Origin of the sequence: Synechococcus sp. 63AY4M2, from assembly GCF_002760475.1 — a bacterium.
Taxonomy (GTDB): domain Bacteria; phylum Cyanobacteriota; class Cyanobacteriia; order Thermostichales; family Thermostichaceae; genus Thermostichus.
The window spans coordinates 511026-553552 of record NZ_AXUX01000001.1 but is presented as its reverse complement, the minus strand read 5'-3'; the positions used below and the strand labels follow the sequence as shown (position 1 = coordinate 553552).

Here is a 42527-nt window from a genome sequence, read left to right as displayed (position 1 = left end):
ACCCCTCTTTTATGGCTTTTATGGATTTATGGAAACAGAGACCCTGGGAAAAGATTTGTCGGAGCATGCCTCTAACCCCCAAAACCCTGAACTTTGCTGAATTTACTGAGCTTTAGGCGGTTTGGCAAAAGTCATTGAGAGGGATATAGTAGACCAAGTTTCCCCCTGATCCTTGAGTCCACCGCAACGGTTGCCGGGAAGTGAAGGGGGAAAGCGCTCGGGGGGTATTCCTCAGGGCTTTGCGGGATACCGCCTTCCTGCTCAGAGATAGGCAGGATGCGATCGCTTCTTTCCTGAACCATGTTCAGGAGAGTTCAGCGTGAATGTATCAGTACCCCTGACTTCCAACCTCTACAGCTCCCAGAGCCATTGAGGCCTAAGCCTCAGCAAATGCCCTTCTCCAGCCCCCCGACAGCACCTGCAAATCCTCCTCATCCAAGTCCGCAGGAGTGCCGGAGCGGATGAGCTCGGCAAAATCTTCGTTGGGCACCATGAAGCAGAGGGCGTAGAGGCGGCCTGGGCCGGTATTGTGGATTTCATGTACACCGGTCGGCGGTACCAGAATGCTATCCCCGGTTTTGATGGGGGCCGCTTTTCCATCGCAAATGGCCAGGCCTTCCCCCTTGAGAACAAAAAACATTTCCACAGCCATTTGATGGCGATTTGGAGGGGTTTTGCCTCCCTCATCGAAGATCTCCACACAAAAGGTTAGAGAAATCTGAGCATGAGAAGGATCGAACACGATGGCCAGGCGATTGGTATCGTGGGGGCTGATGCGAAAAGCCTGATAATCGGCAGGGGTTTTAACAATTGGGATCACACAGCGGGAAAGCGTTTGCATCCGGATCCTCCGCTCAAGAGATGAGGGGTGAATAGTGGGCAAGTGCTAACAGGGGAGAGCCGCGAGCAAATCTGAGGAGGAGGCGACAAAGCCAAAGCACTGCTTGACGTTGTAGAGGGTAGCTAGCAAACAGTATTCAGGAGAGGTGGTGGCGGCGCAGTCTTCCAGCAAAATGCAGTCGTAGCCGAGGAAATTGGCATCTTGCAGCGTGGTCATGACGCACTGGTCGATGTTCACACCGGCAAAAAAGAGGGTGGTGCGCCCCAGGTTTCTGAGAATGCTATCGAGAGGGGTATCCCAAAAGCCGCTCATGCGGAACTTATCCACCCAGATATCCTCGGGCTTGACCTCCAGTTCCTCCACCACAGCAGCGCCCCAACTGCCCCGCGTGAGGACCAAAGACCCGTTCTTAGGCAAGGGATCCCCCAGCCCTACTCCCTCTCCGGTGGGGTTGTACACATGTCGCAAGCCGGCGCTGATGTTGAGCAAGTCAGGGCGATTGCCCCAGTTCACCCACACAATCGGCACTTGAGCTTGTCGCAGGCGGGGCAGCAGGGCTTTTAGAGGGCCGATGGGAGCCCGTGCAGGTGTAACATCGACGCCAATGCTGGCCAGCCAACCGTCGGGATGACAAAAGTCGTTTTGCATGTCGATCACCAACAACGCCGCCTTGGCCAGATCCAAGCGCAGGGTTTTGCTGGAGGTGGGTAGCAGGATGGGCCGGGGATCCAAGGGCGGACGGGTGAGGTCGGCCATTTCGGCATTCACGGCCCAGGCATTGGGAGGGATCCCAAGGGTCTTCAAGGGGCGATTGGGAGTGCTCATGGATTCTCCGCTCGCGTCGCGCAGCAGTGGGATCAGGTGGGGCGGATGACCCACAACTACGCTCGACCTTAATGCACAGCCAACCTCACTTTGGAATCGTAGGCTACACTTTCTCACCTTATTGACGCATGGGATCCCCCAGGGTCAGTTGATAGGGATTAAGATGGAGACCAGGAGAAGAAAAACCGAGGAGATTTCCGAAAAGCTGCCTAGGGATTCCCCTCTGCACGCTATGCTGTAGAGACCAAGGTTATGTAGAAATATGAGCATCCTGCGGCAATATATCTTTCCTGCCCTCATCCTGCTGGTGTTTCTGTTTACCCTGGTGGTGGTGAGCATTCGCTCGTTTCTGCCGGAGGATATGGCCCAGCCTGCCCCTCTAGAAGAAGCGACGCCTGTGGCCCTTTCTGCAAATGCCTGAGGATGGCTGAACAAGGGATCCCTCTGCCTGTGGGTTATCGTTGGCGCATCGGTTCAGCCTGGGATCGGCCCTGGGTGCGACGAGGATTGCAGGCCACGTTGCAGGAATCTTTTCCAGAACAAAGCAACTGGGATCACCTAGAAGAGACGCTGGATCGCCTCTTCGACCCCCCCCGCACCCCCTGCTGGTGGATCTTGAAAGAAGAAACTGCAGAGCCGGTGGGCTGTGTTTGGGCCGGCATCTCCACAGATCAAGCCACCCATCGGCGAGTGGCCTATATCTTTTTGCTCTGGGTGGATCCCGCCCATCGTCGGCAGGGCCTGGGCAGAGCTTTGATGCAACAGGTGGAACGCTGGGGATCCCAGCAGCAGCTGGCGGCCATCACCCTGCAGGTTTATCGCCATAACCAGTCTGCCCTCAATTTCTACAAGCGGGCCCATTTCTCCGTGCAAGGCTACTGGCTGTACAAACCCCTCGGCGCCGCTGGCGTGGCAGAACCAAAAGGTTATGAAGTTTTGTAAATAAGCTGGGATCCGCTCTCAGTTGCTCCTTTGATGAAAGCGTGATGAAAACGATGGCATCGACCGGAGGGAAAGCCCATGTCCAGACCTGTCAAACTCAGTGAAGCTGAGGTCCAAGCCAAGCTGGAAAATCTGCCGGGCTGGTCTTTGCAGGATGGGAAGCTGCATCGTCAATTTCAGTTTCGCTCCTTTGTCGAAGCCTTTGGCTGGATGAGCAGTGTGGCTTTGGTAGCCGAGAGCATGGGGCACCATCCAGAATGGACCAATGTCTACAACCGCGTGCGGGTGCATCTTACCACCCACGATGCCGGGGGCATTACAGAACTGGACTTTACCCTGGCGCAACGCATGAACGAGCTGGCCGGCTGAACGCTTTCTCAGTACCTAACTCTAGGGATCCCTTCAGAGCCGGCTTGGCAGAGGATCCCCATTGGTTTGTTGCTGCCTCTAAGGTTGTGTCGGGAGTTGCGCTGGTCTGATAGACTAAGCCTAAGGTTAAGAAATGATAATTTTATGAACGTGCTGGTTGTGGGGGCAACGGGAACGCTGGGCCGTCAAGTGGTACGCCGAGCCATCGAAGAGGGACACCAAGTTACCTGTCTGGTGCGAAATCCGGCAAAGGCTGCTTTCTTAAGTGAATGGGGCGCTCAACTGAAGGTGGGAAATCTGCTTCAGCCCAGCACCCTCAACTCCGCCATGGAAGGCATCGAGGCGGTGATCGACTGTGCCACGGTGCGGGTGACCGACACCCTCAGCGCCCGCCAGGTGGATTGGGATGGCAAAGTTGCTCTGATCAATGCGGCACGGGCTGCCCAAGTGGGGCATTTTATCTTTTTCTCCATCATGGGTGCTCAGCACGAGTACCCTAATGTGCCCCTGATGAATTTCAAGCACCACATCGAGAAATACTTGATCGGATCCCAGATGCCCTACACCATCTTTCGTCCGGCGGGCTTTATGCAGGGATTGATCGGCCAGTACGCCATCCCGATTTTGGAAGAGCAAATTGTTTGGGTAGCCAGCGAGAGCATCCCCACGGCCTACCTCGACACCCTAGATGCAGCTCGATTTGCCGTGCGAGCCCTCAGCGTCGAAGCCGCCAAGCAGCAGGTCTTTCCCTTGGTGGGACCCAAGGCCTGGACTTCCCAAGAGGTCATCGCTCTCTGTGAGCAGCTTTCCGGCAAAAAGGCCAAGGTTCGAACCATACCACTGGGGGTCTTGCGGGGAGCGCGCAGGGTGGCCCAGTTTTTTCAGTGGAGCTGGAACATTGCCGACCGGCTGGCGTTTGTGGAGGTAATTGCCGCCAAAGAGCCGATGTATGCCGACATGACGCCTGTGTGCGAAGCCTTGGGCATTGAACTGGCTTCCCTGACCTCCCTTGAAGACTACCTGGCTGAGTATTTCCAAAAGATGTTGAAACGGATTCGCGAGCTGAAGGTTAAACAACCCAAGGTCAAGAGGCCCTTCTAGGAAACTGCAACCAAACCAGTAGCTGGGACAGGGTAAACTGGATAGCGGCCCAGCATCCCCCAGGGTTCGCCCTGGTTCTTTTCTCAGCCCCGGCTTTCTCTCTATGAGCGAGACGGTTGCCCCCTCCCCTGAAGCGACTGACCTCCATCCCGAACCGGCCATTGCCATCTCCGGCCTGACCAAAACCTATCGCACCGGCTTTTGGCTAAACAAGGTGGTCAGCCCCCTGAAGGATTTTTCTCTAACGGTAGCCCGCGGCGAAACTTTTGGGCTGTTGGGGCCGAATGGGGCCGGCAAAACCACCACGATCAAATGCCTGCTAGGGATTGTGGAGCCCACCAGCGGCAGGGGCACGCTCCTGGGCAAGCCTCTGGGGGATCGCTCCATTAAGCAGCGGGTGGGATATCTGCCGGAGAACCCCTATTTTTACGATTACCTGACGGCATGGGAGTTTCTCTATTTTGCCGGCAAGGTCTTTCGCCTGTCCGATAGCCTCCTCAAGGAGCGGATCCCGCAACTGCTGGAGCTGGTGGGGCTTTCTATCGATACGGCCCGCAAAAAGCAACTGCGCACCTACTCCAAGGGCATGCTGCAGCGCACCGGCATGGCCCAAGCCCTGATCAACGACCCGGAGCTGGTGTTCCTAGACGAGCCGATGTCGGGGCTGGATCCCATGGGCCGCTACCAGATGCGCGAGATCATCTTGTCCCTCAAGCAACAGGGCAAAACGGTGTTCTTCAACAGCCACATCTTGGGAGATGTGGAGGTGATCTGCAACCGCGTCGGCCTCATGGTCGGCGGCAAATTGGTGCAGCAGGGGACGTTGGACGAGCTGCTGGGCCAAAGCAAAAGCTACCACGTGCAAGGGCACGGCGGCGCCATCGACCAGTTCCGCGACCGCCTCGAGCACTTCTCCATCCAGGGATCCCACTGGTCGGGGGAATGGGGCGGATCCCTGCCGGAGCTGCTAACGCTTCTAAGCCAGGCGGGGGCGGTGGTGACCGATTTGCATCTGCAGCGGCAATCTTTGGAAGAATTCTTCGTCGACCAGGTGCGGGCTATTGAAGGGGATCGGCCCGTCTCTGCCTAAGTGGACTCCACCCTAGGTGTCCTGGAACGTCATTTCCGCAGCCTGGATCCCGACTCGGCGATGACGGCGCGGTAGTACTCCTCCAACTGCTGCGTGGCTGCCGACCAACTCCAGCGCTCAGCCTCTTGGCGGGCCTGCTGCCGGAAGAGCTGCCGCTGCCCGGCGCTGTCCAACAGCTGCCGCGTGGCCCGAACAAAGTCGCTGTCGGAGTCCGGCTCGAAGAGAAAGCCGTTGCGGCCGCTGTCCACCACATCGGTAATGCCGCCGCAGCGGGGGGCGATCACCGGACAGCCGGCAGCCATGGCCTCCAACAAGACCAGCCCCAGCGTCTCGGTACGGGAGGGGAACACGAACAGATCCGCGGAAGCAAAGGCCGCTGCCAGGTCTTGCCCCTGCAAGTAGCCCGTAAACACCACATCGTAGCCGGCAAAATGTTGCTCCAGGGATCCCCGCTCCGGCCCGTCGCCCACAATGGCCAGCCGCGCTTGCGGGATCTGCTCCAGCAACACCCGGATCCGCCCCACCTCTTTTTCTGCTGAGAGCCGCCCCACGTAGAGCAACAGGGGTCGCTCCGGCTGCCCTGCCGTGAGGCGGGCCCGCATCTCTGGGCTAGCAGCCTGCGGGTGAAACAGCTCCGTATCCACCCCCCGCTGCCACAGGTGTACCCGCTCGATGCCGTGGGCGCTCAACTCCTGCATCATGGCCGTCGAGGTGCAGAGGTTGAGCCGCGCCAAATTGTGTCCCAGCTTGAGGAGGCTCCACAACACCCCCTCTAGGAAACCCAGCCCGTAGTGCTTGAGGTACTTTGGCAAATGGGTGTGGTAGGAGGCCACCAGCGGGATCCCCATCGTCTGGCTGTAGTAGAGGCCCCCCAACCCCAAAACTGCCGGGTTGACCACGTGGATCACATCCGGTCGAAAACGGTTGAGCAGCTTGCCGATGGCCGGGCCAGGGGCAGCCAGCTTCAACTCCGGGTACAAAGGCAAGGGGAAGCCCGGGATCCCGTAGACCCGTGCCCGCGCAAACCGCCTGGGGGCTCCCTGAGGCGCGACGATAAGCACCGAGTTGCCGCGAGCCGTTAGATGGCGCACTGTGTGGCAAAGCCGCGTGACGATGCCATCCACCTTGGGCAGAAACGTCTCCGTAAACAGGGCTATGCGCATTGGGATCCCAAGCCTAATGAAAAGACTCTAAAGATTCTCTGAGGATGAGTGTTGCACAAAACGGCAACGAGATAACGGCTTGGGACAGCAGCGGCACAACTTTATTCCAGCAGCTTGTCTTGCAGCGGAACAGAATGAGTTGGCTCTTGGTTCTGGCCGAGGGTATCAGCCGCCGTTTTGCTAATCAACAACAGCGTGGCCGCCAGGGCCAGTCCGATAACATCTCGCCACATAATCCGCTCCCACACTCCTCACTCCTCATGCCCCCTACTGTAGCGGCGGTTTTTGCGGCTGGGCAGTGATGGGCGACGGATTTTTAGGTGACAGGAATCACTTCCAAAATTGCGGTTTTGCCCCCTAGTCGCGAAAGGCCAGTTGCAAGCTGGTGATCAGCAAGACCAAAGAGAACACCGCCATCACCCCTCCCCAAAACCAGTAGGGCAAAAACAGGTTTTGGGCAATCTGGCTGGAATCCGAGAGGACCAGCCGCCCGTTAATCACCGCAGACTCCACAAACAGGTAGTCGAGTTGGTGGTAGGTGCTCACACAGGCTTGCACCCCCAAAAACTGCAAGGCAAAGCCCCGCAGCCAAGGAGAAGCCCAGCGAGCTACTGCCAGGATGCCCAAACCCATGGCCGGGAGGAACAACAGGCCAAAGGGAGAGCGCACCCAGAGCAGCGTCGAGAGCAACAACAGGGATCCCAAAAACACCAGCCCCAGCCGAGCTGTGCCGCGGCGGCGGGAGGTGAGGATGAACAGGGCCCCGGCTAGCGGCGGCCCCATCGGCCCGGCAGCGGCTACCAAGGCCCGCCCCACCCGCCCCAAAAATAGCTGGCCACTGTGGATGGCCAGCCCCGAGCCGTCGGGATAGATCTCGAGACGATGAAACTCTCCCCCCAACAGCAGCGCCATCAGGCCATGGCCCATCTCGTGAAACCAGGTGGCTAACAGGGTAAAGGGGTAGAGGAGGTAATTGCCCCAGGGAAACTGCCAGAGCAAGACCGTCAGCCCGGCAGCAGCCACCAGCCAAACCACGCTGTGCCGGCCAGGCCTTGCGGAAGGGGAAGGAGGCAGCTCAAACTGAGTCATACCAGCAGGTGGGTGGGGAAAAGGCCCAAGATGACCTGCTGGTCTAGACGATTGCCAGCAGAAGAAAGTTCCACCTCAGGCAAAAATAGCCAGGCCAACTCCCCTCTCCCTCCGAGAGAGAGGTTGGGGTGAGGGGCAGCAAGGAGACAGGGGAGCCGTCTCACAGGTAGGTTGAAGAAGCCCCCCAGGGATCCCTGCTTATGGCCACCTTCCTGCGCGACTGGAGCTACCGCTTTCCCTGGCTTTACCGCAGCATCAGCCGCGCGGCGGCCCTGGCGGTGGGGGGCCGCGAGCGATTGCGGCGATTGCCCCTACAAGGGATCCAGATTCATCCCCAGGAGCGGGTGTTGGATCTCTGCTGTGGCCCCGCTGAGGTAACCCCGATCTTGGCCGAGCTGAGCCAAAACGTCGTTGGGCTGGATGCTTCCCCCAAGGCCCTGGCGGCAGCCCGCCAGCGCCTCCCCCACGTCGAATTTGTGGAAGCCTTTGCCCAGGATCTGCCCTTCCCCACCGACAGCTTTGATTGGGTACACACCAGCCTGGCCCTGCACGAGCTGCCCCTCCCCGATCTGGAACAGGTGCTGCGCGAAGGGTGGCGGGTGCTCAAACCGGGGGGAGGGCTTTTAATTCTCGATTTGCACGCGCCCCGGCAGCCCCTACTTTGGCCTGGACTGGTTTTGTTTCTAGCCCTGTTTGAGACCGAGACTGCTTGGCACTTCCTCAAGCTGGACTTGCCCCAGTACCTGCAGCAGCAGGGCTGGCAAGCCGTCCGGCAGACCCTGCACGCTGGAGGAGCCCTGCAGGTCGTCCAGGCGCAAAAGCCTGTTGCTTGAGTTATAGGGCAGTTAACCCTGGTGCCAGAAGGGGGTGCCGAGAACTGGCGTGCTGGGCTGAGCTGCTTCTTGAGGCGTCATCGCGCCGGCCAAGTAGGCCCGGCGGCCTGAGCGCACCGCTTCCGCAAAGGCCTCGGCCATCGCCACCGGATCCCGGGCCAGGGCCACCGCTGTATTCAACAGCACCCCATCGAAGCCCCACTCCATCACCTGGCAGGCGTGGGAGGGCAAGCCCAGTCCAGCATCCACAATTAGCGGCGCCTCGATCCGCTCCCGCAGCAGGCGCAAGTTGTAGGGGTTGAGGGGGCCTTTGCCAGTGCCGATGGGGGCGGCCCAGGGCATGACCACCTCACAGCCGGCATCCAAGAGCCGCTGGCACAGCACCAGGTCGTCGGTGCTGTAGGGCAAGACCTTAAACCCCCGCCGAACCAGCTCGGCGGCGGCAGCGGGCAGTTGCACCGGATCCGGTTGCAAGGTGTAGTCATCGCCAATCAGCTCTAGCTTGATCCAGTCGGTGCCGAACACCTCCCGCGCCATCTCCGCCGTCGTGACTACCTCCTGCACGCTGTGGCAGCCGGCGGTGTTGGGCAGAACCGGGATCCCTAGCTTCTGCAGCAAGGCCCAGAACCCCTGGGAAGCTTCCGGCCCCAGCGCCCCCTGGCGCCGCAGGGAAACGGTCAACAAACAGGGCTGGGCCCGCGCCACCGCCTGCTCCAAAATAGCCGGCGAAGGATAGCGGGCTGTCCCCAGCAGCAGGCGGCTGGGCAGCGCTTGGCCGTAGAGCACCAAGGGATCCTCATCGGCCCGAGTTGAAGGGGAGACAGGAAGAAGAGTGGACATCGCTGAGGGGCAACAATGCGGGATTTGAGGGGAGGCAATCGGGCACTAGCCGCCGGCAACCGGCACGACGATCTCCACCCGGTCGCCTTCTTGCAAACGGGTTTGCTCGTAGCGGTCGCGTGGCACAAACTCCAAGTTAACCGCCACCGCAAAAGGGCCGCTGGCCCCCACCTGGGCTATCGCCTCGGCCAACGTGGTGCCCTCCGGCAGATCGTAAGGCTTTTGGTTGATCAAGACACGCATGGCGATAGGGATTCACCGGCAAGAGGGGCAGCCTGCACCTGAAAGGGGATCCCAAGCTGCTGCGCCAAGCGGCAACTGCCGTGGTGGAGGTACTCCAAAACGGCATCGTGAATGGCGGGGGAGATGAGGAAACCATGGCGGTAGAGGCCGTTGATCTGCAACAGCCGCGGGGAGCGCTCCACCACTGCGGGGAGATGATCTGCCAAGGTGGGGCGACATTGGCTGCCTAACTCCAGGATACGCGCTTCGGCAAAGGCAGGATGCACGGCGTAGGCGGCGCTGAGCAGCTCCAGAGCCGAGCGGACACTCACCGGCGAGCGATCTTCAGATTCGATTTCGGTAGCTCCCACCACAAACAGGTGCCCCGGCTTGGGAGCGATGTAGATCGGGTAGCGGGGGTGCAACAGCCGGGTCGGGCGCCGCAAAGATACTTCCGGGGCATACAGACGTACCACTTCGCCCCTAACTCCCCGCAGCGGTGCCTGTCCGCCCCATTCTTTTCGGGATCCCAGGCCGCGGCAGTCCAAAACCCACCCGCCGGTTTGCTCCTGCCAAGCTCGCGCCTGCTCCAGATCCCAGGGGCGGCCCCACTCCACCTCCACCCCGTGCTGGCGCAATTTGGCCAGCAAAGCAGCCAGCAGTTGGCGGTTGTCCAGTTGGCCCTCCTGGGGAAGATACAGGCCCTGCCCAAATCGCCCGGCCAGCGAGGGCTCCAGCTCGGCCAGCGCCTGGGCATCTAGTTGCTGAGGCTTGGGGAGATGGGGAAGGCGTTCCCCTACAGCAGCCAGTAGGGCCGAGAAACGCTTGGCTTCCCCGGCATCTTGGCGGTGCCAAAGGATCACAGTGCCCTCCTGCTGAAAGAAAACCGGCTCTGGCAGGCTGGCCAGAAGGGCGGGCCAGCGGGAGAGGGCATAGTACCCCTGCGCTACTACGCTGGCCTCGGCGACGGCAGACTCCGCCAGAGGAGCCAGCATAGCAGCAGCCAGATGGGCCGCGCTGCTCTCAGGGGCAGTGGGAGAAGCTGCCTCCACAATGCGCACAGAATGCCCGACCTCGACCAGGGTGGCAGCCAACAGGCGCCCCATTAGACCGGCTCCAAGGATGAGGACGGGATCCGGCTGCACTCTCCAAGAAGCGAGCGGGGGGGCGGCCAGAGAAGATGGGTTTGACAGGCTCATGGGGCGTTGGCGTGTCTAGCGCTACCCGCAGCACTATGGTGGCATATTCTATTGGGTCGAGAATGCTGAATGGCTCCTCATTAAAACCATCCCCTCTCCCCAGAGAGGAGAGGGGCGGTTGGCTTCATCCACCGGTTGAGAGTAGCCCAGCCTACAAGCCCTGCAGCACCGTATCTTGGCGCACCGACAGGTTCTGGATGCGGGTATCTTGGGCAGCCGGAGTGTCGGCTTGGGTAAACACGCCGATCTGCCGCAAGTAGCGGGCCAGGGCATCCTGCTCGCTGCCGGGGGTATCGAAGCTGTTGCCGGAGCTGGGAGCCAAGTTCACCCGGTTGGGGTTAGACAGGCGCGGAAAGGGATAGTCATCCCCGCCGTCGGCCAAAAAGCCCAACGTCACCAGGCGGAAGGTACGGCGGGGATCCCCTTGCAACTGGCCGTTGCGCACCACCACATCCCGGCCGGTGGGCGTGTCCACCCGCAAGGAGACCACGCGGGATCCCGGTGGCCGCGAGGGATCGAAGCTGAAGGCAAAGCCGCCGATCTGCGGGAAACGGCCCGGCGTGGCCCCCGGCTGGCTTTGCGCCACCCCATGTTCCATCAGTTGCTTCAGCTCCTCAGCGGTAACCGTCACCAGCGACAGGCCGTTGTTAAAGGCAAGGGAAGTTTCGATATCCAGTTGCGAAACTTGGCCCGCCTGCTTGCCGGCATCGGGGTTGGCCAGCGGAGGGATCCGCCGCACCGGCTCGCCGCCGCCACCGCCGGTGGTAGCCCCAATGGGAGCGCGAATGCCGCCGCCGTTTTTGAGGGAGATGACCGTGGTGGGGTCAACCGTTCTGGCATAGGCCAAATTGGCATCCGCCGTAAGGTTGCCCAGGTTGGTTTCCTCGGTGCGCACCTCGGCCCGCAGGCCGTTGAGGAATTGGGTGGTAGAGCCAAAGGTGCGGCCATCCTTGGTGCGGATGATGTTGCCGATCTCGTTGGCGATCCGCACCACGTCGGGGTTGGGGGTGCCGCGCACGGCTGCTACCCCTTGGTCGTCGGTGGCATAGGCGCCGCTCACCGGATCGATGCGGGCAATCACCCCGTTGGCGTCGAAACCGACCACCAAGCGGCCCACGTAGCGGTAGTTGGCGCCGGTGTTCACCACTGCCACGGGTTGGCCGCTGGCCGAGGAGCGCAGGATGGGGTAGTCACCTGTGCGCACATCTTCAGGGCGCAGGCGGTCGGTGGGCTTGGCGATCACCCGGTGGGAGCCGCCGGCGATGATGATGTCCACATCCCGCAGTTGGCTGGCTAGGGTTACCTCGTTTTGGAGCTGCTGCAGGTGGGCCAGGAGGATGATCTTGTTAATGCCCTGGCCGGTGAGCTGGTTGACGAAGTTCTGGATGAGGGCGGCATTCACCTGGTCGGTGTCGTCCACTTTGCCTTCCACCCTCACCTCAGGGCCAGGGCTAGAGATGGCGGCCAGGCGCGTAGTGGTGGCACCCACCAGGCCGATCCGCTGCCCTCCCACCGTAATCACCGCCGTCTTGACGATCTTGCCGCGGATGGAGCTGGCCTCTTGGCCATCGGCAGCAAAGTCAGAGCTGGTCAATTCGCCAGTGCCGCTGAAGCTGAGGTTGGCGCTCAAGTAGGGAAAGCGGGCGCCCGCGTAGCCGCGGCTGGTGTCGGGTCGGATCAAGTCGCGAATTTGGCGTGTGCCTTGGTCAAATTCATGGTTGCCAAAGGCAGCCGCCTCGAAGCCGATGGCGTTGATGATTTCAATGTCGGCTTTGCCAGGAGTGCGGTCATACCGGCCCCGCAGCGAGGGATCCGTGCTGGCGTTGTAGAAGGGGCTGGGGATGTAGTTGTCGCCGCTGGAGAGCACCACCGTGTTGGGAAATGCGGGCCGCAGCGCGTTGACCACGGCGGAGAAGCGGGGGGCATCCTGAACGGCGGCAATGGAAGCTTCCAAGTCGCTGGCGTGCAAAATCTGCAGCGTAAAAGCGGGCGGCTGAGTGGAGAGGGTGACGTTGGGATCCGAGGCGATAAACCCTGCCCCGCCGCCGGACGGGGGAACTGAGCTGCTGCTGGTACCGCAGGCGCTGGCCAGGCTCAGCACCAGGCAGCACAGCCCAACCCACAGGGACTTGGCCAGAGGGTTCAGCCAAGCCGGAAGCCATCTCTTGGCAGGGGCAGACCCTCGAGCGCGACAAGCTGGTTTCATGACAATTCCTTCACTCCATCCACAAGACAAGACGCATCCGCGTTTACGTTACCAGGGCTGGGAGGGGGATTTCGCTATGGCCTGTTTAAGATTGGGTCAAGCCCAGGTTAAGTTTGCCGCGGATCCCAGCCAAATTGCTGCAAGTCCACCCGGCCCTCGGCGTCGAAGGGGATCCCTTCGGCTTGGAGTAGAACTTTTTGCAGCTCGTCGTAGCCGAGGCGAAAAGGGGAGTAGGAGATGCGCCCTTGGGCGTTGATCACCCGGTGCCAAGGGATGTCGGTGTTTTGGCCTTGCAGGCGAAACAAAGCATAGCCCACCTGGCGAGCATAGCCGGGGTAACCGGCAACCCGCGCCACCTGCCCATAGGTAGCTACACGCCCCGGCGGGATCCGCCGCACCACTTCGTAAAAGCGCTGGTAGAGGCTAGTAGATGGAGCGCTAGTGGAGCCAGACTGGGTCACAGGGATCCTCGCTCAAACTTGGCAGACAATAAGATGTGGAACGGATTGGATCCCCGGGTCCATGAGCTATTTAATCGCGGTACTGCCGGATCGCATAGCCGCTGAGGCGGCCTACAGCGCCCTGGAACAAGCCGGCTTTTCCCTGGAGCGATTGCATCTGCTGGGGCGGGGCTACAAAACCGCCGACGAGTTTGGGCTGATCGATCCGGCCCGAGCCGCCCGCCGTCAGATGCGGCGCCTGGCCATTTGGTTGGTGCCCTTTGGCTTTTTGGCCGGGGTGGGGTTCAGCGTCCTCAGCGGCCTGGATACCTTTGCCTGGGCGGGACCTATAGGCAACCACCTGATCGGCGGCCTGTTGGGTGCGCTGGGCGGGGCCATGGGCAGCTTTTTTGTCGGGGGCGGGGTGGGCCTGACCAGTGGCTCCGGCGATGCCTTGGCCTACCGCAACCGCCTCGATGCGGGTAAGTACGTACTCATTGTGGAGGAAGAGAATGAAACCCGCCTCCGCGAGGCCACGCGGATTTTGCGCCAGTTTGAGCCGGAGAACCTGCAGGGGTACAGAGAGCGCCCCTAGACTGGGAGATCTGGGCAGCTATTGAGAGAACTCAGGGAGGTCCAAAAGCATGTCTTGGCTGTGGCAGCAAGTCCCATCGCCGCTTAGGCGGTGGCGGAAGGAAGGGATCCCCAGCTTTGCCGCTGCTGGGGGTGCACTGGCAGTTACGGGGTTTTTTTCGCCAGCTTTTGCCCACCACGCCCTGGGGGGGAGACTGCCGGCAACAGCCTGGGAGGGATTTCTCTCCGGGCTGGCTCACCCTGTCATTGGCTTGGATCACCTGGCCTTCGTCGTGGCCATCGGTCTTGTGGCGGCGGGGCAGCCCTGGCGCTACGGGATCCCGCTGGGCTTTGTGCTAGCGGGTTTGGTGGGCACTGGGATCCACCTGGCCGGCTGGGATCCCCTGGGACTGACGGAGCTGGCCATTGCCTCTTCCGTGGTTCTCTTCGGCTTGCTGCTGGTGCAACCGCGGCAGATCCCAAGTTGGCTCTTGCTAATAGGGGGATCCCTGGCGGGGCTATTCCATGGCTATGCCTACGCCGAAACCATTATCGGCGCCCAACCCATGCCTTGGGTGGGATATCTACTGGGGTTGAGCACCGTCCAGTATGGGGTAGCTCTCCTGGCCCTTTGGGCAGCAGAACGCTGGGGGTTGCGGATCCCTGGCTTAACTCGCTGGGCCGGCTGGGCGATTACAGTGGTGGGGGCTGCCTTCCTGACCTTGGCAGTGGTGGGCGCGTAAAAAGCGCTAATTTTGCTCCCTTGCGCTCGGGATCCCCGATCCGGTACAAGGATAACGGTGAAGATCTGTAAAACGAGGGGAGATCCCATGGAGCGCACCTTTATCGCCATCAAGCCGGACGGCGTGCAGCGGGGTCTAGTGGGCACCATTATCCAGCGCCTGGAAAGCCGAGGCTACCAGTTGGTGGGCCTGAAACTGGTGCAGGTGAGCCAAGAGCTGGCGGAAGCCCACTATGCCGAGCACAGGGAGCGCCCCTTCTTCCCCGGATTGGTGAAGTTCATCACCTCGGGGCCGGTGGTGGCCATGGTCTGGCAGGGCAAAGGGGTGATTGCCGCCGCCCGCAAGCTCATCGGCAAGACCAACCCTTTGGACGCCGAGCCGGGCACCATCCGCGGCGATTTCGGCATCGACATAGGCCGCAACCTCGTCCACGGCTCCGATGGCCCTGAGACCGCCCAACGGGAGATCGCCCTTTGGTTTCAGGAATCTGAGCTGGTAAATTGGACGCCCGCCACCCAAAGCTGGATTTATGAGTAGGGCGGCAGCAAAATGGTTCGTCGCGTCGATCCCTAGCTCTCTTCTCCCTTCGAACAGAAGCTAGAGATGAAAACTGTGCAGCGCTCCGGGGCTCCCCTCTCCCACAGGGGGAGGAGCTGGGGGTGAAGGTAGCGGCGCGGGGTGCTTGGGTGGTGTCTTATGTATTTTGTTTGAAACGGCTATAAATCTTTGGGCTTTCTGAGACAGGCATCGTACCTCTGCCCTACAACACAGCTCTGGAAAAGGCAGAGCCAAGCCGGCCCTAGCCAGAACGGGAATCGAGGCCGACGGGCTCAGAAGCGGCGGAGCTTTCGCTGGGATCCGGGAGATACAGCCGCTCTTCCGAAGCATCGTACTCAAAGAGCTCCGCGTAGCGGCCCCAGTCAACGGCTGTAGCAAACTGCCGTTCAGCTTCCTCGTGGGGAAAATGTTCGTCCCAGAGATCCAAGAAGAAGTCCGCCCGCATGGAGCGGCTGTTTTTTTCTTCCAGAGTCTGCAGGATGCTCTTGAAGACCGGCACCCGTGCCAAAAGCTGCTGTCGGAAGAGATCCTTGCTGCGCAAGATGGTGGTGTTGGCAAAGTCCTGGCCGATCTCGGTCAGTTGTACCACCCTGCCGGTTACCTCGGCAAAGCCCAACAGCACCGCCGCATCCAAAATCGGCAGCAGATCGTCCACTGCCAGTTGCAGCCGCTCGGCCAGCTCGGCAATCTCCACCCGTCCCTGGGGCCATTCCACAATCAGCTCCAGCAAACCGCTGATGCCGCCCACCCGCGCATGAGGCAGGGGCAGCGCGTAGGGAGAGGGTGCCCTGCTGCCCACCCGGCTGGGGACAGCCACCTCGCCGGTGACCGGGATCTCCGGATTGGTCATGATCTCGTAGATGTAGTCCACCAAGGACTTGAAGCGGGGATCCGTACGTTCGTGGGGCCGCGGCAGGTCGATTTTCACCTCTCCCCGGATCCGCCCCGGGTTGGATCCCAGGATCACCACCCGATCCGCCAAAAACACGGCCTCTTCGATGTTGTGGGTAACGATGAGAATGCTCTGGGAAGGGAAAGCCTGGGTGTTCCACAGCTCGTCGATCTCCCCCCGCAGGTTCTCCGCCGTCAGCACGTCCAGGGCGCTGAAGGGCTCATCCATAAACAGCACCTTGGGTTCCAAGACAAAGGCGCGGGCAAAGCCCACCCGCTGCTTCATGCCCCCCGAGAGTTCCTTGGGGTAGGCGTTCTCAAACCCATCCAGGCCCACCAGGTCGATGGCCTTGAGGGCCCTTTGCCGCCGGATCTGGCGCGGGATCCCTTGAGCCTGCAGCCCCAGCTCCACATTTTCTTGCACCGTCAGCCAGGGCAAGAGAGCAAAACTCTGAAACACCATGGCCACATCCGGGTTGGGGCCCCGCAGGGGTCGGCCATTGCTCAACACCCGCCCTTCGCTAGGCGGGATCAGGCCCGCCATGATGCGCAGCAGGGTGCTTTTGCCGCTGCCGCTGCGGCCCAACAAAGCCAAAACTTCCCCCGCCCGCACTTGCAAATCGATCTGGCTTAAAACTGTAAACTCGCCCTTGCCCTCCGGCAAAGGAAAGCGCTTGTAGACCTTCTCAACCTCGATCAGAACCGGAGAAGCCGCAGAGCTCATATCAGATGGCCTCAAAGATTAAAGGTGATATTTTTCTTCCGCCAATTGATACAACCGCCGCCAGAAAAGGCGATTGATGCCCACCACAAACAAGCTCATCATGCCAATGCCCAAAGTGATGCGGGGCCAATCTCCCACCGCCGTTGCTTCCGCAATATAGGTGCCCAATCCTGTAGCCTTAAGAGTGGTGGATCCCCAGGCCACGATCTCCGAGACAATGCTAGCGTTCCAAGCCCCGCCGCTGGCCGTGATCCCCCCGGTAACCCAGGCGGAAAAGATCCCCGGAATAATCAGCTTTTGCCAGCGCTGCCATCCCCGCAAGCCCACATCCACGGCCATTTCGCGCAAATCGGTGGGGATGCTCTGGGCGCCGGCAATGGAATTGAAAAGAATGTACCACTGCGCACCGAGCGACATGAGCAAAATGCTGCCCCACTCAATGCTGATCTGGGTGCGGATAAAAAACAAGGTGGCAAACGGAAAGAGGAAATTGGCCGGAAAAGCTGCCAGAAATTGCACCACCGGCTGCAGCAGCTTCGCCAGGCCTGGATTAAAGCCGATGGCCACCCCAATCGGCGTCCAGATCACGGTGGCGAAAACCAACAGCACGCTGACCCGCAGCAGGGTGAGGATCCCCAGCCCAAAGGTCAGCAGCACCTCCCCAAAGCCCACGGTGGTGGTTACAAAATAAACAATCCAAATCCCGATCCCGGCAATGGCAGCCCAAGAGAGCTGAGTCAACAGCCGCTCGCGGCGTCGCTCCGCCTCTGGATTGGGTGGATCCCCCCAGCGCAGGCGAGTTAAATGGGACAACAGCCGATCCGCCAATTCTCTGGAGGGAGCTAGCCAATTGCCAATCAGCCGTGGGATCCGCGCCGTGGTTAGCAGATCGTACAGCCACGACTCCGGGGCAGCCGCGCCGGCGCTCTGCTCCAGGCGAAACTTATCCGACCAGGCCACCAGAGGCCGCCAAAAGAGCTGATCCACCAGCAGAATCACCACCGCCATGGTCAAAAGCGCCCAACCCAACTTGGGCAGATCTTCCGCCTGGACGGCAGCTTCCACATAGGATCCCAACCCCGGCAGCGTATATTCCTGGTTGAGCACGCTGATGGCCTCGCTGGCGGCCACAAAGAACCACCCCCCGCCAAAACTCATCATGGCGTTCCAGATGAGGCCCACCATCGCCGCAGGCACTTCCAACTGGACGAAGCGCTGCCAGCCGGATAGGCGGTAGAGGGTGACCGCTTCCACCAGCTCCTGCGGCAGGGTGCGCAAGGATTGGTAAAAAGAAAAAGTCATGTTCCAGACCTGGCTGGTGAAGATGGCGAAGATAGAAGCTGCCTCCAGCCCCAGCAGGCTGCCGGGAAAAAGCGCGATAAAGCCGGTAACGGTGATGGAGAGAAACCCCAACACCGGCACCGATTGCAGGATGTCCAGCAAAGGGATCAAAATTCGCTCCGCCCAGCGGCTTTTGGCGGCGATATACCCGTAGATCAGGGTAAAAAGGGTGGAAAAGGCGAGGGCGATGAACATGCGCAAGGTGGAGCGGGCGGCGTAGTAGGGCAGGTTGCGCGGATCCAAGTCGATATGAGGTACCACCGCCGGCGGCTGAAACCGCTCAAAAGTCCCTGCCCCCACCTGCGCCACCAAGCCCAGGAGAACCAACGTACCCAAAATGATGGCCCCATCGGCAGCCCCAGCCGGCAGCCGACGGAGCACCTCCGGAGAAGGAAAAGTCCGCATGTCCCCTGAATGGGCCTGGCATCCGCCCCCAGTGTACACTGTTTGCGGTTAAGCTAGGAGCGCTTCGAACTGGAGGATCCGGCCCGCTACTCTTCCTCCGGTAACTCGGGAGGAGGTTCATTCCACCTGGGATCGTCAAGGATGGCTTTTTTGGTCTGTTTGAGCTGTTTCCACAGCTCTTTAATTTGGCGATAGGCCTCTTCCGGCGTGATCTTGCCCCCCGTTTCTAAGCTACAAATCAGCGACACCTTATTGCTAAATTCTTGGAGATTGGCATCGAAAATTAAGTTCTGCGGCTTTATCTCACCCCAGTAGGGATAGCGAGGGGAAATAAATTCATCTTTGTTGGGAGGGGGGTTTGACTCTGCCATGTCGCAACCACGGTGAAAGGTTTATTACAACGAGGTTAATATCAGAAGTGCAGTAGAGACAACTTCGTATCCAGGAATGGAGGCTACAGACGTTTTTTCTTGATCGGCTTAGCTGGCTTGGGTGCTTTGGCAGGATCCGAGGGCGAATAAGGTTGAGCTGAGCTTAGCTGTTGCCCGCGAGTGGAGGGGGGAGAGTGTTTCTTGAGTTTGGGGCGGGGAGTGGAACGCTTCGGGCGTGGCGGCGCCTTGAGCACAGGACCGATGGGAGTTCCTGCCTCCACGTAGAGCAGGGATCCGCGGCGGCGCACCTGCAGATCCCAGAAGATGCCCACTCCTTTGCCCGGCAAGGATCCGATCAGGCGCAGTTTAAAAGCCTGAGGCTTGGGAGCTGTTGCCGCAGGCGATGCGGCGCCCTTGGCCGTCTGGGCCCGCTGAGGGGAAGAGCCGGCGGAGTTCTTTTTGCCGGATTGACGGATTTTGACGATAATGAACCCTTTTTCCTGCGATTGGAAAACGACCTCGCCGCGAATGGAAAACCAGTCCGGCACCACCGTCGGACGGGATCCCTCTGGCAGAGTTTGCCCCATTTCTTCTGGGGCCCACACCCCCATCAACTGCACGTGCAGATCCTGGCTCTTGTCGCGGGTGCGGGGATAGACCACCCACAAATAGTTGCGTTCCGGCTTCAGGTACTTGCGCACCAGGCTCATCACCCGGCCTAGCAGTACCGCATTGAGATCTAAACCATCCGAGGTGCGCAAAATCCCGCGAGTGAAGTGGTTGGGCGAGGGAATGTAACGCCCCTCGATGAGGCCAATCGCCCGGTACTGCATCTTCTCCCCGGGCGGCGGGATGGGCTCCAGGCAAGGTCGCTCTCTCCCCATCGCTTTCTTCTGCTCTAGCGTAGCGGCGGCGGCGACAACAGGCTGGCCCCCACCAGCAGCTGACCCGACATCTTGAGCTGATCCCCTGGGCTCGCTGGTTGAGGTGGGCCTGGGGGGCCGTACAATTCGAAGGGGACGTCTCAGATCTGAGGACATCGTAACGGTTCCGCTGCAGTCAATCCAGGATGTTTACCAGAATGCCCAGCGGTGGGCGACGACGCTGGGAGGCAGTGCAAGACATCTGCCGTTGCCAAAACAGGGCTTACCTCTGCCCTTGACCCAAGACCCGCTCAACACACCACCGAGCTTTACCAGCCTTCCTCTTTTCCTCCCGTCAGCTCAGCAGACCCGCCCAAGGCCTGCGCCCAACAAGTCGCGGTTCAGCGGTTGTCAACACTGTAGCTGAAGTCTAGCCGATAGTAGCAACTGCTCCGGCCCAGGTTGCAGAATGTTGAGCTACAGAGCCGCACCTTTTCCTCAGCTCGCGCCCGGCGGCCCGGGACTAACCCAGCCATGCCAAGATCCCTTCCCTATCTGGCCTCTACCCATGTCTGAGGGGTGAAACTGCCGTGGAGGCCGTAGGGAATGTGATGCCGCAAGGGGATCCGCGCCACCGGGCCGGCAGCCAGGTCTGAGGCATCCAGGATCACCACCTGCGAGCGCTGACTGGCGGCATCAAAGACCACTGTTACAATCCAGCCGGCTTCCTCTGCAGCGTCCTCAGGATCGGGGATGAATACCGGCTCTCCCACAAAGCCGCGGGGGGCAAAGCTGTACTGCTCGCTGCGGCCTGTTGTCGTGTCCAACTTGAGAATGGCCTGCAGGGGGGCGTTGGGGCCGGGAGCATGGGTAGCCCCAATGTAGATGTAGCGATGGGATCCCCCCATACGGGCCGGATGGATAGCCGGAAACTCCACCGAGCGATCCAGCAGTAGCTCCCGCTTAACCTTGCCCGCCTTGGGATCCAGCTCAAAGCGCCACAGCTTGCCGGCTGGCACCTGGGCAAAGTCAATTTGCAAGTAGTCAGCCCCTGGCTCCAGGGCAGGGTAGGCTTCGTAGAGAACGGCATCCACCACCACCTGATCCCCAACCTCGTAGCCGTTGACAAAGTGGAAAACAAACCCCGGCTCCGTTTGCAGTTGCAGCGGCTCGCCCTGTTGGGGAAATAGCCAAATGCGGGTGGGCTCTCCTTTTTTTAGGGTCAAGCAGGTGCCCGCCGGCTGCAGGCCCAGCATATAGGGCAAGGGGTTGAAGGCCACCGGATTCTGGAAAAAGATCCAGTAGCGGGGCGTCCAGACAAAGTCGTGCAGAAAGGCAAAACCCGGCAGGCGGTAGTCCCGCTTTTCCACCAGCCTTCCTTGGGCGTCGACGCGGTAAAACAGCAGCGTGGAGGAAGGTCCTGTCTGCACCCCAAAGGCCATGAGATCCCCCGTGGCTGGATCCCGGCGGGGATGCGCCGTAAACGGCTGGTTGGGGGCAAGGGCACCGGCAAAGGTCTCGCTCCCTTCGGTGGCCAAGGTGGCGGGGTTGAGCCGATAGGGAGCGCTGGCCTCCCAAAGCGCCAGGAGCTTGCCGCCTTGGTAGATAACGTTGGTGTTGGCGGGGTTTTTGAAGCGCAGATCGAGGAAATTGGCCCACCAGCCTCCCGGCTTCTGGGTGCCGAATACGCCGCGGTAGAGCACCCGTCCCGCCTTCTCCTCGGCCTCAAACTCGGGAGTGCGCACAAACCGGTTGCGGAAATGCACCCGCCCGTCAATAAAGGTGATGGCACACACCATGCCGTCGCCGTCGAAGGGATGGCCGTAGCGCTGGGATCCCGCCTCCAGCTTGCCAGGCCCGTTGCGGAAGAGGGTTCCCTGCAGCCTTTCGGGGATCCGCCCCTCGATTTCCGTCGCCCAATAGTCATACTCCTGGCGTAAAGAGCGATAGCCCAACTGCCAGTCGGTGGTGCTGTAGGAGCGGGAAGCGACGCTGACCATGGCCAGTCTGCAAGCGACGCCTTCTATTGTTGCTTAAACTTTCGTAAAGTAGCCAGCCTTTCTCGGCCCAGGTAGCGGCTGGGGCCGGGATCCCCAAGATGGAGCTGCCCCAATTGAACTATGGTAGGAAATGCCCTAGCAGCCCTTGACAGGATGAACAGCGCTCATGTTTGATGCCCTCTCCGAGAAGTTGGAACTGGCCTGGAGAAAACTGCGCGGCCAGGACAAGATCACCGAAACCAACATCCAAGAAGCCCTGCGGGAGGTGCGGCGCGCCCTGTTGGACGCCGACGTCAACCTCCAGGTGGTGAAGCAGTTTATCGAGGACGTGCGGCAGGCCGCTCTGGGAGCTGAGGTCATCCTGGGGGTGACGCCAGACCAGCAGTTTATCAAGATCGTCCACGACGAGCTGGTGAAGGTAATGGGGGAGGCGAATGTGCCCATTGCCCAGGCGGAACAGCCCCCCACCATTGTGGTCATGGTCGGCCTGCAGGGATCCGGCAAAACCACCACCTGTGCCAAGCTGGCTTTGTATTTGCGCAAGCAGGGCAAAAGGCCGCTCCTGGTGGCCGGCGACATCTATCGTCCGGCGGCCATCGACCAGCTCAAGACCCTGGGCCAGCAGATTCAGATCCCTGTCTTCGACCTGGGCAAGACGGATCCCGTCGAGATCGCCCGCCAGGGAGTGGCAGCCGCGCGGGAACAGGGCTACGACTACGTTATCTTGGATACCGCCGGTCGCTTGCAGATCGACCTGGAGATGATGGCGGAGCTGGAGCGGATCAAGGCGGCGGTGCAGCCCCACGAGATCCTGCTGGTGGTGGACGCCATGATCGGGCAGGAGGCCGCCAACCTCACCCAGGCCTTCCACGAGCGGCTGGGTCTTACCGGCACCATCCTCACCAAGCTGGATGGGGACACCCGCGGTGGAGCCGCCCTCTCCATTCGCCAGGTGTCCGGCCAGCCCATCAAGTTCGTCGGCGTCGGCGAAAAGGTGGAGGCCTTGGATCCCTTTTACCCGGATCGCATGGCCTCGCGCATTTTGGGCATGGGAGACATCCTCAGCCTGGTGGAAAAAGCCCAGGAGGAAATCGACCTGGGAGATGCCGCCCGGATGGCGGAAAAGATGATGACCGCCCAGTTCGATTTCACCGATTTCCTCAAACAAATGCGCCTGATCAAGCGCATGGGATCCCTGGCGGGGCTGCTGCGGCTGATGCCGGGGATGGGCAAAATCAGCGAGGAACAATTGCAAAAAGGACAAGACCAACTGGCCCGCGCCGAGGCCATGATCAACTCCATGACCCCCGAAGAGCGCCGCAACCCGGATCTCTTGGCCCGCAGCGTCAGCCGCAAGCGGCGGGTGGCCCTGGGCTCTGGCCACAAGCTGGAGGATGTCAGCCGGCTGGTGAGCGATTTTCAGCGCATGCGCGACATGATGCGCAGCATGAGCCTGGGCGGCCTTGCAGGGATGCCGGGTGGACGAGGCCCACTGCCGGTGGGCGGCCCCCAGTGGCGAGGACGTTCTGCAGCGCCGCCGCGACAGCAGCCCAGCCGCAAGCCGGGCAAAGGTGGGGGCAAAAAGGGAGGCGGTAGCCGCGGGTTTGGCAGCCATTGAGAGCGGCTCATGCCCTTCCATGTTGTTTTGGTAGCTCCGGAGATCCCGGCCAACACGGGGAACATCGCCCGCACCTGTGCAGCTACCCGCACGCCCCTCCACCTGGTGGATCCCTTGGGGTTTCGCCTCTCGGATCGCTACCTCAGGCGGGCGGGGCTGGACTACTGGGAGCACGTCCAACTGCATCGCTATCCCTCTTGGTCTGCTCTGGTGCAAGCCCACCCCGAGGCGCGGTTCTGGTGCTTTAGCGTGCGCGGCAAGGCCCTCTACACCGAGGTGGCCTATCAGCCAGGAGACTGGCTGGTGTTCGGCAGCGAAAGCCGTGGCCTGGATCCTATGTTCTTGGAAACCTATCCCAGTGTGCGCATCCCCCTGAGCGGGCCGGTGCGCAGCCTCAATCTCAGCAATGCGGTGGCGATCGCCCTCTTTGAAGCGTTGCGTCAACAGGGATTTTCCACCCAATGAGGCGAAAGCTGGCCGGACAAGGCGATGGGCGGCAAACTAACGGTGGTATCTAGACAGGAGTGGCAGTGGAAGACAGGTCTGGAGCCGGTTTGGGCCAGCAACCTTTGCAGACCAGACAGAGAAGCCGGCAACTTGCCCAACGGCAGCGGGGCAGACCTGCTTGGCCCCCTTGGCCGCCCAGCCACCGGCCCCAGGGATCCCGGCTGGCGTGGCTTTTGGGGGAGCGGATCCCGACAGTCCGACAACTAAACTTTCGCATCGCGGCGGTGGGCCTGGTTCTGGCTGTCGCCCTGGTGGGGGTGGGGGCACGTTTGGTCTATTTACAACATCACCAGGGCCCGCTCTTACAAAAGCGGGCCGAGGCCCAGCAGCGGGCCCAGCTCCGGCCCTTCATCCCCCGCCGCTCGATTGTGGACCGCCACTCCTTAGCTCGGCAGCAGGCGGAGCTGTTGGCTGTAGATCGCCCTGCCTATACCCTTTGGGCCCATCCCCGCCTCTTCGGCAAGCGTACCCCCCAGGAGATTGCCACTGCTCTGGCCCCTCTGCTGCGGCGGCCAGTTGAGCAACTGACCCAGCAGTTGTCGGCCACTCACGCGGTACGGCTGGAGCGCTGGCTGTCGCCGGAAGTGGCGACTCAAATTCAGGCCTTGTATCTGGACGGCCTGGAGCTGGTGAGCGAGCGGCAGCGGGTCTATCCCCAGAAGGAAATGGCCGCCGAAGTGGTGGGCTATGTGGATCTGGATCACCGCGGCCAAGCGGGGCTGGAGTACTCTCAACAGGTCTTGCTGGAGCGGACGGTTCAGCACCTTACCCTTCCCCGCGACGGCTACGGCCAGTTGTTGGCGGCCGAAGTGCCGGAAGGACTGTTGCAATCCCACGAGACGGTGCTGCAACTCACCCTGGATATGCGGCTGCAAAGGGCTGCTCGCGCCGCCCTGAAAACGCAACTGGAACGGTTTCAAGCCCTACGGGGCACGGTGATCGTCCTGCAACCTCACACGGGAGAGATCCTGGCCCTGGTGAGCGAGCCCACCTACGATCCCAACCGCTACTTCGAGTATGACCCTGCCCTTTTTCGCAACTGGGCTGTTACGGATTTGTACGAGCCGGGATCCACCTTCAAGCCCATCAACATCGCCATTGGGCTCGATGCCGGCGCCTTCACGGCCAACGAACGGGTCTACGACGCGGGGCAGATCTGGATTGGTCGCTGGCCCATCCAAAACCACGACTACCGCCAGCGGGGTGCCCATGGCTGGCTGAGCGTTACCGAGGTTCTGCGCCTGTCTAGCAACGTAGGCATGGTGCACCTGATGCAAAAGCTGGATCCCCGCCAGTACTACCATGCCCTCCTGCGGCTGGGATTGAACGAGCGCAGCGGTGTCGATCTGCCCTTTGAGCCGCCCAGCCGCCTGAAGCCCCTGCGGCAATTTGTAACTGTACCGGTGGAGCGGGCCACCGTCGCCTTTGGCCAGGGATTGGCCCTCACGCCTTTGCAGTTAGCCACCTTGCACTGCATCATCGCCAACGGCGGGCTGAAAGTGCGGCCCCACGTGGTGCGCGGTCTGGTCGAAAAGGATACAGACACCTTGGTTTGGGGATCCCCGCAACCCCAGCCGGTGCGGGTGCTGTCGGAGCAGGCTACCCTGGCGGTGCGCATCCAAATGCGAGATGCGGTGGATTTTGGCACCGGGCAATCGGCCAAGATCGAGGGATATGAAATCGGCGGCAAGACGGGCACGGCCCAAAAGGCAGGGCCGCGGGGAGGCTATCTGCCTGGCAAGCGCATCACCAGTTTTGTGGCCTATTTCCCCGCCCTTCGCCCCCAGTACGTGATCTTGGCCGTGATCGACGAGCCGCGGGGAGAAGATGCCTTCGGATCGACAACGGCGGCTCCTGTGGTTCGCTCGGTTATCCAGGAGATCATCACCCTAGAGGGGATCCGTCCCAATTCCCCTTGACATGGCCTGATCTCTATCCAATGGCAATGGAACCGATCGAGAAGCCGATCCTTAACTCCTTGGGAGAGGAGTTGAGGATGAGGGCACTGGAGCAGAGCGCTTCAGGAGTGTCTTAATTGGGTCTGAAATAACCAGACGCTCAAGACTTGTCGCCCCCGGGATCCAGCTTAGCCTCTGCACTTTTCCAGCTCAGCTTGGAGTTGAGGTAGAAGTTCCAGAATACAACAATACCGATCGCAATTAAGTTGGCCAACAGATAGTGAATGCCCAAGCGCTCGCTCAGCAAAATCACCAGCGAAGAGTTAAGAAACAGGCCGATCAAACAGATCATATTAAACTTGGCCAGCCGCTTCAGGCGGTTCGAGAGGCCCGGCTGCAATCGGGTAACATGGCGAAACGTCCACAGATCGTTCCACAGGAAGTTATTGAGAATGGCCATTTCCGAAGCGATCAGCTTACTCGTGATGAGATCCCATCCTAAGTTGGCCGGGTCGTGTAACAAATAGAGCAAAACCATGTCCACCACCGTGCCTGACAGGCCGACTGTGCTGAAGCGCAAAAAGGCTCCCACCTGCCCTAGCGAGAAGCGCAGGTGAATGAGATGGTGGAGATACTGAAGACAGGTTTGCAGTTGAATTTTGCTCTCGCCGTTTTGGCGCTCCTGAAAGATGTAGCCGACTTCAGCAATGGTTGTCACCCGGCCCCGTGCCAGCACCTCGATCAGCAGCTTGTAACCCTTGGGGCTGAGCGGGATCCCGGCAATGGCCTGGCGTCTGACCAGAAATAACCCGCTGAGCGGATCCGACACCCGCCTAAAAACCCCTGGCAGCAAAACCAGCCCGATGGCTTGAGCTCCCCGAGAGACGAGGCGCCGGCCCAGGTTCCAGTGGCTCACCCCCCCCGACCCCACGTAGCGGCTGCCCACCACTAGGTCTGCTCCCTCTTGGATGGCAGGCCATAGCTTGAGAATGATCTCCGGCGGATGCTGCAGATCCCCGTCCATCACCCCCAGCACCTCGCCGCGGGCCGCTTGCCATCCGCGCAACACAGCCGTGGCCAGGCCCCGTTCCCGCTGGCGGCAGATAACTTTGAGTTGGGGAAGCTCCTCTTGCAGTTCCTGGGCCAACTTGGCGGTGTAATCCGGGCTGTTGTCGTCCACCACAATCAGCTCGTAGGCTCCCGGTAGAATCGTGTCGAGGTGGGCGCACAACTGCCGGATCAGGCTGCAAATGCTGGAGGCCTCGTTATAGGTGGGAACGACCAGCGAAAGTTGGACAGAGCTGGGTTGAGAGAGCGGCGGGATCTGAATAGGGACTGCCGAAGCTTGCAGATGGGTGGACGAAGCAGGAGCTACATGAGGCATTCAGCAGGCCATCCAAAAACGAGGGTAACGGATCCTAAGCGGAGAGCTTGAGTGCAGGTCAAACTTGGAGCTGTGTCGCTTCGCAACAGCGCCACGCGCCACCGGCGCAAATGATCCCTTATCGTACCGATGGATGAGCTCTGGGACTAGACTTTTCTCGACCTACTCAGCTCGCCGAGGCTAGGGAGATCCCGTTGAAGGAGTCATCAGCACGGGCATCTGGGCCTGGGCAGCGTCGGACTCAGGCGAGGGCAGGGCAGGGGCAGGACTGGGGTAGGGAATGCGCTCGTGGTTGGATTCCCGCCACACCTCCACAAAAGCGTCTGCCACCACCTCCAGATCCCGCAGCGTCAGACCGCTATCGACCAGTTGGCCATCTTGCCAACGGGCCTGGGCGATTTTGCGGACAACGGCCTTAGCCCGCTCAACCACCTCAGGGCCGAAGCCGTCGCTCAGGGTCATGCTGCGCAGGGCCGCCTCACAGGCATCGGCCAGCATCACCACCCCTGTCTCCTTGCTCTGGGGGATGGGGCCATCGTAGCGGAACGGCTCCTCGGGCACCGGTTGATCTCCGGCTTTCATCTGGGCTTGATGGTAAAAGTAAGCAATCAGGATCGTCCCCTGGTGCTCAGGGATAAAAGCTTGGACGGCGGTGGGCAGATTGTATTGCTTGGCCAGGCGCAGCCCATCGCTGACGTGCGCTTTGATGATCTGGGCGCTGCGGTAGGGATCGTCCAGTTGCGTATGGGGGTTGAGGCCGCCCATTTGGTTCTCGATGAAGTAGCGGGCCTGCAACATCTTGCCGATGTCGTGGTAGAGGGTGCCGGTGCGCACCAGCTCCACGTTGAGGTTTAACTTCTGGGCGGCCCGTTCCGCCAAAGTGGCCACAAACAGGGTGTGCTGAAAGGTGCCAGGGGCCTCTGCCGCCAGCCGCCGCAGCAAGGTGCGGTTGGGGTTGCTCAACTCGATGAGGCGAATGGGGGTGGCCAGGTCGAACAGGCGCTCCAGGTAGGGGCTGGCCCCCAGGGCCACAATGCTCCACCCCAGCGTGATCCCTCCCCCCAAGGCCATCGCCAATAGGTCGATGCCGCCCGTTGTGGTCAAGCTAGCAGCCGCATAGGTGAGCATCTGCACTGCCGCCGCCCCTCCTCCCAGCAGGGCCAGCTCTTCGCGGGAACGCGAGCGCCCGGCCAGGGCGCAGGCCACCACACTGCCGGAAAGTAAGGGCACAAAGGTGAGTAGGTTGGCAGCAGAGACCAAGGGCAAAAACAACGCCTGGCCCACCACTACCACCAGGCCCAGCCCAGCCCCGTAAAAACTGCCCAGCAACAGCCCCACCGCCGGCAAAGAGCTGAACTCCAGCTTGAACAAGGCCGCCAACAGGGGAGCAGTCAGGGAAACCATCAGGATCAACACCCGATCCCGGCGGCGCAATCCCGGCTGCAAGCGTTGCTGCAAAGGCACGAAGACAGCCAGGCCCAAGCCCATGACGCCAGCTACCCCCACCAGGCCCCAGATGTTGATCCGGCGCTGGGTAAAACCAAAGTGATCCAAAATCAAAAAGATCTCGGGGGTGATGACCTGATCCACTCGCACAATTACCTGGTTCTCGGCAACCGAGATCAGGACGGGCTCAACTTTTTCCAGCTCGGCGCGAATGCGCTGCTCGGTGCGCTGCGGATCCACCTCCAGATTGGGGATCAGCACCTGCTGCAGCCACTGATAAACCAGCCCCTGCAGCTCCCGCCGCTGGGCGGCACTGCCCGGAAAGGCCAGATCGTCCAGTTGGGCTTGGATCCCTTCGGCGCGCACCTCGCGGGGCAGGCCATCCACAATGCCTATCTTCTGCAGGCGCTCCAAGACCCGCCGGCTCAAGTTTTGCAAATGTTGCCAGTCGGCCTCCGTCAAGTTGAGAACCGTGGCCGGGACAGGGGGGGTGAGCTGTTCCAGAGACGGCAAAGCCCCTTGGTAGCGCTGCTGTGCCGCCTCCACCTGGGCAATTAGCTGGGTATAGGGATCCGTCGCCGCCGTCTGAGTGGCCGCTCCATCCAACCAGGCCCGCTGCCAAACCTGGACCAGCTCTTGCCTGGCCCGCTGGTCGGGGGGAAGCTGCTCCGGACGCCTTTGTGCCGGAAAAGGCGGAGCGGTCGAGGGGGTGCCGATGGCCGTTTCCCGCACTGCCGCCTGTAAGGCCTCCCATTCTTCGGGTGGCAGTTGGCGCAGATAGATCTGAGTAGGCAGGGAGAGCAACTGAACGGAAACGTAGGGCAGAGGGCCGGCCTCTTGCCGAATCGCCTCCACTGCGGCCAGGAGGGCCTCCAGATTTTGCCGCATGCTCTCGTTGGCGGCGCTGTTGATTTTGAGGGCCTGTACCACCCGCCGTCGCGCCTCGGCTTGCCGGGCCTGGGTGGCCTCCACGTCCTCGATCTCTGCCGCTGCAGGGGCGAGAAACGTTTGCGGGGAGCGGCTGCCAACGGTCAGTTGCGGCTCGTTGTAGTAGCGGATCCCGTGGACGGCAGTGAGGGAGAGAAGCGCTAGGGCGTAGCCGACAACCCGCTCGGAAAGGGGGGGCTGGGCTTTTCGAGAAGAGGCTGCCTGAGGTCGCCGGCTCCAGCGCTGCACTGGGGACGTGAGGGGGTTTCTCATAGAAGGATTTGCCTGGCAGCGTTCTTCTCTTTTCTATCCCCTTTTGCTCCCCTAGCCCAGGAGATAGCCTAGTCGCCAATCGTGATCTGCCCGATCATACCCGCTTCGGCATGGCCGGGAATGGTGCAAACCAGAGAGTAAACCCCAGATTTCAAAGGAATAAATTGCCACTCCACCGCCGCGCCTGGCTTCAGCTCCAGTTCTCGGATCTGGCCCTTGATTTCCACACCGGCCACTTCCAACTTGCGAGTCCAAACGGCATCGGCAAAATCTTTGGCACTGAAATAGTGCTTCAACTGGCTGGGGTTGCTCAAGTGCAAACGATAGAGGTTGCCGTTGCGAAAAAAGAGCTCTTTGGGCACAAAGACCAACTGGTTGTCGGCAGTACCTAACTCGACAGCTTTGTCCTGGGGCGTTTGCCGCGACAGATCTCGCGCCCATGCCGGATGCGGGATCCCGACGAACCCAATCCACAGACAGAGGCCCAAAATGAGGAAGTGACGCAGCCCACTCCACATGGCGACACCCTGAAAACTTAGCTTGGAAACCCAAGATAGCAGCTCAAGTGGGGGTCAGGGGAGCGGCACTTTCATAGAGCCGCACAGTCGGAGCTGCCTCGCCGGCTTCCCGCTGTTCCATCGCCACAGCGGCAACATAGCCCTCGGCAACCGGCAGAGGCAGGGTCAGCCAACAGGGATCCCCGGCCCCGATCCTGGCTCCAGCCAGCCCCACGCCCATGGCTTTCAGGAGAGCTTCTTTCTGCGTCCACAGCTCCAAGAAAACCCTCTCCCGCTCTGCTGGTGGACAGATCCATAGGCGGGCCTGGTCGGCGGCGGAAAAATAGCGCTGGGCAATGCGCTGCCAGCGGGGCACGGGCCGGATCCGCTCTAGGTCCACGCCAATTCGACGCTGCAACGTCAAGCCAACCAGGATCCACTCGTGGGAGTGGCTGAGGTTGAACTGCAGCGGTAGGGGTGGATCCGGCCAATAGGGCTTGCCGGCAGTGGTGTAGCCGAGGGGGATCGCGTGGGGAGGGAGGCCGCTGTAGCGGCCAAGCAGGGTTCGCAATAGCAAACGACCACCCAGAAAGCGACGCCGAGCCTCCAGCCGCTGTAAACGCTCCGCGCGCTGCCGTTCCTTCTGAGAAAGAAGATCAAGCTGAGAGAGCAACTCCGCCAGCGGCGGCAAGACTTGGAGCCACAAGTGCACCTCCGACTTCGCCAGCAACAGTTGCAGGGATCCCGCCGGGGAAGCTGCCATCTCGCCGAAGTTGGGTATGGACAGTCCTAGAGAATAAGGATGCGGTAACATGACCTTGAATTGGTGGGGTTGGCAACACCACCTAGACAGTACACCCCTTCCTGCAGGCGCTCGCGAGGCCCGGTTTGACCTGATGTCCTCTTTCCACTATCCACCCCGCCCAGACCGTGTCCGCGCCGCTCGTCAGCAGGCCATTCGCCAGGGGATCCTTTGGCTGTTGTTGGGATTCACGGCTGTGTTGGCGGGCTCCGCCGGCGCCTTCTTGGCTGTGATGTTGCCCCGTCCGGTGATCCCCACTTCCCTCACTCCCGGCGAACAAGAAGCCTTCCGTCCGGATGCTTTGCGGGCGGCAGCTCTGGATCGCTCGTTGCATATCCTCATTCTCGGCACCGACAACCCGGATCCCGCCCTGCCCTTGTCCAGAGAACGGGAGCGTCTCAACACCCGCACCGACACCATTCTCTTGGCCCGCTTCGATCCCCAAGCGCGGCGGATTACCATCCTATCCATCCCCCGCGATACCCGCGTGCGCTTGCCCAGCTTTGGTGTCACCAAGATCAATGCAGCCAACCTGGTGGGTGGACCAGCTCTAACGGCCCAGGTGGTCAGCACCTTGCTGGGCGGGATCCCGATTGACCGCTACGTTCGCCTCAATACCGATGCCCTGGAAGAGCTGATCGATGCGGTGGGCGGTGTGGAAGTCTACGTGCCGGAGCCGATGCACTACGTAGATCACACGCAGCGGCTATTCATCAACCTGGAGCCCGGCTGGCAACGCCTCAACGGCGAACAAGCCCACCACTTTGCCCGCTTTCGCCGCGATCACCTGGGGTTGGGGGATATTGGTCGGGTGCAACGGCAACAGGAACTGCTGCGGGCCCTGAGTCGAGAACTGCTCTCCCCCGCCGTTTGGCCTCGGATCCCGAAGGTTTTGCAGGTCGTCCGCACCCACCTGGATACCAACCTCACCTGGGAAGAGGTTCTGAGCTTGGCCAAGTTTGTCCTCACCTCTGGGGGCGATCGCATCGACCTGGTGCTGTTGCCGGGCCGCTTCAGTCAGCCAGGAGAATTTTCCACCAGCTATTGGCTGCCGGATCCAGCCGCGATCCGACGGGTGGCTGTCTCCCACTTTGGCCTAGAGGCAGAGGTAGCCCGCATTCCGCCGCAACGCCTGCGCATAGCCGTGCAAAATGCTACCGGCAAGCCGGGAATGGCCCGCCGCATGGTGCAAGAACTGGTTAGACAGGGTTATACCCAGGTTTTTGCCGTCGAAGACAGCCCCCAGGTGTTGCCGCAAACAGAGATCCTCGCCCAAAGCGGGGATCGCGAGGGAGCCAAGCAGGTGCGGGCCGCCCTTGGGCTAGGAGAGCTGCGGGTGGAATCCACCGGCGTGCTCAACTCCGACATCACCATTCGCATCGGCCAAGATTGGGCCCAGCAGCTTACCCTCGATATTGACCAGGCGCAGAGTCCGGCCAGAGGGGCTCAGCTCTAGGGCCGGTTCGGTGGCGAGTGCGGATTTCTGGAAACAGTTCGGCTTGTCGGGGCCTCTGTTGCCTCTGTAGATTGGCACTAGCTTGTTTGCGTGCTGAGCCATCTATGACTGTGCTGGAACAGGGATCCATCACCATCCACACCGAGAACATCTTCCCCATCATCAAGCAGTCTCTCTATTCGGATCGGGAGATCTTTTTGCGAGAGCTGATCTCCAACGCCGCCGATGCCATTGCCAAGCTGAAGATGGCCAAACTGGCTGGCGAAGTGGCGGATCCCCCGGAGCCAGAAATCACGATTGCGCTCAACAAAGAGGCCAAGACCCTCTCGGTCAGCGACACTGGCATCGGCATGACTGCCGAAGAGGTGAAAAAATACATCAACCAAGTGGCCTTTTCCAGCGCTGAGGAGTTCCTTCAAAAGTACAAAGGCAAAGACGCAGAACAGGCGATCATCGGCCACTTTGGCCTGGGGTTCTATTCCTCTTTTATAGTGGCGCAGCGGGTGGAGATCGACACCCTTTCCTATCAGCCGGGCAGCACCCCTGTGAAATGGTCTTGCGACGGCAGCCCAACTTTTACCCTTTCCGATTCCCAGCGCTCCGCCATCGGCACCACGGTTACCCTTTACCTCAGCCCGGATAGCGAGGAGTACCTGGAGCCGGGCCGCATCCGCGAATTGGTGCGCAAATACTGCGACTTCATTCCCGTCCCCATTAAACTCAACGGAGAAGTCATTAACCGGCAAAAGCCCCTCTGGAAGATTCCTCCCTCTGAGCTCAAGGATGAGGATTACCTAGAGTTTTACCGCTACCTCTATCCCTTCCAAGAGGATCCCCACTTCTGGGTACACATCAACACAGATTACCCCTTCATCGTGCAAGGGATCCTCTACTTCCCCAAGCTGCGGCCTGATATCGATCCCACTAAGGGTCAGGTCAAGCTGTATTGCAACCAAGTTTTTGTCCAGGATAACTGCGAAGAAGTCATTCCCAAATTCCTCCTGCCTCTGCGCGGCGCCATCGACAGCCCAGACATTCCCCTCAACGTCTCCCGCAGTTTTTTACAAAATGACCGTACCGTCAGGCGCATTGGGGATCACGTGGCCAAAAAGGTGGCGGATCGCCTCAACGAGCTCTACAAAGAAGACTACGAAAAATATGTCAAGGTCTGGCCGGATATCAGCCTCTTCATGAAATTTGGGGCGATGAACAACGACAAGTTCTTCGCCCAGATTAAAGACATTCTCATCTTCCGATTGGCCGGATCCCCTGCCGATAAACCTGAGTACGTGACCCTCAAAGAGTACCTGGAGCGCACGCGGGAGAAACAGAATAAGCGGGTTTACTACGCCACCGACGAGGCAGCCCAGAGCGCCTATATCGACCTGCACCGCTCCCAAGGACTAGAAGTCATTATGCTGGATAGCTGGATCGACAGCCACTTCAGCAGCTTCCTGGAGCGGGAGTATCGGGAAGAAGGGATCCAATTTAAGCGGGTGGATTCCGAGCTGGACGAGACGCTGATCCAAAAAGACAAAGCTGCCGAGCTCGTCGACCCGGTAACACAAAAAACCCGCAGCGAAAAGCTGGTGGATCTCTTTCGTCAGGCTTTGGGCAAAGAGAAGCTGCAGATCAAAGCCGAGGCCCTCAAGTCGGAGTCGGTTCCGGCTATGATCCTGCTGCCGGAGGCGCTGCGGCGCCTGCAGGAGCTTAATGCCATCCTGCAACAGAAGCCAATGGAGTTTTTGGAAGAGCACACGCTGGTGCTCAACACCGCCCACCCCTTGATCCAAAACCTGCAGGCTCTGGCCGAGGAGGGGCGGGATCCGGAGCTGGTCAACCTCATCTGCAACCACATCTACGATCTGGCGCTGATTACCCAGAAAAGCTTTGACCCGGCAGCCGCACGGGCCTTTGTGCAGCGTTCCAACGAGGTGCTCACCCGTTTAACCCGCCGTCAGTAGGCGGCACCCTCCAGAGTTACCCCCGGCTGCAGGGCTTCCGCTCCACCGGGCAGAGAGGGGCGGGAGGCCGCCCCATTGCTGGCAGCCCTGTCGCTCCCTTGCAAGAGGGGAGCTACTTGGCGCATCAGGGTGGCCATCTCCAGAGCGCTCATGGCGTATTCCCAGCCTTTGTTGTTCTTGATCCCAGCCCGCTCCAGCGCCTGCTGTAGGGTATCGGCGGTGAGGATCCCGAAGATGACCGGCACGCCGGTGCGAAAACTGGCTGCCGCGATCCCCTTGGCCACCTCTGCTGCCACATAGTCGAAATGGGGGGTTTGGCCCCGAATGACCGCCCCCAGGCAGATGATGGCATCGTAACGGCGGGACTGCGCCAGTTGGCAGGCCAACATAGGCACCTCAAAGCTGCCGGGCACCCAGTAATAGTCCACCTGCTGGCTCTCCGAGCTGACATCGATGCCATGCCGCTTCAGGGCATCTTGGCACCCCTCCAACAATTTGCCGGCAATCAAATCGTTAAACCGACTGATAACAATGGCCAGACGCAGATCCCCCGTCTGAACAAAATTGCCTTCGTAAACTGCCATCTGCGCTGCTCCGGGAAAAAACCAGGCGCTGCTCCACACCGCACAACCGTGTCTTCCTATCCTAATTTACCCTTCTCCTCCAGATCTGCCCAAAAAGGGGTGGTAGCACCTGGCCTTCGACATTCTCACAGTAGCTAAACGGCTCGCCAGTCCCTCTCCGTCCTCCAGAAGAAGAGCCCGCGGAGACCCGCTCGAGCCGGCGAGCTCTCAGGGAAATCTCGCCAAGGGTCATAGATTGAGTTTTATGATTTAAGAGTAAACCTTTAGTGATCCTTGATTCTCCATGAAGGCCATTACGCTGCACCAGTTGCAAATCTTCGAGGTTGCTGCCCGTCATCTCAGCTTCACCCGTGCCGCTGAGGAGCTTTACCTGACCCAGCCCACGATTTCCATGCAGATCAAGCAATTGAGCAAATCGGTGGGGCTGCCGCTGTTTGAGCAGGTGGGCAAGCGGCTCTATCTCACAGAGGCGGGGCAAGCTTTGTACCAAACTTGTCAAAAAATCTTTGAGCAGTTGAACGAATTTGAGATGACCCTCGCCGACCTGAAGGGGTTAAAACAAGGGCGACTGAGCATTGGTGTGGTCACTACGGCCAAATACTTTATTCCCCGCCTGCTGGGCACGTTTTGTCAGCGGTATCCCGGCATCGATGTATCCCTCAAGGTGCTGAACCGGCAGCAGGTTTTGGAGCGACTCAGCCACAACATGGACGATCTCTATGTGATGGGGATGCCCCCGGAAGATTTGGACGTGGTGGCGCAACCTTTTCTAGAAAATCCCTTGGTGGTGATGGCTCCTATTCACCATCCTTTGGCGGGCCAGAAGCGGATCCCCCTGGCCCGTATTGCTCAAGAGCCCTTCTTGGCCCGCGAGCCCGGCTCCGGCACCCGCATGGCGGTGGAGCGGCTCTTCGACAAACATAACCTCAAGCTCAACATCCGCATGGAGATAGGCAGTGGCGAAGCCATTCGCCAGGGCATTATCGGCGGGCTGGGCATTTCGGTTTTGTCTCAGCATGTGTTGGCTCTGGGAGATTGGCAAAACCATTTGACCATTTTGGATGTGGAAGAGTTTCCCATCCGTGGATTTTGGCATTTGGTCTATTTGCGCTCCAAGCGCCTCTCGGTGGTAGCCAAAGCTTTTGCCGATTTCCTGCTTTCTCAAGTTTCTCAAATAGATCTGGATCTTCCTCCTAAAGAGCCGCGCAGAGCCAACTCAAGTCCCAATCCGGATTGGCTTTCTGGCAAAGGGGATAAATTGCAGCCGCCAGCTCTTGCTGCAACCCCTGGAGGCTCCGAAAATCATGGGTAAAAAAGACCCGTAAAAATGCCAAATAGGCCCGTGCCCAATTGTCTTCGGGATCCAGCTCGACAATCCGCTGAAAATGCCGCTGGGCTGCTTGCGGCCGCAGCAGGGCCACCTCCAGCAACGCCAGCTCGTAGTGGCTTTGGATCTGCCGTTCCCGCCAGCTCTGGGCGGCTGCCCATTGCTCTTCTCCCTCCAGCAGTTGCCGGATCAAAACCCGATCCGGATCGGTGAGGAAAGTTGGATATTGCAACGTCGTCCAGGCGTTGAGGTAGAGGGAGAGCGCCTCCAGATCCCCAATCGCAGCCGCCCTAGCTGCCTGTTGTAGGAGAAAGAGGGGATCTCCAGGGGAGATAAGGGATCCCCCTTTCCCGCTGCGGGATCCCTCCCAGGGCTGACTGAACGACCGACGCCTTCCCTGGGGAGGTTGCCACTCCAGGTGGAGGATTCCTTCTTTGGTTGCCAGCTCTGGCCAGGCCAAGATCTCCTCCACCTGCCAACTGCCGGCGGCGTAGGGCAACAGGCGGTTCTGTCCCACCACCCAGGCCCGCTTGGCCAAGACCTGCCCCTGGGGATCTTCCAGTCGCGCCCAGACGAGGGTTTGCGCCAAGTCCTGGGCTGGCCCCTGCCAGCGCAAGTGCCAGGCTGGGATCCCTTCCTCTGGCAAGACCTGGAGCTCTAGCAGCTCCACCGCCTCTGCCGCAGCGGGCAACTCTTGCAGCACAACCCTGGGCTTGCTGGGGAAGTAGGTGGACAGCCGGCCCACCGCCGGCAGATCAAAATGCTCTTGCTGCCAGTCAGGACTTTTGTCTAGGAGTTGCCGAATTTGCTCCTTAGCTGGACCGTAGGGGCCGACAATTCCTTGCTCCCCTGGCGCATCCACAAACCCATCCAGAAGCGCCAGCTCCACCTCTGGCCAGGGGGTTTGGCCGGCGCCGCGGAAGGTGATGGGCCAGCGCTGTAGGGCCGCCAAGTAGCTGAGAGTTTCCGACGAGATCAGCTCGGTGTTGGGAAGAACGCCTAGGGTGGCGGTCAAACCTGGCTGCACCCGGGATCCAATCCACCGCGTCAGCTCCTGTTGAGGGTGCTGCCCCTGCCAGCGCATCTGGATCCCTTTCCAGAGCGGAGCCACGCCGGGAGCGAGGGGCTGCCCCAGGTTCAAGAGGGCCAGAGCTCCCAGGGCTAGGCTCATGCCCACTCCCCGGCGCAGCGCCCTTTCCCCCCAGCGCTCGCCCAAGTAGCGCCAAAGCTTGGCCAGCCCTCCTGCCGAGAGGATGGCCAGCAGGGGCAACAGCGGCAAAGTAAAGCGCACATCCTTAATGGCTACCAGGGTGTAGAGAAGGTAGCCCCCTCCGTAGAGACCCCAGAGGAGAGCCTCCCGCCGGCTTGGGGATCCCCACAAGCTCAGCAGTGGCAAGGGGCATAGCCAAGGGCCCATCTGCAGGGGCAACCAGCGCAAGTAGGCCGTCCACCAGCACAGGGATCCCGCCGCACAGGTGACGTAGTAGTGGGCGGTGTCGGCATAGGCCCACCCATTGCTGAGCACAAACAGCCAGTTAGCTCCATACCAGGGCCAGCACAAGAGCAGCGTCACCCCCATTCCCAGGGCCAGGTGGGCCAGCCGCAGCGGCCAAGGGATCCTCACCCCCAGCGGAACAGCCAGCAGCGGCGGCAGCAAAAACAGCACCCCCGTCCACTTGGTCAGCAGCACCGCCCCCCGCCAGGACGGCTCCTCCGCGTAGGCCCACAGCGCCCAAAAAGCCAGCGTCACCGCCACCAGCAGCGGCAGCTCCAGCATGTAGACATGAGCCAAAGCCGTGATCCCCGGATAGAGAAGCACCAACACTGCCGCCAGCCAGCCCACTTCCCAAGAGCGATAGGCCCGCCACCCCAGCCGCTGGGTGGCCAGGGTCAGGATCCCCAGCAACACCAAATTGAGCAACTGCCCATCGGCCCGGCCAAACGGATGCAGCGCTGCCAACGGGATCCCCAACCAATAGGCCAGAGGCGGGTAGCGCTGGTTCAAGTGCAAAAACTGCTGCCACCACAGCCCTTCCCAGCGAAACCGGCTCAGGTGATCCCCAAACGCCTGCGCCTGCAACAGGTGCTGCGCCTCATCCCAGGCCGGCGGCAGGGGATCGCTCCAGTTCCAAACCAGCAGCAGCAGCAGCGCCACCATCCCCAGCCCGGCCCAGACCTGGAGAAAGGGGATCCCTTGCCCCTTTTGGACCTTCCTTCTGGCTATCTCGCCCATAGCCGGCTGGATCCCCTCCCTTTAGCGTTCTGCCCCAGAGCTAAACTCAACCTGGATCCAGCTATCTAAGCTATCCAGAATTCCCCATGACCGTCTCGACCACGGGTTCAGAAGGAGTTTGGATCCTTTCGGATCAACTGCATCCGCAGCAATCTGCCCTGGCCTCCCTCTCAGCCCTCCCCCCCCACCGCGTTCCCGTTCTCCTTGTCGAGTCCCACGCCTGGGCCAGCTCCCGCAACCATCACCAGCAAAAGCTGGTCCTGGTCTGGTCGGCCATGCGCCACTTTGCCCAAGAATTGCAACAGCGCGGCCACCCCGTCACCTATGCGGAAGCCGAAGACTATGCCGAACCCCTGCAAGCCTGGGCTAGGCAACATCGATTGCAACAGATCCGCCTCATGCAGCCCACCGATATTCCCGTCCGGGATGAGGTGGAAAAGCTGAGGTCTGCCCTCCCCTGCCCCCTCCTGGTCTTGGAAAATAACCACTTTCTCTGGACAGCCCGCCAATTTATCGACTGGGCCTCAGGCCGCAAGCGCCTCCTCCTAGAGGACTTCTATCGCCAAGGGCGCAAACGCTTCCGCATCCTCATGGACGGCTCCCAGCCCCTCGGCGGGCGCTGGAACTACGACCGGGAAAACCGGCAGCCTCCCCAACCTGGCCGGCGCTACCCGCCGCCTCTGACGTTTCCCCCCGACGCCATCACGCAGGCGGTGATGGAGAAAGTGCGGCGCCATTACGGCCACCACTTTGGATCCCTGGAAGGCTTTGGCTGGGCCGTCACCCGTGCCCAAGCCCTGCAGGTGCTTGAGGACTTCATCCAGCACCGCCTGCCCCACTTCGGCCCCTGGCAGGACGCTATGCAAGTCGAAGAAGACTTCCTCTACCACTCCCTCCTTTCCCCTTACCTCAACCTAGGGCTCCTCACCCCCCAAGAAGTCATCACCGCTGCCGAGCAGGCCTACCATCGCGGCGGGATCCCTCTCCCCTCTGCCGAAGGCTTCATCCGCCAGATCCTGGGCTGGCGGGAATACATGCGCGGCTTCTACGAATACCAAATGCCCCAGGGCTATGCCCAGACCAACTTTTTTGGCCACTACCGCCCCCTGCCCGACTTTTTTTGGACAGGCGAAACGGACATGGCCTGCCTGCGGCACACCCTGAGGCAAATTCGCCGCCATGGCTATGCCCACCACATCCAGCGCCTAATGGTGCTCAGCAATTTCGCGCTCATCAGCGGTATCCAACCTCAAGCCGTAGAAGCGTGGTTTCACGACGTGTTCATCGACAGCTACGACTGGGTGATGCAGCCCAACGTCATCGGCATGGGCCTCTTTGCCGACGGGGGCATGCTTTCCACCAAACCCTACGCCGCTTCCGCCCAGTACATCCGCAAAATGAGTGACTACTGCCGCCATTGCCGCTACAATCCCAGCGAAAAGGTGGGCGAACGGGCCTGTCCCTTCAATACCTTCTACTGGGATTTCCTGTTGCGCCACCGGCCCCTTTTGCTTCCCTTGGGAAGAATGAAAGGGGTACTGGCCCACCTGGATCGCCTCCAGCCAGAGCAGAGGGCCCAAATCCAAGCGCAAGCCGCTGCTTGGTGGGAGTCCACCCCCAATGCCTAGCTGTCTGGTATTCACTAGAATTGGAGCACCCTCTCTTCACGTGTTACTTGGTTCAAGGAGCCCACGTCATGAAATGTCCCCGCTGCGGCAAGCAAGAAATTCGTGTTTTAGAGTCCCGTTCGGCAGAAGGTGGCCAAAGCGTGCGGCGGCGGCGGGAGTGCATGTCCTGTGGCTATCGCTTCACCACCTATGAGCGCATCGAATTCATGCCCATCATGGTCATTAAACGGGATGGATCCCGAGAGAGTTTTAACCGCAACAAGATCTTGCAGGGGGTGATGCGCGCTTGCCAAAAAACCCAGGTTAGCGTCAAGCAGATGGAGGAGTTGGTCAACGAAATCGAAGAAAAACTGCAACTGGAAGACGTTCAAGAGGTAACTACCCTACGCATTGGCGAGATGGTACTGGAGCGCCTACAGCGCCTGAGCGAAGTTGCCTATGTGCGCTTTGCCTCCGTGTACCGCAAGTTCCAGGGTATAAAAGACTTTGTTACCGAACTGGAACAGTTGGAACGGTTGGAAACCCACCTACGACGAGATCTGGAGCGGCCGTTGCGGAACTCTCCCCCTTCAGAGTCGGAATCCACAGCTTCTCCAGACTGGGTGGGGGGTATTCCCCAACTCCTCGATCAAAACGACACCTCGAGCAATCTCTCGGAGATCCCGAAATAACGCTTGCGGGCGAGAAAAACTGCTAGAAAGGGGCTCCCATCCAAAAAGCTTAGCGGTATGCTTGGGTTAGCAATTGCCGCTTACACTAAGCATAGCGCTAGGCATCCTCGGCCGGTCGGTGTTCAGCGCTACCCCTGGGTGATCCTTGCGGCCTTGTCTGTTCGGGATCCCCGCCTGCCCACCTTCCTCAGCTTTTCATCCTTTCTGACGGATTGATTCAACTTATGCAGTACGACTTTCGGGGTTCTAGCCCCTCTGAAGCTCGCAACGGCAACCCCAATGGCTTGCCCGGCAACAGCAGCTTTCGCGCCCCTGCCTCACTAGAGACCGGGCCGGGGACAGTGCCAATCCAGGTATATCAACAAGTGGCTGAAGAGCTGGAATCTGCCCGTCAGCAGGTGAGCCGCCTCTCCTCCGAAAACCAGCGCCTGCGCGCTCTGCATCAACAATTGTCTGGAGAAATTACTGCCATCGCGCAAGAATTTCAGGGGCAATTGGGCCAGGCCTTGAAGCGCCTACAGCAAATCAGCCTACGGCTTGCTGACACAAGCCAAGCCGCTGCTCTTGAAAGAGAGGCTGCTGCAGCCCCTTTTCGAGGGGATGGCCTGACCTCAGAACATGACCAAGCCTCTCCCTCCTATGATTTTTTGAATCGCCTCAAGCGACGCCAAGCTCGCAGCGAGGTTTCACCCTTCCCTGGCAACGTCTATCCAACTCCCTCTTACTCTGACTTTGCCACCCCCCCCCTTGAGCCCCGATCTCAGCCCTCCACTCTACCCCCCCGTCCCCGTCAAGACACTCCTGCTGAGCCTCCTTACCCCCGTGCCGGCTATCAGATTCCCTCCTTGGAAGAGTTGATGCAGAATATGGGTGGCGAGGTTCATGCCACCAGTGTCTACCAACGGGTGCGCGATCAACATCACGGATCCCAAGGATCCGTTTTGCTTTGGATGGCCGCTGCAGTTCTTTTGGTAGTCGCCTCTTTTGGATTGGGCTTCGTAGCTGTACAACCCTTTTTGCGCAACAACCCATCACCCGCTCCTGTGAAAGCACCCCAATAGTCCCGGAGAAGGAATTCCGTACACCCTCTACACCCATAGAGACTGCAGAGTTACCCCTTGAGATACGCAACAACCCCCCTTGTATTGGGGGGTTGGTGTGGAGAGATGAGCCTGGCACCGAGCTAGGTTACCGGAGGGTCACCCCTCAAGTAGGTTCGCCGCTGATGCGTTTCACGTCCGAGTTCGGGATGGGGTCGGCGTGGTTCCACATCGCCATAGGCACCAGGCAAAGGGAAAAACACCTTGAAAGCTGCACAGCAAGAGAAGGCAGAACACCCCTGCAGTTGGGTCAAGCAGACGGTCTATTAGGACTCCTCGGCTGCATGCATTGCTGCACTTCCACCTAGAGCCTATTACCGGGTCGTCTTCCCGGGACCTTAACAGAGGACTCATCTTGAGGTGGGCTTCCCACTTAGATGCTTTCAGCGGTTATCCACTCCGCACATGGCTACCCAGCGTCTACCGTTGGCACGATAACTGGTACACCAGCGGTACGTCCCTCCCGGTCCTCTCGTACTAGGGAGAGCTCCTCTCAATCCTCTCGCGCCTGCACCGGATATGGACCGAACTGTCTCACGACGTTCTGAACCCAGCTCACGTACCGCTTTAATGGGCGAACAGC

At 60.4% G+C, this 42527-nt stretch carries 39 protein-coding genes and 2 rRNA genes (1 of these 41 only partly in view); 18 read left to right on the top strand and 23 right to left on the bottom strand.

What is annotated here, in order from left to right:
- Window positions 1–376: 376 nt before the first annotated feature.
- Together SYN63AY4M2_RS02530 and SYN63AY4M2_RS02525 are read right to left on the bottom strand one after the other, a co-directional pair.
- Entirely contained in the window at window positions 377–841 is a 465-nt protein-coding gene (locus tag SYN63AY4M2_RS02530) for a cupin domain-containing protein (RefSeq protein ID WP_011434408.1), read from the bottom strand.
- Between the two features lie 45 nt (window positions 842–886).
- Window positions 887–1666: a cysteine hydrolase family protein gene (locus tag SYN63AY4M2_RS02525; RefSeq protein ID WP_041437718.1), complete on the bottom strand. Its 780-nt coding sequence runs from the start codon at window positions 1664–1666 to the stop codon at window positions 887–889.
- A 262-nt stretch (window positions 1667–1928) separates the two neighbouring features.
- Between SYN63AY4M2_RS02525 and SYN63AY4M2_RS13715 the strand changes: the two genes are divergently transcribed.
- From SYN63AY4M2_RS13715 to SYN63AY4M2_RS02505, 5 genes are all read left to right on the top strand, one after another.
- On the top strand, window positions 1929–2087 hold the full coding sequence (locus SYN63AY4M2_RS13715; protein WP_011434410.1) for a hypothetical protein: 159 nt from the start codon (window positions 1929–1931) through the stop codon (window positions 2085–2087).
- Between the two features lie 29 nt (window positions 2088–2116).
- Window positions 2117–2608 carry a GNAT family N-acetyltransferase gene (locus SYN63AY4M2_RS02520; protein WP_240530478.1) on the top strand — a complete coding sequence of 164 codons (492 nt, stop codon included), beginning with the start codon at window positions 2117–2119 and terminating at the stop codon, window positions 2606–2608.
- 78 nt (window positions 2609–2686) lie between these two features.
- Entirely contained in the window at window positions 2687–2977 is a 291-nt protein-coding gene (locus tag SYN63AY4M2_RS02515; RefSeq protein ID WP_099884075.1) for a 4a-hydroxytetrahydrobiopterin dehydratase, read from the top strand.
- A 144-nt stretch (window positions 2978–3121) separates the two neighbouring features.
- On the top strand, window positions 3122–4078 hold the full coding sequence (locus SYN63AY4M2_RS02510) for an NAD(P)H-binding protein (protein WP_099884073.1): 957 nt from the start codon (window positions 3122–3124) through the stop codon (window positions 4076–4078).
- Window positions 4079–4181: 103 nt separating this feature from the next.
- Window positions 4182–5168, top strand: coding sequence for an ABC transporter ATP-binding protein (locus SYN63AY4M2_RS02505; RefSeq protein ID WP_011429928.1), 987 nt, complete (start codon window positions 4182–4184; stop codon window positions 5166–5168).
- Between the two features lie 29 nt (window positions 5169–5197).
- Here SYN63AY4M2_RS02505 and SYN63AY4M2_RS02500 read toward each other — a convergent pair whose 3' ends face one another.
- The 3 genes from SYN63AY4M2_RS02500 to SYN63AY4M2_RS02495 form a co-directional block, all read right to left on the bottom strand.
- On the bottom strand, window positions 5198–6331 hold the full coding sequence (locus SYN63AY4M2_RS02500) for a glycosyltransferase family 1 protein (RefSeq protein ID WP_011429929.1): 1134 nt from the start codon (window positions 6329–6331) through the stop codon (window positions 5198–5200).
- Window positions 6332–6432: 101 nt separating this feature from the next.
- A complete protein-coding gene (locus SYN63AY4M2_RS14330; RefSeq protein WP_011429930.1) occupies window positions 6433–6564 on the bottom strand; it encodes a hypothetical protein in 132 nt (43 codons plus the stop codon).
- Window positions 6565–6688: 124 nt separating this feature from the next.
- Window positions 6689–7420: a M50 family metallopeptidase gene (locus SYN63AY4M2_RS02495; protein ID WP_011429931.1), complete on the bottom strand. Its 732-nt coding sequence runs from the start codon at window positions 7418–7420 to the stop codon at window positions 6689–6691.
- Between the two features lie 200 nt (window positions 7421–7620).
- Here SYN63AY4M2_RS02495 and SYN63AY4M2_RS02490 point away from each other — a divergent pair, with 200 nt between their 5' ends.
- Complete coding sequence (locus SYN63AY4M2_RS02490; RefSeq protein ID WP_011429933.1) at window positions 7621–8253, top strand: class I SAM-dependent methyltransferase; 633 nt, start codon at window positions 7621–7623, stop codon at window positions 8251–8253.
- A 12-nt stretch (window positions 8254–8265) separates the two neighbouring features.
- Here SYN63AY4M2_RS02490 and SYN63AY4M2_RS02485 read toward each other — a convergent pair whose 3' ends face one another.
- From SYN63AY4M2_RS02485 to SYN63AY4M2_RS02465, 5 genes are all read right to left on the bottom strand, one after another.
- Window positions 8266–9093, bottom strand: coding sequence for a thiazole synthase (locus SYN63AY4M2_RS02485; protein WP_041438213.1), 828 nt, complete (start codon window positions 9091–9093; stop codon window positions 8266–8268).
- Window positions 9094–9138: 45 nt separating this feature from the next.
- Complete coding sequence (gene thiS, locus SYN63AY4M2_RS02480; RefSeq protein ID WP_011429935.1) at window positions 9139–9336, bottom strand: sulfur carrier protein ThiS; 198 nt, start codon at window positions 9334–9336, stop codon at window positions 9139–9141.
- Window positions 9324–10514, bottom strand: a complete 1191-nt coding sequence (locus SYN63AY4M2_RS02475) for an FAD-dependent oxidoreductase (protein WP_071813508.1) — start codon at window positions 10512–10514, stop codon at window positions 9324–9326. The genes thiS and SYN63AY4M2_RS02475 overlap by 13 nt, the downstream gene beginning before the upstream one ends.
- Window positions 10515–10665: 151 nt before the next feature.
- On the bottom strand, window positions 10666–12720 hold the full coding sequence (locus SYN63AY4M2_RS02470) for a bifunctional metallophosphatase/5'-nucleotidase (RefSeq protein WP_099812241.1): 2055 nt from the start codon (window positions 12718–12720) through the stop codon (window positions 10666–10668).
- Between the two features lie 107 nt (window positions 12721–12827).
- Complete coding sequence (locus SYN63AY4M2_RS02465) at window positions 12828–13181, bottom strand: MGMT family protein (RefSeq protein ID WP_099812240.1); 354 nt, start codon at window positions 13179–13181, stop codon at window positions 12828–12830.
- A 61-nt stretch (window positions 13182–13242) separates the two neighbouring features.
- Here SYN63AY4M2_RS02465 and SYN63AY4M2_RS02460 point away from each other — a divergent pair, with 61 nt between their 5' ends.
- The 3 genes from SYN63AY4M2_RS02460 to ndk all read left to right on the top strand — a co-directional run bounded on the left by SYN63AY4M2_RS02460 (window position 13243) and on the right by ndk (window position 15013).
- The gene (locus SYN63AY4M2_RS02460) at window positions 13243–13755 is read left to right on the top strand and encodes a hypothetical protein (RefSeq protein WP_099812239.1); all 513 of its coding nucleotides are present in this window, start codon (window positions 13243–13245) and stop codon (window positions 13753–13755) included.
- A 49-nt stretch (window positions 13756–13804) separates the two neighbouring features.
- A complete protein-coding gene (locus tag SYN63AY4M2_RS02455; protein WP_099887175.1) occupies window positions 13805–14476 on the top strand; it encodes a HupE/UreJ family protein in 672 nt (223 codons plus the stop codon).
- An 87-nt stretch (window positions 14477–14563) separates the two neighbouring features.
- Entirely contained in the window at window positions 14564–15013 is a 450-nt protein-coding gene (gene ndk / locus SYN63AY4M2_RS02450) for a nucleoside-diphosphate kinase (RefSeq protein ID WP_099887174.1), read from the top strand.
- A gap of 262 nt (window positions 15014–15275) precedes the next feature.
- On the opposite strand, the gene SYN63AY4M2_RS02445 is transcribed toward ndk, so the two are convergent.
- The 5 genes from SYN63AY4M2_RS02445 to SYN63AY4M2_RS02425 all read right to left on the bottom strand — a co-directional run bounded on the left by SYN63AY4M2_RS02445 (window position 15276) and on the right by SYN63AY4M2_RS02425 (window position 21629).
- On the bottom strand, window positions 15276–16649 hold the full coding sequence (locus SYN63AY4M2_RS02445; protein WP_099812237.1) for a nitrate/sulfonate/bicarbonate ABC transporter ATP-binding protein: 1374 nt from the start codon (window positions 16647–16649) through the stop codon (window positions 15276–15278).
- Window positions 16650–16667: 18 nt separating this feature from the next.
- Entirely contained in the window at window positions 16668–18395 is a 1728-nt protein-coding gene (locus SYN63AY4M2_RS02440) for an ABC transporter permease subunit (RefSeq protein WP_011429943.1), read from the bottom strand.
- An 86-nt stretch (window positions 18396–18481) separates the two neighbouring features.
- Entirely contained in the window at window positions 18482–18766 is a 285-nt protein-coding gene (locus tag SYN63AY4M2_RS02435; protein ID WP_011429944.1) for a hypothetical protein, read from the bottom strand.
- Between the two features lie 83 nt (window positions 18767–18849).
- Complete coding sequence (locus tag SYN63AY4M2_RS02430) at window positions 18850–19650, bottom strand: hypothetical protein (RefSeq protein ID WP_228375455.1); 801 nt, start codon at window positions 19648–19650, stop codon at window positions 18850–18852.
- 530 nt (window positions 19651–20180) lie between these two features.
- Entirely contained in the window at window positions 20181–21629 is a 1449-nt protein-coding gene (locus SYN63AY4M2_RS02425; protein ID WP_011429946.1) for a carotenoid oxygenase family protein, read from the bottom strand.
- Window positions 21630–21795: 166 nt separating this feature from the next.
- Here SYN63AY4M2_RS02425 and ffh point away from each other — a divergent pair, with 166 nt between their 5' ends.
- The 3 genes from ffh to SYN63AY4M2_RS02410 all read left to right on the top strand — a co-directional run bounded on the left by ffh (window position 21796) and on the right by SYN63AY4M2_RS02410 (window position 25673).
- Window positions 21796–23247: a signal recognition particle protein gene (ffh, locus tag SYN63AY4M2_RS02420; protein ID WP_099887173.1), complete on the top strand. Its 1452-nt coding sequence runs from the start codon at window positions 21796–21798 to the stop codon at window positions 23245–23247.
- A 9-nt stretch (window positions 23248–23256) separates the two neighbouring features.
- Entirely contained in the window at window positions 23257–23712 is a 456-nt protein-coding gene (locus tag SYN63AY4M2_RS02415; protein WP_011429948.1) for a tRNA (cytidine(34)-2'-O)-methyltransferase, read from the top strand.
- Window positions 23713–23801: 89 nt separating this feature from the next.
- Window positions 23802–25673 (top strand): penicillin-binding protein 2, encoded by a 1872-nt coding sequence (locus SYN63AY4M2_RS02410; RefSeq protein WP_228375456.1) that lies wholly within the window; start codon window positions 23802–23804, stop codon window positions 25671–25673.
- A 139-nt stretch (window positions 25674–25812) separates the two neighbouring features.
- Here the strand turns inward: SYN63AY4M2_RS02410 and SYN63AY4M2_RS02405 are convergent, their stop codons facing one another.
- From SYN63AY4M2_RS02405 to SYN63AY4M2_RS02390, 4 genes are all read right to left on the bottom strand, one after another.
- On the bottom strand, window positions 25813–27036 hold the full coding sequence (locus SYN63AY4M2_RS02405) for a glycosyltransferase family 2 protein (RefSeq protein ID WP_011429951.1): 1224 nt from the start codon (window positions 27034–27036) through the stop codon (window positions 25813–25815).
- A 180-nt stretch (window positions 27037–27216) separates the two neighbouring features.
- Window positions 27217–29682, bottom strand: coding sequence for an HDIG domain-containing metalloprotein (locus tag SYN63AY4M2_RS02400; protein WP_011429952.1), 2466 nt, complete (start codon window positions 29680–29682; stop codon window positions 27217–27219).
- A 68-nt stretch (window positions 29683–29750) separates the two neighbouring features.
- Entirely contained in the window at window positions 29751–30200 is a 450-nt protein-coding gene (locus tag SYN63AY4M2_RS02395; protein WP_011429953.1) for a plastocyanin/azurin family copper-binding protein, read from the bottom strand.
- A gap of 43 nt (window positions 30201–30243) precedes the next feature.
- On the bottom strand, window positions 30244–30993 hold the full coding sequence (locus tag SYN63AY4M2_RS02390; RefSeq protein WP_011429954.1) for a 4'-phosphopantetheinyl transferase superfamily protein: 750 nt from the start codon (window positions 30991–30993) through the stop codon (window positions 30244–30246).
- Between SYN63AY4M2_RS02390 and SYN63AY4M2_RS02385 the strand changes: the two genes are divergently transcribed.
- Together SYN63AY4M2_RS02385 and htpG are read left to right on the top strand one after the other, a co-directional pair.
- Entirely contained in the window at window positions 30992–32437 is a 1446-nt protein-coding gene (locus SYN63AY4M2_RS02385; protein WP_240527693.1) for an LCP family protein, read from the top strand. The genes SYN63AY4M2_RS02390 and SYN63AY4M2_RS02385 overlap by 2 nt on opposite strands.
- Before the next feature lie 104 nt (window positions 32438–32541).
- Window positions 32542–34401: a molecular chaperone HtpG gene (htpG, locus tag SYN63AY4M2_RS02380; RefSeq protein ID WP_011429956.1), complete on the top strand. Its 1860-nt coding sequence runs from the start codon at window positions 32542–32544 to the stop codon at window positions 34399–34401.
- Here the strand turns inward: htpG and ribH are convergent.
- A complete protein-coding gene (gene ribH, locus SYN63AY4M2_RS02375) occupies window positions 34395–34985 on the bottom strand; it encodes a 6,7-dimethyl-8-ribityllumazine synthase (protein ID WP_011429957.1) in 591 nt (196 codons plus the stop codon). The two genes, htpG and ribH, sit on opposite strands and share 7 nt — an antisense overlap.
- Window positions 34986–35268: 283 nt before the next feature.
- Here ribH and SYN63AY4M2_RS02370 point away from each other — a divergent pair, with 283 nt between their 5' ends.
- Window positions 35269–36297 carry a LysR family transcriptional regulator gene (locus SYN63AY4M2_RS02370; protein ID WP_011429958.1) on the top strand — a complete coding sequence of 343 codons (1029 nt, stop codon included), beginning with the start codon at window positions 35269–35271 and terminating at the stop codon, window positions 36295–36297.
- On the opposite strand, the gene SYN63AY4M2_RS13585 is transcribed toward SYN63AY4M2_RS02370, so the two are convergent.
- Window positions 36179–38545, bottom strand: a complete 2367-nt coding sequence (locus SYN63AY4M2_RS13585; protein ID WP_240530477.1) for a hypothetical protein — start codon at window positions 38543–38545, stop codon at window positions 36179–36181. The two genes, SYN63AY4M2_RS02370 and SYN63AY4M2_RS13585, sit on opposite strands and share 119 nt — an antisense overlap.
- A gap of 86 nt (window positions 38546–38631) precedes the next feature.
- On the opposite strand from SYN63AY4M2_RS13585, the gene SYN63AY4M2_RS02365 reads away from it, so the two are divergent.
- The 3 genes from SYN63AY4M2_RS02365 (at window position 38632) to SYN63AY4M2_RS02355 (ending at window position 41905) form a co-directional block, all read left to right on the top strand.
- Window positions 38632–40173, top strand: a complete 1542-nt coding sequence (locus SYN63AY4M2_RS02365; protein ID WP_011429960.1) for a cryptochrome/photolyase family protein — start codon at window positions 38632–38634, stop codon at window positions 40171–40173.
- 68 nt (window positions 40174–40241) lie between these two features.
- Entirely contained in the window at window positions 40242–40844 is a 603-nt protein-coding gene (gene nrdR / locus SYN63AY4M2_RS02360; RefSeq protein WP_011429961.1) for a transcriptional regulator NrdR, read from the top strand.
- 224 nt (window positions 40845–41068) lie between these two features.
- The gene (locus SYN63AY4M2_RS02355) at window positions 41069–41905 is read left to right on the top strand and encodes a hypothetical protein (protein ID WP_240530337.1); all 837 of its coding nucleotides are present in this window, start codon (window positions 41069–41071) and stop codon (window positions 41903–41905) included.
- A 109-nt stretch (window positions 41906–42014) separates the two neighbouring features.
- Here SYN63AY4M2_RS02355 and rrf read toward each other — a convergent pair.
- Window positions 42015–42132, bottom strand: a 5S ribosomal RNA gene (rrf, locus tag SYN63AY4M2_RS02350).
- Between the two features lie 58 nt (window positions 42133–42190).
- Window positions 42191–42527 (bottom strand): 23S ribosomal RNA (locus SYN63AY4M2_RS02345) (it continues 2473 nt past the right edge of the window).

Bases quoted from the DNA above. Each gene is read 5' to 3' on its own strand.
- SYN63AY4M2_RS02530 (WP_011434408.1), bottom strand. From the start codon at position 841: ATGCAAACGCTTTCCCGCTGTGTGATCCCAATTGTTAAAACCCCTGCC.
- SYN63AY4M2_RS02525 (WP_041437718.1), bottom strand. From the start codon at position 1,666: ATGAGCACTCCCAATCGCCCCTTGAAGACCCTTGGGATCCCTCCCAAT.
- SYN63AY4M2_RS13715 (WP_011434410.1), top strand. From the start codon at position 1,929: ATGAGCATCCTGCGGCAATATATCTTTCCTGCCCTCATCCTGCTGGTG.
- SYN63AY4M2_RS02515 (WP_099884075.1), top strand. From the start codon at position 2,687: ATGTCCAGACCTGTCAAACTCAGTGAAGCTGAGGTCCAAGCCAAGCTG.
- SYN63AY4M2_RS02510 (WP_099884073.1), top strand. From the start codon at position 3,122: ATGAACGTGCTGGTTGTGGGGGCAACGGGAACGCTGGGCCGTCAAGTG.
- SYN63AY4M2_RS02505 (WP_011429928.1), top strand. From the start codon at position 4,182: ATGAGCGAGACGGTTGCCCCCTCCCCTGAAGCGACTGACCTCCATCCC.
- SYN63AY4M2_RS02500 (WP_011429929.1), bottom strand. From the start codon at position 6,331: ATGCGCATAGCCCTGTTTACGGAGACGTTTCTGCCCAAGGTGGATGGC.
- SYN63AY4M2_RS14330 (WP_011429930.1), bottom strand. From the start codon at position 6,564: ATGTGGCGAGATGTTATCGGACTGGCCCTGGCGGCCACGCTGTTGTTG.
- SYN63AY4M2_RS02495 (WP_011429931.1), bottom strand. From the start codon at position 7,420: ATGACTCAGTTTGAGCTGCCTCCTTCCCCTTCCGCAAGGCCTGGCCGG.
- SYN63AY4M2_RS02490 (WP_011429933.1), top strand. From the start codon at position 7,621: ATGGCCACCTTCCTGCGCGACTGGAGCTACCGCTTTCCCTGGCTTTAC.
- SYN63AY4M2_RS02485 (WP_041438213.1), bottom strand. From the start codon at position 9,093: ATGTCCACTCTTCTTCCTGTCTCCCCTTCAACTCGGGCCGATGAGGAT.
- thiS (WP_011429935.1), bottom strand. From the start codon at position 9,336: ATGCGTGTCTTGATCAACCAAAAGCCTTACGATCTGCCGGAGGGCACC.
- SYN63AY4M2_RS02475 (WP_071813508.1), bottom strand. From the start codon at position 10,514: ATGAGCCTGTCAAACCCATCTTCTCTGGCCGCCCCCCCGCTCGCTTCT.
- SYN63AY4M2_RS02470 (WP_099812241.1), bottom strand. From the start codon at position 12,720: ATGAAACCAGCTTGTCGCGCTCGAGGGTCTGCCCCTGCCAAGAGATGG.
- SYN63AY4M2_RS02460 (WP_099812239.1), top strand. From the start codon at position 13,243: ATGAGCTATTTAATCGCGGTACTGCCGGATCGCATAGCCGCTGAGGCG.
- SYN63AY4M2_RS02455 (WP_099887175.1), top strand. From the start codon at position 13,805: ATGTCTTGGCTGTGGCAGCAAGTCCCATCGCCGCTTAGGCGGTGGCGG.
- ndk (WP_099887174.1), top strand. From the start codon at position 14,564: ATGGAGCGCACCTTTATCGCCATCAAGCCGGACGGCGTGCAGCGGGGT.
- SYN63AY4M2_RS02445 (WP_099812237.1), bottom strand. From the start codon at position 16,649: ATGAGCTCTGCGGCTTCTCCGGTTCTGATCGAGGTTGAGAAGGTCTAC.
- SYN63AY4M2_RS02440 (WP_011429943.1), bottom strand. From the start codon at position 18,395: ATGCGGACTTTTCCTTCTCCGGAGGTGCTCCGTCGGCTGCCGGCTGGG.
- SYN63AY4M2_RS02435 (WP_011429944.1), bottom strand. From the start codon at position 18,766: ATGGCAGAGTCAAACCCCCCTCCCAACAAAGATGAATTTATTTCCCCT.
- SYN63AY4M2_RS02430 (WP_228375455.1), bottom strand. From the start codon at position 19,650: ATGGGGAGAGAGCGACCTTGCCTGGAGCCCATCCCGCCGCCCGGGGAG.
- SYN63AY4M2_RS02425 (WP_011429946.1), bottom strand. From the start codon at position 21,629: ATGGTCAGCGTCGCTTCCCGCTCCTACAGCACCACCGACTGGCAGTTG.
- ffh (WP_099887173.1), top strand. From the start codon at position 21,796: ATGTTTGATGCCCTCTCCGAGAAGTTGGAACTGGCCTGGAGAAAACTG.
- SYN63AY4M2_RS02415 (WP_011429948.1), top strand. From the start codon at position 23,257: ATGCCCTTCCATGTTGTTTTGGTAGCTCCGGAGATCCCGGCCAACACG.
- SYN63AY4M2_RS02405 (WP_011429951.1), bottom strand. From the start codon at position 27,036: ATGCCTCATGTAGCTCCTGCTTCGTCCACCCATCTGCAAGCTTCGGCA.
- SYN63AY4M2_RS02400 (WP_011429952.1), bottom strand. From the start codon at position 29,682: ATGAGAAACCCCCTCACGTCCCCAGTGCAGCGCTGGAGCCGGCGACCT.
- SYN63AY4M2_RS02395 (WP_011429953.1), bottom strand. From the start codon at position 30,200: ATGTGGAGTGGGCTGCGTCACTTCCTCATTTTGGGCCTCTGTCTGTGG.
- SYN63AY4M2_RS02385 (WP_240527693.1), top strand. From the start codon at position 30,992: ATGACCTTGAATTGGTGGGGTTGGCAACACCACCTAGACAGTACACCC.
- SYN63AY4M2_RS02390 (WP_011429954.1), bottom strand. From the start codon at position 30,993: ATGTTACCGCATCCTTATTCTCTAGGACTGTCCATACCCAACTTCGGC.
- htpG (WP_011429956.1), top strand. From the start codon at position 32,542: ATGACTGTGCTGGAACAGGGATCCATCACCATCCACACCGAGAACATC.
- ribH (WP_011429957.1), bottom strand. From the start codon at position 34,985: ATGGCAGTTTACGAAGGCAATTTTGTTCAGACGGGGGATCTGCGTCTG.
- SYN63AY4M2_RS02370 (WP_011429958.1), top strand. From the start codon at position 35,269: ATGAAGGCCATTACGCTGCACCAGTTGCAAATCTTCGAGGTTGCTGCC.
- SYN63AY4M2_RS13585 (WP_240530477.1), bottom strand. From the start codon at position 38,545: ATGGGCGAGATAGCCAGAAGGAAGGTCCAAAAGGGGCAAGGGATCCCC.
- SYN63AY4M2_RS02365 (WP_011429960.1), top strand. From the start codon at position 38,632: ATGACCGTCTCGACCACGGGTTCAGAAGGAGTTTGGATCCTTTCGGAT.
- nrdR (WP_011429961.1), top strand. From the start codon at position 40,242: ATGAAATGTCCCCGCTGCGGCAAGCAAGAAATTCGTGTTTTAGAGTCC.
- SYN63AY4M2_RS02355 (WP_240530337.1), top strand. From the start codon at position 41,069: ATGCAGTACGACTTTCGGGGTTCTAGCCCCTCTGAAGCTCGCAACGGC.